Consider the following 57,671-nt stretch of genomic DNA (forward strand, 5'->3'; position numbering starts at 1 on the left):
TTGCTTGTTATGTTTATTATGAACAGGGGAAAATTACTTTCAAGAAACCAAATCTTAGAAGAAATATGGGACATTGCCGGAGATTTTGTAAATGACAATACCCTTACGGTTTACATTAAGCGTTTAAGGGAAAAAATAGAGGATGACCCCAAACATCCCACCATCATAAAAACCATAAGAGGTTTAGGATACAGATTAGACTAGAAAAACAAGGACTTGGAAAAGTAAAATATGAAAATATTAAAAAACCCGGAGATTTTGATGCAATTAGGAATATATATTATTTTTATTCCTGTTTTTGCCGGAATTTCCTTTTATCTTAATTATTATGCAGGCCTTCTTTCTGTATTTGCAGGTCTGTTTTTCATAAGTTCATTTATACTTTTTGAAAAAAAGAAATATAAAGAAGTGATGGAATTAACTTTTACCTTGGATAAAATACTTCATGGTGATGAAATATTGGAAATAAAGGATTGCAATGAGGGAGACCTGGCGATTTTAAAAAGCGAAATTCAAAAAATGACTATACAATTAAGAGAACAAAGCCTGTCATTAAAAGATGACAAGATTCAAATGAGTGAAGCTATCGCAGACATCTCCCATCAGTTAAGAACTCCCCTTACCTCCATGAGTGTGACAGTGGATCTTTTATCAAAAGAAAATATAAGTAAAGAAGAAAATATCAGGCTTTTAAGAGATATAAAAAGCTCCTTAAAAAGGATAGACTGGCTTATTGAGGCTTTGCTTAAAATGTCAAAATTAGATGCCGGCACCGTAAAATTTAATATGACTGATTTATCCGTTAGGGAGCTTATAAATCAGTCCTGCCAGGCTTTTTTAGTGGTAATGGATTTAAAAAACCAAAATCTAATTATAGATGCTTTAGATGAAAGACTTTTAGGAGACATGTTATGGTTACGGGAAGCTTTGGGAAATATAATAAAAAACTGCATGGAACATTGCGGTGAGGGAGGGACAATCTCAGTTTCAGCCAAAGAAAATGCCATTTATACACAAATTCTTGTAACTGATAATGGAAAGGGCTTTGATAAAGATGATTTACCTAATTTATTTGAAAGATTTTACAGGGGAAAAAACGCCTCAAAGGACAGTGTAGGTATTGGATTAGCCCTGGCAAGAAGTATTATTATGGCTCACAATGGCACTATAACCGCTAAAAATAGTAAAGATGGCGGTGCAGAATTTGATATTAAAATTTACAAAGTTATATGTTAAATAAGAAAATGACACTAAAGTGACAGAATTTATTTATTAATTGTCATGAAGGTGTCATTTTTCTTTGGTAAACTATCACTAAAGAAGTTATTAATTGATCAATTGTCAATAATTTTTAAAGATAGGATGAAAACAAGTTAGGAGAAGAAGATGGAAATTTTAAAAGTAGAGAACCTTTCAAAAATTTATGGTAAAGGAAACAATGAAGTAAAAGCCTTAGACAATATCTCTTTTTCAGTGGAAAAAGGTGAATTTGTAGCAATTATCGGACCTTCTGGTTCAGGAAAATCAACTCTTATACATATTTTAGGAGGGGTTGACAGACCAAGCTCAGGTAAGGTTTTTATGAATGGACAGGATGTTTATAGTCAAAATGAGGAACAACTTGCAATTTTCAGAAGAAGACAGGTGGGACTTATTTATCAGTTTTACAATCTTATTCCTGTATTAGATGTAGTGGAAAATATGACTCTTCCGATTTTACTTGATGGAAGAGAAGTAAATAAAGAACATTTAGAGGAGCTTATTAAAATATTAAAGCTTGATGAAAGAAGAAATAATCTTCCTAACCAGCTTTCCGGAGGACAACAGCAAAGAGTTTCCATAGGAAGAGCCTTAATGAATGCTCCGGCTGTAGTATTGGCAGATGAGCCAACAGGAAATCTTGATTCCAAAAACAGTCATGAGATTGTGGAGTTGTTGAAGTATTCAAATAAAAAATATAATCAGACTTTGATTATCATTACTCATGATGAATCTATTGCCTTACAGGCGGACAGGATAATATCAATAGAAGACGGACACATTGTAAAAGATGAGCGTATGACAAATACTAGAAAAGCTGTTTAAAAGGAGCGTAAAAAATGAGGGTTTTATTTAAATATACAAGAAATGCCTTGAAAAAGAGTAAAACAAGAACCCTGGTGACTATAATAGGAATTATATTATCCATGGCACTTTTTACTGCTGTAATAGAAGGCGCATTTTCAGGACTTATTTTCTATAGAAATTCTATTGTTGAAGAATATGGAAAATTTCAGGGTTTTTACTCAGACATAAACAAAAAAGACAAAAAAGAAATTATTAAAAGTGATGAGATTGAAAGTTATGCAAGCTGGGAAGAAGTAGGATGGGCAAAAATCGATTCTAGCATTGAAGAAGATAAGCCATATATCCATATTGAATCTATGGGTAAAAACTTTAATGACCTGGTAAAGGTTGATTTATTAGAGGGAAGGATGCCAAAAGATTCCTCAGAAATAATTATTTCGGATTCATTAGTTTCTAATTTGGACAGTAAAAGCATAGCTGATTTTAAAGTAGGTAAAACTATAGATTTATCTATAGGTCAAAGACTTTTAAATGGAAATGCACCCAAAATGAATGATAATTTTGATGCAGATGAAGAATTAGTTGATACAAAAGAAAAAAGTCTAAAGATTGTTGGAGTTTTTTCAAGACTTAGCTACGATATAGAATACTTTGAATGTCCTGGTTATACCGCCCTTACCCTAGGGGAGGGAAATGGAAATTATGGAGTGTTTTTCACCCTTAAATCACCGGATAAATTTGTTGAAATGACAGAAAAAATCGGATATATAGATAATTTAAGGAGTAATGGTGAGTTATTAAGAACCTATGGGAATCTTGGGGACGGGAACATCAAAAAGATGCTGTTTGGCTTTACATCGTTTCTTGTAGTGTTTATTGTTGTGGGATCCGTATCTTTGATTTATAACTCATTTTCCATATCCCTAAGTGAAAGAACAAAGCAATATGGAATATTAAAATCCATAGGAGCAACTAAAAAACAAATAGTTATAAGTGTATTTTATGAAGCCTTTGTTTTGGCACTAATAGCCATTCCTATAGGAATGATTGTAGGATGTGTAGGTATTGGAACAACCTTTTATCTTTTAAAGGATGCCTTTAAAAGTCTGCTGTCAAGAAATAACAATACGGAAATATATCTTGTTTTGAATTTTTCTGCACTTATTATTGCGGCTTTAGTATGTCTTTTTACAACTATGATTTCCGCTTTGATACCTGCCTTAAGAACAATTAAAAAATCGGCTATTGAATCTATCAGACAGGTAGATGATATTAAAGTCAGTGCTAAAAAAGTAAAAACTTCTAAAATTACTCAAAAAATATTCGGTTTTGAAGGAATGATGGGAGCAAAAAACTTTAAACGAAATAAAAAAAGATATCGTACTACGGTAATATCCCTTTGTATAAGTGTAGTAATTTTTATTACCGCTTCAACCTTTTCAGCCTATGTAAGCAGCTCCTTAAACGAATTTAATGTAATGGAAGGAACAGCAGACATAAGATATGGATTTGATAACGAGCTGTTTGAAAGTATAGAATCAGAAAGAAAGGTATTTGATTTATTAAAAAATGCTAAGGATGTAACTGGTTCTGCCTTTGTAATTGAACTTTCAAATCAGGGTATATCCTTTGAAACAGAGTATGCTACAGATGAATATTTAAAATATTTTTCTGAAGAAAGGGCTAAAAGTGTAAAAAGTTATTCACAAATCATTTTTTTAGATGATGACTATTTTAAAGAAATATGTAAAAACAATAATTTAAATTACAAGGATTATTTTGATAAAACAAATCCGAAAGCTATTATGCACAACCATGAAACAACTATTTATCAAACTGATAATGGAACAAAGTTTATCCAATATGAAATTCTGGATAAAAATAAGTTGCCTCTTGTGGTAAATCCATTTGTTGAAAATGAATATGATGAAAATGGAGATATAAAAGAAGAGTCTTTTGAATTAAAACATAATGTAAATATTAATGGTTTCGCAGATGATTGTGGTTTTATAATCGGAGATGTAGCTTGTGTTATATATCCAAGCACTATGTTTGATACAATGGTTGGAAAAGGAATGGAAGACAACTTTTATACCACATGCGTATTTACCAGCGAAAACCATGTAAGCAGCTATGATGACATGACGAATATACTTACTGAAAACAGTTATAACACCAATACTTTGAATGATTTAGCCCAAAACGGTGAATCAAATAAGTTGATTATCTTTATTTTAGATGTTTTTGCCTACGGCTTTATTGTCCTGATTTCACTTATTGTAACAGCCAATGTATTTAATACTATTTCCACTAATGTACTTCTTAGAAGAAGAGAATTTGCTATGATGAAATCAGTGGGAATGACTGAAAAAGGCGTAAGACACATGCTGTATTATGAAAGCTTTATATATGGATTTAGAAGTATAATAACCGGCGTTCCTATTGCAATATTGCTTTCTTACTATATATACAAAATCTCAAATTTTGCAGGGGATATTCCATTTTTCATACCTGTGGAAAGTATATTAATTGCAGTAATAAGTGTATTTGTAGTAGTATTTGCCACAATGCTTTTTTCATCAGGAAAACTTAAAAAAGACAATACAATAGAAGCCTTAAGAAGTGAATAAATTTACAACAGATAAATAAAAGAAAAAGGAACCTGAAAAATATTAGGGTTCTTTTTTCTTTTTCTCTTATCCAAAATCACATTCAAAAAATTAAGAAAAAATAAACTATACATACATATTGCCTAATGAATAAGGTGAAGCACCCCTTGTTTTTGTAAGTAATTAGTATTATAACTTGTTTATTTTTTTTCAGTGAAGTTTGTGGAGATTTTTTATCTTGTGTCGATATAGTATGTGTGTTAGAATGCTGAAAATACGGTCACGCACATAAAGCTCCACTTAACAAATAAAGAGTTTGTGTGACGTTTGCGAAGTTGCTTTATGACTATTTATATTATGAAGGATGGAAAAAACAAATGTATATTTGTCAATTTTTTATAATGAGGGAGATTTAATATGAGTTATGCAACAGCAAAAGAACTATATTCAAAAATAGGCGGAAACTACGAAAAAATGATAGGCATCTTTAAAACTGATGATATGGTCAAGGAATTTGCTAAAATGTTTTTAGATGATAACAGTGCCATAGAACTAGACCAGGCGATGAAAAACGAAGATTATGCAGCAGCTTTTGAAGCTGCCCATAAACTTAAAGGTGTGACATTAAATATTGCCCTTGATGATTTGGGGGCACAGGCTACGGAAGTGGTAGAAAGGCTTCGTAATCAAAAAGATATAGAGGGGGCCAAAATAGAATATCCAAAGCTACAGGAAATGTATAAGAAAGTTATAGATGCCATAAAAGAATTGAACTAGGAAATGTAAAATGTAACTTTTTTAAGATTGAGAAGAGGTATGACTGAATGAAAAACGCTCCAATTGAAATGAAAACAATTCTTATTGCTGATGATGCGCCTATTAATAGAAAAATGCTTGGTTTTATATTCCAGGAACAGTTTAATGTTATCGAAGCAGAAAATGGTCAGGTGGCTATTGAAATACTAGAAAAATTCAAGGATGAAATATCTATTATCTTTTTGGATTTAATGATGCCTATAAAAACAGGAATTGATGTTTTGGAATATATGAAAGAAATAGGTTTAAACAATAAGGTTCCTGTAATAATGATTACCGGTGAGTCTACCCCGGAATCTGACGAAAAAGCATATCAATTAGGAGTTTCAGAGATTATTTATAAACCATTCGATGAAAGAGTGGTAATGAGACGTACTAAAAATACCATAGAACTTTTTGAAAACAGAAATGCTCTTGAAAAGAAGCTTGAAGAAAGAACTAAGGAATTACAAAAGAGTAAAGAAGTTCTTTTTCATCAAAATCAGTTTCTTGTTAATGCCTTGGGTTCTGTATTGGAATTACGCGGTTACGAATCCTCAGAGCACTTAATGAGAGTTAGAACATTTACAAAAATAATGATGGGTTATATAAAGCAGCTTTATCCTGAATATGAATTAACAGATGAACAGGTAATGCTGATTTCCGAAGCAGCAATTCTTCACGACTTAGGTAAAGTTGCAGTTCCGGAACATATTATATTTAAGAATACCAAATATACAGATGAAGAAATGGAAGAGTTTGAAAAACATACCATATATGGTTGTAAAATACTTGAAAACTTTAAACAGCAGCAGGAAACAGAACTTTACAAATATTGTTATGATATTTGCAGATATCACCATGAAAGAGCAGACGGAAAAGGTTATCCATTCAACATTAAAGAAGATAAAATTCCTATCTGGTCACAGGTTGTGGGTCTGGTGGACTCCTACGACGGACTTATTAATCCAAGATTACATAAGACACCGTATGATGTAAAAATCGCTTCTAAAAAGGTTAAGGATGGAGATTGCGGAGCTTTCTCGGAAAAAGTTCTTAAAGCATTTGAATTAGCTGAAGAAGAGATGTTTACCGTGGCTGCCAAAATCAATTATGTTATATAAAATATTACAAAAAACAGTTATTAAAAAGATATTATGAAATAATTTTTTAATATATTACATAAATGTGCACTGTTCCAGCAGATAGATGATTTCCTTTACGGGATAATCATCTTCGCTGTAATGTTGCCGTCTTATATATAAGGCATCAGCAAGATCACTGTAAGCCTGGATAATATCCCCAAAACTCATATTTTTTCTGGCAGAAGCAATAAGTTGCTCTGCTTTTTTTAATTCTACAAGGCTATTGTCATTCATGGAAATTCTCCTTTTTTAGTGAATTTGCAGATTAAGAAATATAAATATATCAGAATTAAAGGATATCATATTATCCTTTGGGAAACAATGTTTTGTTGCTTTGAAGCTAGGAATATGAGTATAAAAATATGATTGCAGGATTCAAATTATTTTACTCGATTTATTTACACAAAATTCATACTTACTTCATATTTGCGTCATAAAGATAGGGTAGATTTATTGTATCGCTTTTCGAGGCGATAAACTTAAAAAACTTTTTCATAAACTCCCCTAAATGACTCCATGTGTGCAGGCATGGAGTCATTTTCTTTTCTCTGATTCTGTTCTTATATGAGGAAAAAGCCTTTAAAATACCCGATGTCAGGGGTTTTTTTAATAATGGGAACAAAAGAAGAAAACTCCGTAGCATGCGAACTACGGAGCTTAAAAATAGGGGAGTTTATGAAAAAGTTTTTAGTGTATCACTTCAAGTGATATGTCAATTTTATCTGAAAAATGTGAAATTATCCCCGAAAAAGTCTTAAAAATTAATAAAGTATATATTTAAAATGTAAAAACTGTTACACAACAATTACAAAAATATATCTAAACAACCAATTTAGAATTATTATCAAACAATACTAAATTATAATAAAAAATAGCAGAAAATATAAAAATGATTATACAAATAATTCAACAATAAATACGGCAGCACAGGCTCCACCTGCAACAATTATCAGACTTTGCTTTTTTATTGCCAGTATAAGTGCAATTATAAATCCTACTGCGGCAGATATTCTTGATGAAGTAGAATATAAGCAGGCAGGAATGGTCATGGCAGCCAAAGTGGCATAGGGTACATAATATAAAAAAGATCTGATGAAATGGTTATTAATTTCGGTTCTGATAAGAGTAAGGGGAAGTGCCCTTATAAGATATGTAACCAGCGCCATAACCAAAATATAGATATAAACATTATTTAACATGATTTTTGCTCCATTATTTTAAGAATTTTTTGTATTTGCCTTATCTTTTTCATCATCTGATACCGGGATAGGAAAAAGAAAGGCTGCCAATGCAGAGATAACTACAGTGATTATGATAATTCTAAAGCCTGAAGATACCAGTTTTAATACCGGCATATAGGTAAACAATACGCTTAAAAGCATCGCCGAAAGAACTACCAAAAGAACTGGCTTTGACTCCTTACTTTCAGGTATTATTATGGCTATGAACATTCCGTAAATCGCCATACCCAGGGCGCTTATGAGTTTTTGAGGCATTATCTCTCCGGATATTCCTCCTAAAAAGGTTCCAAGAACCCAGCCAAAAACGGAAATAATTATAAGCCCCATGGAATAGGAAGGTTTTAACTCTCCCTTTCTTAATACACTTACACCGAATATTTCATCTGTTACACCATAAGAAATTCCCAGTCTTTTAGTCAGGGAAATCTTTGGGGAAAGCTTTTGGGAAAGTGAACAGGACATTAAAAGGTATCTCATGTTTATAACCAGCTGGACCATTGCCACTTCAAAATATGTAGCATGGGATGCTATCATATCTAAAGAAGAAAACTGGCCGGCAGAGGTTACATTGGTTAAAGACATTAAAACTGCCTGAAAAATTGTTAATCCGGATCTGGTGGCCTGAATACCAAATGCAAAAGAAACAGCCAGATACCCTAAACATATGGGGATACCGTCTCTGCTTCCTTCTTTTATATTTTCAAATGTAGACATGACATTAAACTCCTTGATTTCCGGTGAAAACAGTTCCAATAAACTTATCATCTATAATATCATAGATATTTTCAGGTTTTCTTCCATTGGTGATATACATATCGATATTGTATTTTGTTGCGATTTCAGCGGCATCAAGCTTTGAAACCATTCCTCCGGTTCCTCTGGTGGTGCCTGCTCCCGAGGCAAGATTTCTTATGGAATCATCAATTTTATCAATTCGTCCGATTAAAATTGCATTAGGATCCTTTCTTGGGTCTCCGTTATATAATCCGTCAATATCTGATAAAAGCACCAGTTTTGAAGCATTACAAAAATGAGCAACTACTGCACTTAATGCATCATTATCACTAAAAATTTTCTTTTCAGATTCGATTTCCGTATAACTAATGGAATCGTTTTCATTTACAATAGGGATAATATTGTTTTCAAGGAGTGTATTAAAGGTATTTGTTAGATTTTTTCTTTTGTACTCCTGGTGTATATCATCTTCCGTAAATAAAATCTGGGCTACAAGTTTTCCGTACTCGCTAAAGAATTTATCATAAATATGCATTAATTCTAATTGTCCAACAGCAGCGGCGGCCTGTTTCATTTTCATTTCCTTTGGTCTTTCTTTAATTCGCATTTTATTAAGCCCTACGGCAATAGCTCCTGAAGAAACCAGAATTACTTCCCAGCCACAGTTATGAATGGCAGAAAGTACTCTTGCCAGCTTATCAATGGCTCTTATATCCACAAAGCCTTCTTCTGTAGTTATGGTGGAGGTTCCAACTTTAACAACTATACGGTTTTTTATATTATCCATAGTTACAGCCTTTCTATTTAAAAATATATTTAATACAGTATTAGTAATTTCTTAGTTTTATAAGGAAGTAGCAAAGAAAATTTTACATTCCTTAGACTTTCTTACTAAAATGCTACAAATTTAATCTTAGCATTTACAGCATCACTTTACAATACTAAAGTGGTGGAGATTTTTTATTATATATAAACAGGAATTTAGGGTTTTAAAGGGTAAAATGTCCAAATTCTACTTTTTTAACATTTTCATGGTGAGTTCCAAGGATTTTTTCCATCCAGATCATATTGTACCATCTGTTAAATTTATATCCGCATTTTTCAAAGTAGCCAACTCTTTTAAAAGCAAGTTTTTCGTGAAATTTAACTGAATCAAAAGTTAAGTATTCGTCTTCTTTATCTGGTATGGCAATACAGGCATACATATTTAAAATTCCCATTTCTTTAAGGAGTTTTTCGAGTTTTTCATATAAAAGCCTGCCAAAGCCTTGTCCTTTAGCTTCTTTTTTTATATAAATACTGCATTCCACTGCCCAGTCATAGGCAGTACGGCCTTTGAAAGAAGAAGCATAGGCATAGCCCAAAATCATCCCATTTTCATCTAGTAATTTAATATAGGGATATTTAGAAGAAATATTAATAATTCGTTCCTTAAATTCTTCCACAGAGGGTACTTCGTATTCAAAGGTAATTGCTGTTTCTTTCACATAAGGTGCATAAATTGCCAGCAAATCATTTGCATCTTTGTGGGTTACCAATTCAATTTTTACATTCTTTTGCATATTATTATAATCCTTTTACATTCTTTTGCATAAATATGCTAATTTGAGTCTTTAGCTTATTATAGGCTTGAATTATTTATAAGGCAAGAAAGAAAAATCAGGAGCACAAGACATAGTTTTGATAAAACATAACAAAAATGAAATTGAATTTAAGGACAAAATGAAACAAAACACTTAAATACAGTATTAAAAGACAGAAAATATTGGTGACCGACTTGAAATTTGAAAAAATAAGTGATAATATATGCCTTGTGAAATTAATGTTAAATTATTGAAAAAGGTAATAAAGATATGAAAAAGTATGAAAACTCATTGAAAAGCAAAGAAGTGATAATTATTCTTGCACTTATTCTTGTTTCGTTTAATTTGTTCGGTTGTGGATCGTCCCTGATTTTGGATGAAAAACAATCCCCACAACTGTCAAATGTTGAATTATCCGGAAGAAATGATGGAGATGAAGACTCACAATATGTGGATTTAATTCTGGATTTTGATAAATCTATTTCAATAAACGATAGTAGAAAAGATTCCTTGAATATAACAATTGCAAACAAAAAGGTAGATGATTTTTCCATGGAAAAAACAGCAGATAATCAGGTAAAGTTATCTGTAAAAACCACTTCTGTTACTGATGGAAAAATAAAAGTTGAAGATGCAGATGAAGCAGAAGGGGTAGAGGCTATTACTGATGAATCAGGCAAGTATTCTGCCGGGGATTTTAACGTTAGTGCCATAATACCTTCTGGTATAGAGCTTTCAACAGTGGATAGAGGTGCAGGATATGTAACCAAAAAAGTAGATTCCTTGTGGAATATCAGAAGTATTTTATGGATACGGATTTTAAAAGACGGGGAGCCTATATCTGCCGGTCAAGATGAAAATTTAAAAATAATGGATGGTGCAATAGCGATTCATGGGCATGATTTTTTAAATATGGATGAAGAAATGACAGCAAAAGAAATTGCCAAATCTATAAATGAGTATTTTTCTGATTCCTATGAATGTGAAAGCAAGGACGGAAATATTACCCTTAAATTAAAAAACAATAGTGAAGAAAAATTGGATATTCAAGTTTATACATATTGTGAATATTAAAAAGGAGTTTTACTGATATGAAAAAAATAAAAAGTATATTATTTGTTTTGCTTTCAATAGTAATTTTTTTGACTAATACAGATGTATCTTTTGCCTACTATGACAGGGGAGATGTAGGTATCACTTTAGGTCAAAGTAATATAAGTTTGGAAATCGGCGGCTCTGCCAGTGTCAGTGTAGCTTTATCCCCTGAAAAAGACAGACAATTACCAGGATGTGGTATGCCGGAATGCCCACAGGCTTGTGGAGAAGGTTGTCTTGATGAAAACGGCCAGTGTACTTGTGGAGGAACGGAATACCAGACCTATTATACAAGTGTAGATGTAAGTAGTACTAATACATCAGTTGCAACGGCAGCTTTTGTAAATGGTGCTTTGGTTATAAATGCCCTTAATGAAGGTGAGGCCACCATAACCGCAACAGCCTCTTTAAGACAGTTTACTTCCACTTCAAAGAATTTAAAGGTTACGGTAAAAGCTAAAGAAAACAACAATAACAGTAATAATTCAAATAGTGATGTAAAACCAGACACACCAAAAAACAACAGTGATAATACAAATAAAAAAGATGACAAAAATAATCAAAATAAAAAAATAACAGTAAATACTAATGAAAATAAAAATACGGAAAATAATGATTCAGATAATAACGCCTCATCCATAACAGAAAATTCTACAAAAGAAAATCAGGATAATTCTAATGATTCTGTTGTAGATAATATAGAAACCAGTGAAGAAAAGATAATTGCAAAAGAAGAAACAAATGAAGAAGCTGAAAATGTTGAAAGTACAGAGTCTGAGGATTCAAAATTAAAAGTTATTGACAGTAAAAAAGGCCGTATCACCTATGTGGAAATAGGAAAAGGAAAAATGGGAAAACAGCTTTTTGAAAAAATAAAGGGTAGCGATGAATATCTTAACTTTCAATGTACAAATAAGAAAAAAATAGTGGGATATGCCTGGAAATTTTTTGGCAAAGATGTGAAAGATGCCTTTGATGTTGACTTAAATATTGATATTTCTCAAAAGAAATTTAAAAATTGTAAAGATTTTGATGAGTCAAACAGTGTATTTATAAGAACAAAAGCAGATAAACTGCCGGGAAAGGCAAAAGTTTTCATAGATATGGCAGACTATTTTGAAGATGGAAAAAATTACAGTTTTTATAAATATGATGAAGATAATGAAAAAGTTATTTTAATTAATGATGATATAAAAATTGCATCCGGATATGCAAAGGTGAGCCTTGAAAAAGGTGGAAATTATATTTTGTCAAAAGAAAAAGATGATAAGGCTGTGCTAAGTGTTGATGAAATAGATAAAAAATCAGGTTCATTTAAATATGCTGCTATACTTCCAGCAGGTATTTTATTAATGACAGCAGCCGCAGTTTTCGTTTACAGAAAGAAAAAAGTCAAATGATAAGGGTTGAAAATCTTGAAAAAAATTTCGGAAAAAGGAAGATACTGGATAAAATTTCTCTACAGGTGGATTTAGGAGATATTTATGGAATTATTGGTTATAACGGGGTAGGAAAGACGACACTTCTTAAAACAATGGCTGGTATCTATAAAAGCGATAAGGGAAAGGTTACTTTAGATGACAAAGAAATATATGAAAATGCTTACTGTAAAAGCAAATGTTTTGTTATGACAGAGGAAGTCTCTTTCTTTCCCCAATCCTGTCTTGATGATATGTCAAAATTTTATAGGGGTTATTACAAAAATTTTGACTTAGAGATTTATGGAAATCTGAAAAAAGCTTTCATGATAGATGGCAAACAAAAAAATAGAAGCTTTTCAAAAGGAATGTTAAGAAAGGCAGGACTCATAATAGCTTTTAGCGTAGGAGCAGATTATATATTTTTAGACGAAGCTTTTGATGGTCTGGATTATTTAATGAGAAAATGGGTGGCTGATATGATAAGAAGCTATGTCAAAAAAAGAAAGGCAGCCATTATTATTGCTTCACATAATTTAAATGAATTGGAAAATCTTGCCGGGAAAATAGCACTTTTGGATGAAGGAAGGTTTTCCTACAATGGAGAAGTTAAAAATATAAAAGAAAAATACGGTTTGAGTCTGGAAAAATTTTTTGAAAAAGAAAGAAAAATTGGAGAAGTTGATTGGAATGAAATCTTTTAATAAAAAATGTGGAAGATATGATTTTTATATAGCACTAAAGAAAAATTTTTGGATTTTTTTATTATTTCTTTTTGCTTTTATCCTTCTGATACCCTTTTCTACAGTGGGTTTAAAGAAAGATTCCATGTTTGAGATTTCTTTTACCCACGATCAGGTAAAATGGAGATTTTTAAATGAAAAAGTACTAATAATAACCCTGGCACTTTTTATAATTTCAGGCATTTTACAAGCATTTTTTGCTTTTGATTTTTTGCTGAAAAAAAGAGAAACGACTATGTTTTTATCCTTAGGTATTACAAGAAAAAGGATGTTTTTAAACAGGAGTCTTGCTGGTGTGATTTATCTTTTAATATCTGCATTTTTACCAATGTGTATTTCTCTTTTTTTAAACAAAATGGCAGTTGGTCTTTATGAAAAAGAAGTAGTAACATGTCTTTATTTATCAGGGGGATTTTTCCTTGTGGAGCTTTTGGCATTTTTTATTACTTCTGTTGGAATTTTTATTTCGGGAACATATTTGGAAGCCTTTGTTTATGGCATGGGGCTAATGAGTTTACCAACTGCATTGACCTTTAGTTTAGGCAGTTTCTTAAATGGTTTATGTCTTGGTAATGCTTATGGCAGGAAAAATTATTTTGGAGAATATGTTACAGGAAAATCCTTTATAAAAATGTTTTTTAAAGCAAGTCCTTTGACCTTCTTTTATGATGAGCTTTGTAAGCATTATACCTTTGTAAGACCAAATAAGAGTCCCATTCCTCCTGGTATAAATATAAAAATCCTGACAGTATGGATTTTTGTTTTAGTTTTAATAGTTTTTCTTGCATTTATTATTTTTGAAAAAAGAAAGGCTGAGCATGCCGGAATTATGGGAAAAACCGGTATTTTGCCAGATATTTATCTGAATATGGCAGCAGTAATTATATTTGCAGTATCCCTAAAAATATTTGGAGATTTTGGACTGGTTTTTGTTTTTGTTTCTGCCACAATAACAGCCCTTTTGGCGCATTTGTTTTTAAAAAAAATAATGTTTGGTTGTGATCTGAAAATAAAAAATACCTGTATCTCTTTTGGAATAGGGATGTCTTTTGTAACTGCCATTTTTATTCTTTTCCTTAATTTACCGGGGATTATTTATGGAAATCTATCTTCTAAAGAAATAGAAAGTGCAAGGGTTTCCTATATAGGTTCACCTGATTATATATATGGTAAAGCTTTGGGCAGCAGTATTAATAAAACAAATTACATATTAAATGAAATAAGCTTCGAGAATAAAGAGGAGATAAAAAAGCTTCTTTTAATTCAAAAAAAGTTTATTGAATCAGGAAATTTATCTTTTAAAACTGATAAAAAACATTTTGAAAATACGGTAGTTCCCGTGGATCTTGTTTTTTCATATAAAGATAAAAAAGGAAAAATAAGCACATTTTATTATGATAGGGCTAACATGTCAGAATTAGAAGAAATGCTTAATTTGGATGATACAAAAACAGTCAGAGAAAAACAAAGCCAGGTGATTTTAGGAGATGATCTTGGAAGTGAAAGTGTCACCTGGGCACAAAATGCCTATCAAAAAGGAGAGGTATATCTTTGTGATAAGTTCTTTGAAAATTCATATAGCTTAAACTTAAACGATAAAACAAGAAAAATGCTTTTGAAGGCTATTAATGCTGATATTTCTAAAGAAAGCAGTAAAGAAAGATATTTTAGTAAGGCTGACGCAGTTGGAGTATTAATGTTTACCTTAAATCCTGATGTGGATACCAAAAGTTTTTCCTATAGTTTAAATAACACTTTTATATATTTGACTAAGGATTATGAAAATACAATTAAGCTTTTAAAAGACAATGATTTATATAATTTGATAGATAGAAATTTTGAAATAGAAAGCATTACCTTACAGGAATTTAATCCTTATGATTCAGCTGTAAATTCTTTGTCTAATCCTTTTTCATTGTATTTTATGTCCTATGTTACAGATTCTAACGATGATTTTATGATAAAAAAGGACTTTGGAAATGAAAATGTGATTACAGATAAAGAAAAAATAGAAAAAATGAGGCCAAAATTAAAAAATGCCTATTATTTAAGCCGGGGAGGCAGTTTAGCCTGTGTAAAGCTTAAAGGAAATGACAGGTATGTGTATATGTTTTTGCCGGAAAAGTAAAGTGGAGAAGCAGATGAATAATGTAAAAAACATAAAAGTATTATATACAATTTTAATCCTGCTTTTAATAGGAGTTTTTATTATTTCGCTAATTGCAGGAAGGTATGCTATTTCTGTTAGGGAAATAGTTAATATTCTAAAGGGAAGTGCAAAAAAGATGGATGAAACCGTATTTTTTAATATCAGACTTCCAAGAATTCTTTGTGCAGGGATAATCGGAGCAGGGCTTTCAGTTTCAGGAGCTTCATATCAGGGAATTTTTAGAAATCCATGTGTTTCTCCGGATATTTTAGGGGCTTCTGCAGGAGCAGGGTTTGGAGCAGTACTGGCTTTGTTTTTGGGTGTGGGAAGTGTTTATCTATCCCTTATTTCCTTTGTAACAGGGATAGCTGCTGTAGGTTTTACAATATTTGTGGCAGGTTTTTTGAATAATGGAATGAATAATTCCAAAATGATTCTTATTCTTTGCGGAATGATAACAACATCCCTCTTTCAGGCATTTATTTCCATGGTGAAGTTGGTTGCGGACCCTTATGATACACTGCCTTCCATAACTTTTTGGTTAATGGGAGGGTTTACTTATATAACTTCAGATGATGTTTTACTTATTTTGTCTGTAACTATGGCAGGAATGATTCCTTTAATGCTTTTAAGATGGAGAATTAATCTTATGACTTTTTCAGAAGAGGAAGCTTATTCCATGGGAGTAAATATAAAAGCTATTAAATATATCACAATTATATGCGCTACCTTAATGAGTGCTATAGCTGTGGCAAAGGGTGGGATGATTGGCTGGATTGGCCTGGTGGTTCCCCACTTTTCAAGGCAGATTATGGGGCCGGATTATAAAAAGATGCTTCCGGTATCAGCGCTTCTCGGGGCAATTTTTACTATAATCACAGACGATTTTGCCAGAACATTTTTTGCCCAGGAATTACCTATTGGCATTCTTACAGCACTAGTGGGGGCACCGGTGTTTATTTATCTTTTATATCAGGCAAAGGAGGGATTTAGTTGAAAAAAAATATAAGACTAATGATTATTTCAATATTTGCCATAACATTTTTAACTTCCTGTGGAGAGAAAAAACTTGTTTTACAGGTGAGTGTAGAGGGGAGCCTGAAAAATAGCGGAGTTATAAATTATTTGGGTTATGAAATGAATGTTTATAAAGACGAAGCAGATAATCCTTGCGGGGATTGCCCTCTTCAACCGGTTTGCCTTTACAAGGGAGCAGATGGAAAAGAAGTTGCCGGTAATATTGCCAAAGCTCTTAAAGAATCAAATGGAGACTGGGAGGTTGAGGTAAATAAAAACATTATTACATTAAAGGAAAAAGAAAAGGGATGTATTGATGAAATACAGGGATTTTCGGGCCCTGAGGGGATTAGTTTTAAAGAAAAAATAATATCCGGACATGCAAAAGTAATAAAGGCATCAGAAAATATTGAAAATGTAAGTGCTGATGAAACAATTGGTTTTTCTGACCCTGAATCAATAGCCGCCCTTTATGGGCCATCCTATGAAATGCTTACGGTATTAGGAGCAGAAGACAGGATAGTAGTAAGAGCTGATGTTCAAACAGACAGCTTTCCCTGGGCAAAAGTGGTTTTTAAAAGGATAAAAGATGTTCCGGAAATAGAAAATGTTCATTCTTTGGTAAATGTTGAGGAAGTTTTAGGATATTCACCGGATTTTGTATATACCTTTCCAAGACAAAATGAACTTGCACAGTTAAAAAAAGCAGGAGTAATGTCCCTTGCTGGAAAAAGCTTTAAAAAATTATCTGACACACCGGAATTTTTAATCAAATACGCAAAAACCCTTAATAAGGATGCTTTAAAAAAGGCAAGAGAATATCAGAAATACTACAGGGAAAAGTTAAAAGAAATAAAATCTGTATCAGATAATTTAAAGGAAGAAGAAAAGCCGGTAGTTTACTATGCCGGAGTGGATATATTAACCACCTATGGAAATCAATCAGATATGGTGGAAGTGATAGAAGCAGCAGGAGGAAAAGCGGCAAGTGCCAATTTAGATGCAGCTGCCAGAACTCAGATTAGTTATGAACAGCTGGCAAAATGGAATCCGGATGTGATTTTTATTGACCATGGTGGTATGAATGATGGAAAAACAGGAGAAGAAATAAAAGAGAATTTATTTTCTTCCAAGGCTTATAAAGACATAGAAGCTGTAAAAAAAGGGAAAGTATATTTATCACCTTCAGGAGTGTTTTATTGGGATATGGGACTTCAAAAGATACTTCTTGTGGAATATATGGCAAAAACTCTTCATCCAAAGGAATATGAAAGTCTTGATATGAACAGTGAACTGAGAAGTTTTTATAAGAAATTTTACAATTATTCACTTAGCAAAGAAGATGCAGAAAAAATTTTAAACAGGGAAGAACCGTAATGATAAAAATAGATAATCTGACTTTAGGATACAAGAAAAAAGACCATGTTAAAGAAATAATTAAAGAACTTAGTTTTTCGTTAAATAAAGGAGAACTTTTGTGTATTCTTGGAGAAAACGGAGTGGGAAAAACCACTCTTTATAAGGGGATTCTTGGACTGATTAAACCTTTAAAAGGACAGATTTTAATCGATGATGTGGATAATGAAAGTCTTTCTTCAAACAAGCGTGGAAAACTGATTTCTTATGTACCTCAATATCATGTCCCACCATTTCCATATAAGGTTTTGGATGTAGTTTTAATGGCAAGAGGTGCACATATTTCAAAAATTTCCTCTCCAAAAAAGAAAGATATTGAAATTGCTGTAAATGCTTTAGAAACATTAAATATAAAATCTCTTATGAATGAGGATTATACAAGGATAAGCGGTGGAGAAAGACAGCTGGTATTAATAGCCAGAGCTTTGGCTCAGGATACGGATTATATTTTTTTGGACGAACCCACCTCGAATCTGGATTTTGGAAATCAGTTAAGGGTAATTAAATGGTTAGACAGCCTTTCTAAAAAAGGAAAAGGTGTATGCTTTACCTCTCACAATCCCAGACAGGCTTTAATGTTTAATACAAAGGTATTGATATTGTTAAAGGATCATTTTATATGGGGAAATGCAAACAATATAATTGACTCTAAGCTTATAAGTGATATGTATGGGATTGATGTTAGGGTACGGGAAAGAAACATTGAAACTTTTTTAGAAGGCATAAGGTAAATTCATAATTATTAATGTATTTATGTGTGAAAATAGGAAGGAGGAAATTATGAATTTTTTAAAAAAAACAATTGCATGGATTTTAATCTTTGCAACAGTATTTACTACAGCATCTTTTAAAGAGCTGACCCTGGTGTACGCCGAAAAAGCAGATAAAACAACTGTAGTATCTTTTAGTGTTAAAGCTTTAGAACATGATGTTAAGGATGAGGAAACAAATTGTATCCTTAAAATTTTAGTTGATTTCAATAAGGAAATTACGATAAAAGATCATGATAAAGCCCTTTCGGAAATTTCAGTAAAAATATCCGGAAATGACGCAAAGATTACAAGAACAATGGATGTGGCTGTTAATGAAAGTGATGAAAAACAGTTAATTATTACCTTGACAACAAATAGCTGGTCAGCTTTATATGGTGGACTTATGGAGGTATCAGCTGATTCACTTACAAGTATTGTATCAAAATCAAATCCTGAAGAAACAGTTGAATTTCTGCCGTTTTCAACCTATGCACCAACCGGGATTAAACTTTCAAATGAAATTACTCTGTCAAGTGCAGATACAACAGCTTCAACAAAGGTTACCGTCACAAGTCCTGCCAGCATGAGAGGTATGTTTCATTATGTACTGCTTTTTGAAGGAAAACCGGTATTAACTCCTGATTCTACTAACTGGTATGCAGGTGCTCTTACAGGTCATGCTCATAATTTTAATACCATGACACAGGAAAATTTTGCTTCTACCATGGCTATGGCAATAAATTCCATTAATGGTTATTCTGCAGCGGTTGACAGTGAAGATGCAAAAAGCTTTATTGTAACAAGAGATGAAAAAGGTGCCACTACAAAAGGCATAGAAGTTGTAATGCTTGATGACGAAGGCTCACAAAATCTTTGCCTTAATGCAATATTAAAAGAAAAATATGACACATTAACAAAGATAAAGAGCGAATATTTAGCTGTTAAAAATGCAGAAAAAATAAAATTAGATGACTCTGCTTTACTTACTAAGGCTGATGAATTAATGGATAATTTAAAAGTAAGCTTTAATGAAGAAACATTAAATGCTCCTTTAATTTCCTTTGAAAATGTTTCTGAATTTAATTTTGAGGCAGCAAAATGCTTATCAGATTTGAAGGCGAAAGTCTTTACTCCGGCAGATAAACTGACGGCTAAAGATTATGTTCCTGAAGAAGAAAAAGTAACAATAGTATTTAATGATTTAAATTACGCATCCACTATAAATACAATAGCCCTTGATGATGTAGTATTGTCAAGTAAAGATTATAACTTAAAGAATGGTATTTTGAATTTAAGTGAAAAATTATTCACAAAGGGTGAAAGAGCTACATATAATCTTTCATTTACAAGTTCAAAATATTATAAGGATTACATTGTTAAAATAAAAATTGATAAAAACCCGTCTTGTAGTTTAAATGTGACAGATAAAACTTTAAAAAAAGGTGAAAATTTCCAGCTTAAACTTGTTTCTACCATAGAAGACAGTATAGTGGATGCAGTTTCCTCCAACGAAAAAATTGTTACAGTAGATAAAAACGGAGGCATTAAGGCTATTGCACCGGGAAGTGCCACTATAACAGTTACAACTTTAAGAGGAAATGAATTAAAATGTAATATTATTGTTCCTTATACAATTACCTACAGATTAAACGGAGGAAAGAACAACAAATCCAATCCGGATTCTTATACAAAAGCATTTACTCTTAAAAACCCTGTAAGAAGTAAATATAGATTTGCAGGATGGTATACAGATTCTAAATTTATCCATAAAATTTCTAAGATTAGTGCAAAGAATAAGAAAAGTTATACACTTTATGCAAAATGGGTAAAGGTAACGGTAAAAACACCTACACGGGTAAAAGCATCTAAGATTACCAAAAAAACTGCAGAAATAAAATTTGATGCCATAAAATCCGTAGAAGGATATGAAGTTTTTTATTCAACAGATAAAAACTTTAAAAATGCTTTGAAAGTTATATTTTGGGCTAATAATAATGATAAACAGATAAAACTAAAACTAAAAGCATTAAAATCTAAAAAGAAATATTATGTAAAGGTAAGGGCTTATAAATTAGACTCTGCCAATAAAAAAGTTTTTGGTAACTACAGCAAAAAGCTTCAATTTATAGCCAGATAATCAAAAAAACAAGGTAAAAAATAAAAAGATAATCTGTCATTATCAGGCGTGGCAGATTATCTTTTTTGTATCATTAGTTGTTAACAGTTGCTTTTATAATGGCGAAAGTGATAAATAATCTGTACATTTTGCTATAATTATACAGAAAATGCTGATAATGGTTTAAATTTTTTCTTTGATAAGTTATACTTTTTATAACAGTGTATATGCTGTTTGATTATTTTTTCAAAACATGGGTTTGAACCTTTGTTATTGATAAAAAATAGGAAAAATAATTTATTGCTTTATGGTAAAGAAGACAAAGAAATGAGGAAAAATATGAATCAAGATGAAAGAAGAAGGTATCTTATAACTGAATTATTAAAGGAAAATCCACGCTATAATGAGATTGAGATTCCTACAGATATTGAGGAACAAAAAACACTCCTTCGTGGACTTATGAATATAAGAATGGCAGCACCTATGACCGGAGAATTTGAAAATATTCAAAATGAATATTTAAAAGAATGCTTAAATGAAAAGGGAATAGTTCATATAGAAGATTTAGAACCTGTTAAAGAAGGGATTTACCTGTGGAAGGGTGATATAACAAGGCTTGCTACAGATGCTGTGGTAAATGCTGCCAACAGTGAAATGACCGGCTGTTATCAGCCAAATCATGATTGCATAGATAATTGTATTCATACATATGCAGGAATTCAGCTTAGGAATTTTTGCCAGGAATTAATGGATGAGTTAAAAAATATATATGGAAAGTTTTATGAAGAGCAAACAGGCATTGCAAAAATCACTCCTGCCTATAACCTCCCTTGCAAATATGTTATTCATACCGTAGGACCTGTGGTAAAAGATGGAAATCTTACTGCGGAACATGAAGAACTTTTGCGTTCCTGTTATGTATCATGTCTTGATATAGCTGAACTTAATGAACTTGAAAGTATAGCTTTATGCTGCGTATCCACCGGAACCTATATGTTCCCGGAAGAAAGAGCTGCACAGATAGCTGTTGAAACAGTTAATGAGTTTAAGGAAAGCAAACAAAGCAAAATGAAAATAATCTTTAATGTATATAGACAGGAAGATTATCAGGCATATAAAGCGATTTTAGGTTAATTTTTTATCATTAGTAGAAAGAAAAAAATATTGACATTGTAAATAAGTTAGCATATACTAACTATAGAAGCACAATGATTTTATTTTTAGAATATTATCAAATAATTTTTGATAGAAAGAGGTGATTGGATGTTACCTTTGACTTTCGCATCGGCGGGGAGCAGAGTTCTCATTAAAAGAATAGGCGGTCTTGAAGACAGCAAGAGATTTCTTGGAAATTTAGGCTTCGTAGAAGGCGGAGAGGTTACAGTTATTTCCGAGAACAATGGAAATCTTATTGTCAATGTAAAAGAATCTAGAGTTGCCATCAGTAGAGAAATGGCCAGCAAGATTTCTGTTGAATAATTGATTTAGGGGATTTTTATCCCTTTACAGGAAGTATTTTTCTGTATATTTTTGTATATATTAAAGGTTTTGGAGGAAGAAAATGAAAACATTGAATTTAGCAGCTACAGGAGAAACAGTTAAGGTAAAGGCTGTCAATGGAGAAGGTGCTGTTAGAAAAAGAATCATGGATATGGGAATTACAAAGGGATGCAGTCTTTATATCAGAAAAGTTGCTCCGCTTGGAGATCCTATTGAAGTTACTGTAAGAGGCTATGAGCTTTCAATCAGAAAGGCAGATGCCGAGATTATTGATGTAGAATAATTAGACAATTAATAGATTATAATATTACTTTTAAGAAACTGAAGGTAAGGCGGATTTTTATATCCGCTTTGCTTTCAGAAAGTGGTTAGTTTAGTCTAACCATAAAATGCTCTTATAACCGGTAATAGTAAAAATCTATTTTACGTATTTTAGTGGCAGATGTTAGAATGCCATAAACAAAGGGTGTATTAAAAAGTTGGTAAAGAGTATTTAGAAAACACTTTTATGGAAAAGTTAAGTTTAAGGAGGTGCTGACATGAATGTCGTAATTATGGGTGGAAATGACTGTATGGTCTGTAGATATAAAAATTTATGTAAAAAATACAATTGCCAGGCAAAGGTATTTACGCAAATGGAAGCAAGCATGAAAAACAGGATAGGCTCACCGGATTTATTAGTATTGTTTACAGGAGCCTTATCTCATAAAATGCTTAGATGTGTACTTGATGAAGTTGATGAGAATGAAACAGAAATAGTTAGAAACCGTTCGGGCTCTATGTCAGCTCTTAAAAATATTCTTGAAACTCATGTTAAAGCAAGTTAATATGCTATTTTTAAAAAAGGACAAATGGAAATAAAAAAAATCAATCCATCTGTCCTTTTGTATTTCAATAATAATTATTCAATAACCTTTACCCAGCCTTCAGGGCCTTCAATGCGTCCCATTTGAATACCTGTAAGAGTATCGTAAAGTTTTTGAATAGTTGGTCCCATTTTTTCCATTCCTGAAGGGAATAATATTTCCTTTCCGTGGTCATAAATCTTTCCAACAGGAGAAATAACAGCAGCAGTACCGCAAAGTCCACATTCTGCAAAATCTTTAACTTCCTCAAAGGAAACTTTTCTTTCCTCTGTTTTAAGTCCAAGTACATCCCTTGCAACTGTCATAATGGAACGACGAGTGATGGATGGAAGAATGCTGTCTGATTTAGGGGTAACTACCGTACCGTCCTTAGTAACAAAAATAAAATTAGCTCCACCGGTTTCTTCTACATAAGTTCTTGTAGCAGCATCTAAATACATGTTTTCATCAAAGCCTTCAGCATGGGCTGTAACTATTGCATGAAGACTCATTGCATAATTAAGACCGGCTTTTATATGACCTGTTCCATGAGGAGCAGCCCTGTCAAAATCCGATACCTTGATGGTGATAGGCTTAGCACCACCTTTAAAATAAGGGCCTACAGGCATGGTAAATATTCTGAATTGATATTCTGTGGCCGGTTTTACTCCGATTACGGCATTTGTACCAAACATTACCGGACGGATGTAAAGAGTAGCGCCTGAACCAAAAGGCGGAACATAATCTGCATTGGCTTTAACTGTGTCAACAACAGCTTTTACAAAACGATCCGGATCAAATGGAGGCATTTCAAGTCTTTTGGCTGAATCAACCATTCTTTGTGCATTAAGGTCAGGACGAAAGCAGACAATGTGTCCGTTTTCACTGGTGTATGCCTTTAATCCTTCAAAACAGGATTGAGAGTACTGTAAAACTCCTGCACATTCATTTAATACAACTGTATTATCATCTGTAAGTACGCCATCATCCCATTTTCCGTCTTTGAAATTGGATACAAATCTTTTAGCAGTTTTTGAGTATTCAAAACCGATATTGCTCCAATCAATATTTTGTTTTGCCATAATTTAATCCTTCCTTTCTTCTTAAACAGATAATAATTTTTAAGGAATCCCTAAGAAAACCTGATAAAAATCGCCTGGCAACTGAATAAAGTAAAACTAACAGCATAAAAATACGGATAAATTAAGAAAAAACGATTGCCTAATATTAAAAGTCAATAAAAGACACTGGAAAGCTGCTGTTTTGCAAAAAAACTACGCTACTTTATCGCGTTAACAGATTGTATTAATATTAAACCTGCCTTTTTTGTATGTCAAGGGTAAAACTTTGACTTTTAAATATAATTATATTAATATGAGATATTGAGGAAAAGCAATGATTTCACCCTTTTTTTCATTATATTAATGGTGATGACTGCACCCTCATATAAATAGAGATTGTATATAAATTGGATAAATAAACTTTAAATGGAGGATATAACTATGGAAAGAAAAACTGCATGGGAAAAATACAATGACGCAGACATGAAGTCAGTATATGACTTTGCCGATGATTATAAGATTTTTATTTCAAAGTGCAAAACGGAAAGAGAATGCACTGCATATATGCTTAAAGAGGCTGAAGAAAAGGGATTTAGAGACCTTTATGAAATTATTAGAGAAAATGGAAAGGTTTCAGCTGGTGATAAGATATATGTAAACAATATGGGAAAAGCCCTTGCTTTGTTTGTAATAGGAAAAGAATCTTTGGAAAAGGGAATGAACATACTTGGAGCACATATTGACTCCCCTAGACTTGACTTAAAACAAAATCCTTTATATGAAGATACAAAGTTAGCTATGTTTGATACCCATTATTATGGCGGTGTAAAGAAATACCAATGGGTAACACTTCCACTGGCACTTCATGGGGTTATAATTAAAAAAGACGGTACAAAAGTTGATATTAATATAGGAGATAAGGCTGAAGATCCGGTGTTTGGAGTTTCAGATTTATTGATACATTTGTCAGCAGATCAGCTGGATAAAAAAGGTGCAAAAGTAGTAGAGGGAGAAGACTTAAATATTCTTATTGGTAGCATCCCTCTTAAAGATGAAGAAAAGGATGGGGTTAAAGCAAATATCCTGGCACTTCTAAAAGAAAAATATGATATTGAAGAAGCTGATTTTATCTCAGCCGAGATAGAGGCGGTACCAGCAGGTGATGCCAGGGATTATGGCTTTGATAAGAGCATGGTTATGGGATATGGACAGGATGACAGAGTTTGTGCTTATCCTTCCTTCAAGGCGATTTTAGAGGCACAGGCACCGGAATTAACCAGTGTATGCCTTTTAGTAGATAAGGAAGAAATAGGAAGTGTAGGAGCTACAGGTATGCATTCCCATTTCTTTGAAGATATGGTAGCTGAAATTTTAAATTGCATGGGAGATTACAGTGAACTTTCAGTAAGAAGGGCATTAAGAAATTCAAAGGTGCTTTCTTCAGATGTAAGTGCTGCTTTCGATCCAAATTATCCACAGGTAAATGAAAAAAATAACTGTTGCTATTTTGGACAGGGCCTTGTATTTAACAAATACACAGGTTCAAGAGGTAAATCAGGTTCTAATGATGCAAATCCGGAATATATTGCAAAACTTAGAAAAGCTTTGGATGATGAAGGTATTTCCTATCAGACCTCAGAACTTGGTAAAGTAGACCAGGGTGGTGGAGGAACTATTGCCTACATCCTTGCAAATTACGGAATGAATGTAATTGATAGCGGTGTGGGAGTATTAAACATGCATGCACCTTGGGAAATAACTAATAAAGCAGATATTTATGAAGCGTTCAGAGGTTATAAAGCATTTCTTAAAATGAACTAGATAATGGAGGTTACCGTGGATAACGGAATTTTTTCAAAATTAAAAGAAATAAATGGTAATGACTATGTTTTTAAAGATGAGTTAATGTCAAAACACACTACATTCAAGACCGGAGGGGCAGCGAAATATTTTGTTACCCCTGACAGTGTTGAAAAAATTGTGGATACCATTGAATTTTGCAAAGAAAATAAAATTGACTTTTTTGTAATGGGAAACGGTTCAAATCTTTTGTTTTCCGATGAAGGATTTGACGGTATTGTCATTCAAATATTTGATAAATTAAAAAACATTGATATAAAAGACGGTAAGATAAGTGTAGATGCAGGCTGTCTTTTGGCAAGTATGTCAAAAAAAGCTGCCAAAGATGGTTATACCGGACTGGAATTTTGCAGTGGTATACCGGGAACAGTAGGAGGAGCCGTAGCCATGAATGCAGGAGCTTACGGTGGCGAAATGAAAAATGTGGTAGAAGAGGTTATATTGTATACCGATAAGGGTATAAAGACATATAAATGTGACGAAATGGACTTTGGATACAGAAAAAGCATTGTTACAAAAAACGATTACATTGTTCTTGGGGCGAAAATCAATATTGAAAAGGGAAATATAGAAGATATTAATTCCCGCATGGAAGAATTAAAAAGACTGAGAAAGGAAAAGCAGCCTTTAGAATATCCAAGCGCAGGAAGTACCTTTAAAAGACCAGAAGGGTATTTTGCCGGAAAACTCATTATGGATGCGGGACTTTCCGGTTATCAGATAGGGGGAGCAAAGGTTTCTCCAAAGCATTGCGGTTTTGTAATAAATGCCAACAAGGCAACATCAAAGGATGTTTATGAACTTATAAAATTTGTTCAAAAGACAGTTAAGGAAAAATTTGGTGTTACATTGGAAACAGAAATTAAGCTAATCGGAAATTTTTAATAAACAAGGTTATGGGTGAACAGGAGGGTAAAAATGGCTTTGGAACTGGTAATAATTACAGGAATGTCAGGGGCCGGTAAAAGTACGGCATTAAAGATGTTTGAAGACAATGCTTATTATTGCGTTGATAACCTTCCTGTTTTACTTATACCCCAATTTATTGAGTTGACTCTAGAAAAAAATAATCAGATAAACCGAGTGGCCCTGGGAATTGATGTTAGAAACGGAGAAAATCTTAGTAAGTTAGAAGATATATTAGAAACAATAAAAAAGAAAAACTTCTTTATGAGGATACTTTTTCTTGATTCCAATGACGAAGTGCTGGTAAAAAGATTCAAAGAAACAAGACGGGCACATCCGCTTTCACCAGATGGAAGAATTGATGATGGAATAAAGTTAGAAAGACAAAAGCTGACCTTTCTTAAAAAAAGTGCGGATATTATTATTGATACAAGTTATCTTTTAACGAGGGAGCTAAAAGCAGAACTAGATAAGATTTTTGTAAATAAAAAAGAATTTAAAAATCTTCAGATTACCATTTTGTCTTTTGGCTTTAAAAATGGTATTCCCACAGACTCAGATCTTGTTTTTGATGTTCGTTTTATTCCAAATCCCTTCTATATAGAAGAGTTAAAAACAAAAACAGGTTTGGATAAAGAAGTCAGGGATTATTGCATGAGTTTTGAAGTAGCGGGAAAATTTGTGGATAAATTGTCTGATATGTTGGATTTTCTGATTCCAAACTATATTATCGAGGGGAAAAATCAATTGGTTATAAGTATCGGTTGTACAGGGGGAAAACACCGTTCTGTTACTATTGCTACTGAAATCTACCAAAGACTTATAAAAAAAGAAGGATACGCAGTCAAACTAAAACACAGGGATGTAAACAAAGAGGGAAAATAAAAAAACATTGGAGGAAATAAAATGTCATTTTCCGGTGATGTTAAGGAAGAATTGTCCAGACAGGTAGCAAATGCCAGACATTGTAACATAGCAGAGATTGCTGCTATTATTTCTTTGTGTGGAAAAGTTACATTAAACTACGATAAAAACGACTATAAAATAATAATAAGTACTGAAAATACGACCATAGCTAGAAAGTACTTTACTTTAGTAAAAAAAACCTTTAATATTAATACCGAAGTTTTAATCAGGCGCAATGCTTATTTAAGAAGGAATAGAAGCTATATTCTTAAAATTCAAGGTAAAGAAAAGGTTACTAAAATACTTACCACGGAAAAGATGATCGATGATAATGGAGAATTTTTAAATGATAATCTTGCAAATGGTCTTATTATTCAAAAAAGCTGTTGTAGGAGAGCATTTTTAAGAGGGGCCTTTCTAGCCGCCGGTTCTATCAGTGACCCGGAAAAATTCTATCATTTTGAAATCGTATGTCCGACATTGGAAAAAGCAAAAGGGTTAGTAAATATAATAACCGGTTTTGGTGTTGAAGCAAAAATTGTTCCCAGAAAAAAGAATCATGTAGTATATGTTAAAGAAGGAGCTGTCATAGTTGAGTTGTTAAATATTATGGAGGCTCATATTTCTTTAATGAACCTTGAAAATATTAGAATTGTCAAGGAAATGCGTAACTCTGTTAATCGAAAGGTCAATTGTGAAACAGCAAACATTAACAAAACCGTAAGTGCAGCAGTCCGACAAATTGACGCCATAAAATTTATACAGGCAAAAAAAGGTTTGGACTCTCTTCCTGCAAATCTTGAAGAAATAGCCATCTTAAGACTTGAAAATCCGGAAGTGGCACTTAAAGAATTGGGCCAGATGCTAAATCCGCCGGTTGGTAAATCAGGGGTTAACCATAGGTTAAGAAAAATAATTGAAATAGCAGATGAACTTAGGTGATGAAGGAGGAAAATCAAATGATTAAGAAATCGATTGACGTTAATATTACTGCAGATAGCCAGGACAGACCGGCAGCTGTTTTAGTTCAGATAGCAAGCCAGTACGACAGTAAAATTTATATCGAATTAGACAACAAGAAAGTTAATGCGAAAAGCATCATGGGGATGATGACTATTTTCTTTAATAAGGGTGAAAGATTAGTAGTATCAGCAGATGGTGATGACGAAGAAAGAGCATTTAACGACATAGAAAAGTTTCTTACAAAGGCTTAAGAGATATATTTAAAATTACGGTTGTTTGCTGTAGTTTATTTAATGTCCGTTATAAAAAGAGGCGAAAGTTATGAAAAAATTACTGCTTATTTATAATCCCCATGCCGGTAAGGCTCTTATTAAAAATAAGCTTTCAGAAATAGTTGAATTTATTACAAAATCAGGATTTGAAATTACTATTTATTCAACTTTATACTCGGGACATGCGAAGGAAATTGTAAAAGCAAGAGCAGGAGAATTTGATATAGTCGTTTGTAGCGGCGGTGACGGAACATTAGATGAGGTTGTTACCGGCATTATGGAAAAAGAATTAGACACAGTAGTGGGTTATATTCCGGCAGGTAGCACAAATGATTTTGCAAACAGTCTTAGACTTCCAAAAACAATGGTAAATGCTGCCAAACTTATAGAAAATGGCTCAGTTGTATCCTGCGATGTGGGACAGTTCAATGAAGATTCTTTTGTATATATTGCAGCTTTTGGATTGTTTACAGATGTATCTTACCAAACCAGCCAGGAGTTAAAAAATGTATTAGGACATGCAGCATATCTTTTAGAAGGCGTTAAAAGACTTGCCAATATAATGGCCTATGACCTGAAAGTTTACCACGATGATGAGGTGATAGAAGGTCGTTTCATATATGGAATGATTACAAATTCATTATCAGTGGGTGGATTTCAGGGAATGACCGGAAGAAATGTTAAACTGGATGATGGTCTTTTTGAGGTAATGCTTATAAGAGAACCTAAAAATCCTATTGAACTTCAGAATATTATTACTTCCCTTCTTTTGGCAGAGGAAGCTGATAGTCGATATATTTTATCATTTAAAACTGATAATTTAAGGATAGAGGCTAAAGATAATATTTCCTGGACATTAGATGGCGAATTTGGTGGAGATTATAAGGATGTGGATATTAAAGTTAGAAAAAGAGCTTTAAAAATCCTTGTAAAAAAATAAATTTGTTAAATTGTGTGAAAATACTCCTTTATAAAACTTTTATAAAGGAGTATAATTATGTTTGGAGATATTACTAGTGATTGATTCTAATAAAAATGAATCAATGTGGACTCTAATTTTTTTTGTCTGCTTAACGGCAAAAATATGATACTATAATTTGATATAAGAAATATGATATATTTGCCGATTAACATTAAGGAATATTGAGTACACAAATAACTTTGAGCGGAGGTATATTTTATGTTAGTAAATGCAAAAGAGATGATTAATGCGGCTAGAGATGGAAAATATGCTATTGGCCATTTTAACATCAACAATCTTGAATGGACAAAATCCATTCTTTTAACAGCACAAGAAACTGCTACACCGGTTATCCTTGGAGTTTCAGAGGGAGCAGGTAAGTACATGACAGGTTTTAAGACTGTTGCAGACATGACAAAAGCCATGATAGATGGATTGGGGATTACTGTTCCGGTAGCACTTCATTTGGACCATGGCAGCTATGATGGATGCTTAAAATGTATCGAAGCCGGTTTTTCTTCGATTATGTTTGATGGTTCCCATTATCCTATTGAAGAAAACATTGAAAAGACAAAAGACCTTGTTAAGCGTGTAGCTGACAATGGAATGAGTCTTGAAGCAGAAGTTGGGGCTATTGGTGGAGAAGAAGACGGAATTGTAAGTGACGGTGAGTGTGCTGATCCTGAAGAATGCGCAAAGATTGCAGAGCTTGGTGTAGACTTTTTAGCAGCAGGAATTGGAAATATTCACGGTAAATATCCTGCAAACTGGAAAGGATTAAGCTTTGATACTCTTGCAGCTATTAAAGAAAAAATAGGTGATATGCCATTGGTTCTTCATGGTGGTACCGGAATACCGGAAGATCAGGTAAAGAAGGCTATTTCCTTAGGTGTTGCAAAGATTAATGTTAATACAGAGTGCCAGCTTGCCTTCGCAGAAGCTACTCGTAAGTACATTGAAGCCGGCAAAGATCAGGAAGGAAAGGGATATGACCCTCGTAAGCTTCTTAATCCAGGTGCAGAAGCTATTAAAGAAATTGTTAAAGAAAAAATGGAATTATTCGGAAGTTTAGGAAAAGCAAAATAATTCCTTTACGGGTATTAAATGCAGGCTAAAAAACATATTAATTTTATGATGTTTGGGAAAATTGTGCAAAAATAATAAAAATGAAGCTCAATTGCCGCCAAAATGCATAAAATTAAAAATAAGTGTTGCATTTAAAAAAAGAATATAGTAATTTATATATGTAAAAACGAGTCGTAAGTCGTTTGAAAAATTTATAGCAGATTGAACAAGGGTGTTTCATATATTTATATGGGATACCCTTTTGTTTATATGTAGGTTTTTTAAGAAGATGATTATGATGAGCTTTTTTAACAGACATTAAAAAATACGTAGCGGTTGCTTTTTATATTATTTAAAAGAGCTTAAAATTTAAAGTTGACTTAAGCATTTCTACTATATAAACTAAAGCTTATGAATAAAAACTAAAATGGGACGAAAGGAAGATAAAAAAATGGATAATAAAATCGAATTATCAGAAATCTATGGTGAAAATGTCTTTAGTGATCATGTAATGAAAGAGCGTTTACCAAAAAAGATTTACAAAGAGCTTAGAAAAACAATTGAGGAAGGCAAAGAATTAGACCCTATGGTAGCAGAAGTTGTTGCTCTTGAGATGAAACAATGGGCTATTGAAAAAGGTGCTACACATTTTTGTCACTGGTTTCAGCCACTTACCGGAACTACAGCTGAAAAACATGATTCCTTTATTAATCCACAAGGTGTTGGAGAAATGCTTATGGAGTTCTCAGGAAAAGAACTTGTTAAAGGTGAACCGGACGCTTCTTCATTCCCTTCAGGTGGTTTAAGGGCGACTTTTGAAGCAAGAGGATATACAGCTTGGGATGTTACATCACCGGCCTTTATTAAAGAAGCTTCAACAGGTGCAATACTTTGTATTCCTACTGCATTTTGTTCATATACCGGAGAGGCTCTTGATAAAAAGACTCCTTTACTTCGTTCCATGGAAGCTTTAAGTGAGCAATCTGTAAGATTATTAAGATTATTTGGAAATACAACATCTAAAAAAGTAGTTCCGTCAGTAGGTCCTGAGCAGGAATATTTCCTTGTAGACCAGGAGAAAGCTTTAAAGCGTAAAGACCTTATTTTTACAGGACGTACATTATTTGGTTCAATGCCTCCTAAAGGACAGGAATTAGACGATCATTATTTTGGAGTTATTCGTGAAAGAATCGGAGCATTTATGAAAGATGTTAATGTTGAACTCTGGAAATTAGGTGTTCCTTCAAAGACTCAGCATAATGAGGTAGCCCCTGCCCAGCATGAGGTTGCAGTTGTATATGAAGAGGCAAATATTGCTGTTGATCACAATCAACTTGTTATGGAAACTTTAAAAAGAGTAGCTACAAGACATGGCTTAAGATGTCTCCTTCATGAGAAACCTTTTGCCGGTGTAAATGGCTCAGGTAAGCATAACAACTGGTCAATTATGACTGATGACGGAATTAATCTTCTTGATCCAGGCATTACACCGCATGAAAATATTCAGTTCTTACTTGTATTATCCTGTATATTAAAGGCAGTGGACATTCATGCAGATATCTTAAGAGAATCAGCTTCAGATGTTGGAAACGACTTCAGACTTGGTGCAAATGAGGCACCACCGGCTATTATTTCTGTATATTTAGGAGAACAGCTTGAAGATGTATTATCACAGCTTATAAGCACAGGTGAGGCTACTCATTCAAAAGAATGTGGCGTTATGAATACAGGAGTTAAGGCTGTACCTGATTTCCAGAAAGATGCTACAGACAGAAACAGAACTTCACCATTTGCTTTCACAGGAAATAAATTTGAATTTAGAATGGTTGGTTCATCAGACTCAGTTGCAAGCCCTAACATCGTATTAAATACAATAGTTGCAGAGGCATTTAAAGAAGCTTGTGATATTCTTGAAAAAGCTGATAACTTTGATATTGCATTACATGATCTTATTAAGAAATATGTTACAGACCATCAAAGAATCGTATTCAACGGAAACGGTTATTCAGATGAATGGGTAGAGGAAGCTGAAAGAAGAGGACTTCCAAATATCAAATCCATGGTAGATGCCATTCCTACCCTTGTTACAGAAAAATCTGTTAAGCTTTTTGAAGAATTTGGAGTATATTCTAAAGCAGAACTTGAATCAAGAGTAGAAATACAATATGAAGCTTATTCAAAAGCAGTAAATATTGAAGCCCGTGCCATGATTGACATAGCAGGAAAACAGATTATACCGGCAGTTATTAAATATGTAACAAATCTTGCATGCTCCATTAGTGCCGTAAAGGCAGCAGGAGTTACTGAGGTTACAGCTCAGACAGAACTTCTTTCAAAATGCAGTGATTATCTTGCAAAAGCACAGAATGCTTTAAATGCTTTAAAAGAGGTTACAGCTAAGGCAGCAGATATGGAAGAGGGCAGAAATCAGGCTGTATATTACAGAGATGATGTAAAGAAAGCCATGGATGAATTAAGACTTCCGATTGATGAACTTGAAATGATTGTGGATAAAGAGGCATGGCCAATGCCATCTTATGGTGATCTTATTTTTGAAGTATAGATTTTAAAATAGACATATCCCACTTTACAATTAGTAAACCCTCTTTACCGAAAACGGTAAGGAGGGTTATTTTTGTAAGTCAGGTTTTTTTTTTAAATATCTAAAAAATTTAATATTGACTTTTGAGGACAATATGATAGAATAGTGGATAGTTCGTTGGCTTTTTGGGATTGCCCGTAAGAGCCTTTGACTGTTTATAACATGCGGATATGGCGGAACTGGCAGACGCGCTAGACTTAGGATCTAGTGGGCAACCGTGCAGGTTCGATTCCTGTTATCCGCACTATATTTAAGGCACTTCGTCAGATTTGATGAAGTGCCTTTTCCTAGTAGAAAAAAAGCGTAGCAGTTTTTAAGAAGCTGCTACGCATATTTTTAACAAAGAGTAAAGTTTTTAAGAAGTGGTTTAATATCCAGAACCGGACTGCCATCTAGCATGTCGCAGCCTGAAAAAGTAATGATATTTTCATTAATATCAAGAACTTTTACAAGGGAAACTCCAATGGGATTTGGACGCCTTGGACAGCGGGTATTAAACAGTCCTGTTTCTTCTCCATCATCATTTCTTCCCTGTAGCTTTAAGCTGTATCCTTGTGATTGATTAAAACAAAATATAATAGCGTAATAATTACCTTTTTTCATTTTGTACATACCCTCAAGGTATTCTTCGTTTAAAATAAGCTTTCCTATGGAATTTTCTACTTCAAAACCCTGATGAGGTGCTTTTACATTTTCATTATAGGGACTTTTAATATGTCCTATTTCATGCATGATTATGTCCATTTAATTAATCCTATTAAGCCGGTGGATTATTATTATCTTCACCACTTGGGTTATCGTTGTTTTCACCGGCTTCTCCTTCCTGATTATTTTGGTCTGTATTATCCGGGTTGGCATTATCAGGATTATCAGACGAAGCATTAGTCTGACCATCCGGGTTATCCTCCGGATTATCTTCTTCGTTTTCCGGTTCTGTTACAGTATGAGTTGTGCAATAGCTTGAAGGAACACTTCCCTGAGAAAAATATTCCGTAATGGACTCACATCCCTTTCCGGCTAAAAGACCTGAACTTTTACATACTGCAGCAGTAACAATTCCCTCCGGACGGTCAAAATCCTTGTTTTCAAGACCAGAGTGGAGTTGTTGCATAATTTTATTCCATATTACCATGTGATAAGTCTGATTCTTAAGTGTAGTATTATCATCATATCCACCCCATACAGAGCAGGTGTAATATGGAGTATAGGCGCACAGCCATAAATCCACGCTGTCGGTTGTGGTACCGGTTTTACCGGCAATTGGCATTCCTGCAAATTTTGCAGTAGTACCGGTTCCTTCGTTAATAACTGATTCCATTCCCTGGGTAAGAATATAGGCAGTAGTTTCTTTTAAAACCTGTTTTTCTTCAGGAGAATTATCTATTATAACATTTCCATCAGAATCAACTATTTTAGTAAAGAAAGAAGGTTTTATGTATTTTCCGTTGTTAGCGATGCAGGCATAGGCAGCTGTAATTTCCAGATTGGTTATACCATTGGTAATACCACCTAAAGCCAAAGGCTGACCAATATCGGATACAACTGAACCATCTGCTAAGGTCATGTTATCAACTAAAGTGGTAAATCCAAAATCCAAAAGATAGTCATAACCTAGCTGTGGAGTAATGTCAGTAAGAGTTTTAACGGCAATAATGTTCATGGAATCTCTAATTGCAGTTCTTACGGTAACCCTTCCTCTGTAGCCTGAATACCAGTTTTTAACCGGTCGTCCATTTGAGTAATTAAAAGGCTCATCTTTAATGGAAGTAGCAAGAGTAACAAAACCTTTGTCAATAGCCGGTGCATAAGTGGATAGTATTTTAAAGGTTGAACCAGGTTGCCTTGTTGTATTTGTGGCACGGTTTAAGGTAAGACTTCCGGATTTTGTACCACGGCCACCTACTATAGCCTTGACTTCTCCTGTATGCTGATCCATAACCACCACGGAGGTCTGAGGCTGAGGTGTTAAGATATAGTATTCCGTATCATCATCCAGATTTTCGCCAATGCCGGTTAAATATGCCTTATATTCGGCAATAGCAGCCATAGCCGCATCCTGATTATTAAATAATAAAGAATAATTTGGATTACTTTGCTGAAAATACGCTAAAAGGTCCGTCTCAGAATAGGTATTTACAACTTCTTTTTTGGCATTTACAGAGCTTATATTGTAGGTAAGTGAAACTTCACTTCCTGCCGGAAAATTAGCAGGATCTGCCGCTACATTATCACATATAGCCTGTATGGAAAGATCCTGGGTAGTATAAATAGAAAGTCCGCCCTTATAAATGGCATTGTAAGCCTGGGACTCTGAGTACCCCTTTTCAACTTCCAAAGCACTTGCCACCTGATCTATCAGTTCGTCAACAAAATAGGAATATACACGGGAATTACTGCTTTTTTCACTGGCAGTTTGAGTGATTCTTGTATATATATCATCAGCCATGGCTTCATTGTACTGCTCCTGATTTATATAACCTTGTTTAAGCATGTGATCTAAAATAATATCCTTACGCTTTTTATTGTTTTCAGGATAATTTACCGGATTATTGTAGGTTGGATTTTGTGTAATTGCAGCAATAACAGCAGATTCAGAAATAGTAAGGTCTTCAACATTTTTGTTAAAGTAATATTGAGCTGCTGTTTGAACACCAAGGCAGTTTGAACCAAGATTAATGGTATTAAGATAGTATTCTAGAATTTTATCTTTACTAATACTTTTTTCCAACTGTAAAGCAAGATATTGCTCCTGAACCTTCCTTGTGATTTTTTGCTTTAAGGTACTTTCACTGGTCCAATCGGAAAAAATATTATTTTTAATTAACTGTTGGGTAATGGTGCTGGCTCCCTGGGAAGGATGTCCCGTAGCAAGAATAACAAGGGCAGCGCGAAAAATACCTTTAACATCAATTCCGTTATGTTCATAGAAACGCTCGTCTTCTATGGCAACAAAGGCGTGTTGTAAATCCTCCGGTATTTCGCTTATTTTTTTATATTGTCTGTTAGAACCTGACGCAACAAGCTTTGTAATCTCTGTTCCATCATTAGAATAAACAGAAGTAGCAAGACCGCTAGGGGAAACATCTTCATCAGAAATTTTAGGAGCACTGGCAATAATTTCCGTAAAAGTCTGATATACCAGATATCCTCCACCGCCTATTCCGGCAAAGATTAATAAAATAAATAACCTCAATAAAATAAGTTTGACTGTTTTTAGTCTTCTGGTCCGTTTGGAAAAAAGGGTTCTGTTCTTTTTTAAGACCTCACTCTTTGTATATTTCATTGTACTCTCCTTAATAATTATTATCTAAATATTATAACAAAAACAGGGCTATAAATAAAGAAACTTAGATGATATAATGACTTAAGAAATTATTGAGATTTACGAAATGTAAAAAAATTCAACCATTAATTTATAAAAACAGAAGTAATAACGGAGTAAACCATATGAATAAGCAAAAAAGCATGCGTCAGGGCGGAGTAGGGGAAATAGTAGAAAAAAAATCCAGATTTATTGCCAGTACCTGTCCTGTTTATACTGAAGAAGAGGCCATTTCATTTATAAATAAGATAAAAAAGCAATATTATGATGCAAAACACAATTGCTATGCCTATGTCATCGGTGATGATGATAATATTCAAAAATCTTCAGATGACGGAGAACCTTCCAGAACGGCAGGTATGCCTATATTGGATATTATTAAAAATGAAGGCCTTCATAATGTTGTTATAGTTGTTACAAGATATTTTGGTGGAATTCTCTTAGGTACAGGAGGACTTGTAAGGGCTTATTCCCAGGCTGCAAAAGAAGGAATTGCCAACAGCCTTGTAATTTCCAGAGAAAAGGGTATGGCCTTTGATGTAAACTGTCCCTATGACCGTATGGGAAAACTGGAATATCTTTTAAGAAGTTTAGATGCAAATATAATAAACACTGATTATGGGGAATATATTGTTTATAAAGCGGTTATCTCCATAGAAAATTATAAAGAACTGACAGATAAGCTCTTAGAACTTTTTAATGGAGAAAATCATATCTTGAATATTAATGAAGTCTTTTTTGGCTTTTCGGGAGATGAAATTATTATAGAATAATGATAAACAAAGATACTTACAATCCGCTTTTTAACCTGTTTACATGAATGCAAATCTGTTATTTGAAAAATATTTTAAAAAAATAAAAAAAAGTGCTTGCATTTTAAAAAATAGCGAGGTATAATATCCTTTGTCGACAAGTGATGGCCCATCGCCAAACGGTAAGGCAACGGACTCTGACTCCGTCATTTCAAGGTTCGAATCCTTGTGGGCCAGCTAGTAACCCTGTGGTTTATTACTACAGGGTTTTTTGTTATTATAATTTCAAAAGAATTTTTAAAAATTTTACAATACAGCATTAATCCTGACACATATAAATGGTATAGTTATATTTAGGTTGCTTGTAATTACGGATAAAGAAAAATATTCAATTAATTTTTACTAAGTCTAATATCAGCCTGTGTAAACAAATAGCAGTAACAAATATCTTACAGGAGGTAATTTATGAATAATAATAAGTTAATTTGTAAAAAAATATTTGTGGTAATAATGACAGCGGTTATAATTATAGCAGGAATAGGCATTCAAGGGATTGAAGCAGCAGCTTTTACCAATTCCTATGGGGTTTTGCTTGGGGTTACAAGAGATAAAATTTCAAAATTATCCAATTATAAAACGATAATAATTGATGCTTCAGAGTATAAAGCAAGTGACATTAAGAAGCTTAAAAAAGCAGGACATACAGTTTATTCTTATTTAAATATCGGCTCAGTTGAAACCTATAGAAGTTATTATAAAAAGTTTAAAAAACATACATTGGGTTCTTATGATAATTGGCCGGATGAATACTGGATGGATGTATCCTATACAACTTGGCAAAAATATATTGTAAATACTCAGGCGAAAAGTATTTACAAAAAAGGTATAGATGGGTTCTTTATTGATAATTGTGATGTGTATTACAATTTTAAAAAGAATAAAATCTATAATGGATTATTGAATATACTGAAAAACTTAAGAAAGTCCTATGGACTTCCTGTAATAGTTAATGGCGGAGATACTTTTGTAACTAAAGTTTTAAAAAGTGGAAACAGTTATAAAGGAAAGAAAATAATAAATGCTGTTAATCAGGAATGTGTCTATTCAAGTATAAAAGATTATACAAAGAATGTATTTGGCACAGCATCAAAATCCAGTAGAAATTATTTTATATCATATCTTAAAAGTTGTAAGAAAAAGGGACTTTCTGTTTATCTTACCGAATACACAAAGGATGCTAAACTAAAAAAATCAATAGCTTCTTTTTGTAAAAAGATGGGTTATAAATATTATATTTCATCTACGGTGGGACTTACCGGTGATAAATAAAAGCTTTAACTGTTAAAGCCCTTTTGGGAGTATTATAAGGAAAGGAAAAAACATGTATTCATTTAAAAGTAGGGTAAGGTATAGTGAAATAGATAAAGATGGAATAGTTACATTTCCTGCCATTATTGATTATTTTCAGGATTGTGTTACATTTCAAAGTGAAGATTTGAATATAGGCTTGAAATATCTGAAAGAGAAAAAAAGAGCCTGGGTAGTAGCTTTTTGGCAGGTTGATGTTTTAGAAATGCCGGAATTTTCCAGGGAAATAATAATTAACACATGGCCCTATGAATTAAATGGATTTATGGGATACAGAAATTTTACAATAACAGATGCAAAATCAAACAGATTACTGGTAAGGGCAAACTCAGTCTGGGTTTGTATGGATACCGAAAAAAAACGTCCCGTAAAAATTGATATTATAGAAAAAGAAAAATATGAATTGGAAGAAAAATTTCCTATGGAATATGCTTCCAGAAAATTAAGTATTCCAGAAAATCTACAATTTCACCAAGGCTTTATTGTGGAAAGTTTCCAGCTTGATACTAATGGACATATGAATAATAGCCAATATATCAGGGCTGCCTGGGCTTATAAAAAAAGCAGAAAGAAAATTTTCTCTTTAAGAACAGAATATGTAAGATCAGCCCGGCTTGGAGAAACCATTTATCCCAAAACCATGGTAAGCGATGATAAAGAAGTAATTGTGCTTTGTGGTGAAGGAGATATTGTTTATGCAATAGTTGAACTGATATATCAAAAAGAAAAGGATTTTCGTTTAAAGATTGTAAAAGGTTAGATATTATCAGGAAAAATTATTTTACATAAGTATAGAAAGAGGAAAAAAATGTTTAAATTAGGTTGCATGCAAAAGCTTAAAATAGTAAAAACAGTGGACTTTGGTGTTTATCTTGCACAAGAGGAGGAAAATGAAAATAGAGTCTTACTTCCAAAAAAACAAGTGCCACAAGGAGCCAATCTAGGGGATGAAATCCAGGTTTTTATTTATAAAGATTCTAAAGATAGAATTATTTCCACAACCAATACTCCAAAGATTATGTTGGGGGAAACAGCTGTCTTAGAGGTTATAGAAACAGGAAAAATAGGAGCATTTCTTGACTGGGGTATGGAAAAAGATTTGCTTCTTCCATTTAAAGAGCAGACAGTTCCGGTAAAGGCAGGAGATCAGGTTCTGGTTGCTTTATATGTGGATAAAAGTGAGAGACTTTGCGCCACCACAAAAGTTTATGATTATTTAAGCCTTGCATCTCCCTATGACAAAGATGACATGGTAAGAGGACGGGTTTATGAGGTTTCAAAAGAATTTGGAATATATGTGGCTGTAGATGATAAATATCAGGGAAGAATTTCACCGGAGCAGTTTGAAAACAATGTAAAGTACGGTGACATTATTGAAGCCAGGGTAACTGAGAGAAAACAGGATGGAAAACTTGATCTTAGCATGAGACAAAAAGCCTATTTGCAAATGGATGAAGATGCCAGAAATATTATGGAACTTATTATGTCAAAAGGCGGAAGATTAGGTTTTAATGACAAGGCAGATAAAGAAATAATAAAGGATGTTACGGGACTTAGTAAAAATGCCTTTAAAAGGGCTGTTGGAAAGTTATACAAAGAAAGAAAGGTGGATATCACACCTGATGATATTTTAGCAACTTCTATAATGAGGTTTTAACATTAAATTCTTACATAGGTATTTGGAATTTTTAAGGAGGAGTGATATATGTATGATTTAATAATTGCAGGGGGAGGACCAGCCGGAGTAAGCGCTGCAATTTATGCCAAAAGAGCAATGCTTGATGTTATTTTGGTTGAGTCAAACTATACTACCGGTGGACAGATACTAGAAACATACGAAGTAGACAATTATCCCGGGATTCCCGGTATCAATGGTTTTGACCTTGGTATGAAATTTAAGGAGCACATGGATAAATTTGGTGTGGAAACTTTAAATGCGGTAATTAAATCCATTAAAACCCAGGGAAAAGTTAAAAAAGTAATAACTTCCAAAAAAGAACTGGAAGCAAAAGCCGTTATAATAGCCTTGGGAGCCAGTCACAAAGGTCTTATGGTAAAAGGTGAAAAAGAATTTTCAGGTAAGGGAGTTTCTTATTGTGCAACCTGTGACGGAAACTTTTACAAGGACGGAGTTTGCGCAGTAGTAGGGGGAGGAGATGTTGCATTAGAAGATGCCATATATCTTTCAAGAATCTGCAAAAAAGTTTATCTGATTCACAGAAGGGATGAATTCAGAGGCGCCAAAAGCCTTCAGGAAGTAGTAAAAAATACTGAAAACATACAAATCATCTGGGATAGCGTTATTACGGAAATCTGCGGTGATGATACAGTATCAGCTTTAAAAATTTTAAATAAGAAGACAAATGAAAATTCAAGCCTTGAAGTTGAAGGACTGTTTATAGCTACAGGCATAGTTCCAAATACTATTGACATTGATATAGATGTTGAAAAAGACAGTGTAGGTTATATAGTGGCACAGGAAGACTGCAAAACCAGTAAAGAAGGAATATTTGCTGCCGGGGATATCAGAACCAAGAGACTTCGACAGGTTATTACTGCGGCTTCTGACGGTGCCAATGCTGTAACATCAGTAGAAGAGTATCTTCAGGACTATGATAAGTAACACAGATAAAAATTATCACTTCGAAAATGCAGGATTTATGACAAAATAAAGTTTAAATCCTGCAAAAAATGCAGTAATTGTTTTAACATTTATGAATATTATTAATATTTACAATAATAAATTTTTTCTTAAGAGAGTTTATAAAAATTTTATCCACTTTTTCTGCAAAGAATTATTCACATTTATAATCATAAAAAACCCCGAAAAAACGGAAAAAATCTAAAAGTTATCCACCTTATCCACATTTTTCAATAAGAAATCTGTGGATAAAGTGGAAAAGAAAGGTAATTTTTCTATTTATAAAGTTTATATTTATTTTTAATTTTATAAAAAATGCTCAATTCATTTTTTTGATAAAAGGAATTTTGTGATATAATATTCAGAAAATTCATGTAAAAACCCTAACTTGAAAATATAGCTTATATTTGTTATACTATAATAACTGTAAAATACAATTGAAAATAAGGGATATGGAATGAGCAGTTATGCTTATTTATGCACAATAGGTGCTATGGGTATGAAAAAGAAAATAGATGTAATGGGCATTGGAATGGATTTTATGGATTTAAAACAGGTCATGCTCGAAATAGATTCATTTATGAATGATACGGTTTTAAATATTGTAGAAATTGTCAGCCTGGAGACAATGGCTTTGATGGGAGAACATCCTGAAATCAGAAGTTGTCTTAATCAGGCCAATATTGTTATGCCCGGAGAAAGGGATATATTGTCTTTTTTTGGACTTGAAGAGGAATTTAAACATCAGGATTTTCATATAGAAGGCTTTTTTGCTGAATTTGTAAAACAACTTGAGAAAAATAACAGGACAGTCTATGTTATTGCTTCAAGGCAACAGCAGTTAGATGATTGTTTTGAGATAATAAACGATAATAAATATAATATAAATATTGTGGGTAGCAGCATTTATGATGAAAAAATCCACAATTCCGATGTAACTGTAAATGACGTTAATTCTTTAAATCCCGATGTGGTATTGCTTCTATTAAGCTCACCTGTTTGCGAAATGTTTATTAACGAAAACAGGACGAGACTTCTTACCAGATTAGTTATAGCAACAGACAATGATCCACTTCTTAAGAAAAAGGACAATAAAATTTCACATTTTTTTCGTAGTATCTTTAACAAAAGTATATTAAAATTAAGCCTCAGCAGATATAGAGGCAAAGATAAGTAACTTTATTACACATTACATAAGAAGATACATAAGGTTTGATTTTCTTTTGTGAAATATTTCGTATGAATTTTTCTTGAAATTATTGCTTGAACTGAACTTTTCTATAAAAAGTATTAGATTTACCCTTTATTTTTTTGTGAAAATGCATTAATATACTTATTGAATACATTTTTTTTGTTAAAAAGTGCAAATTAGTTATTGTGTAAGATTACTAGAAAAGGAGTGAAAGTATGATTTCAAATCAAATACTTCAAAATACATTAGACGGATTAAGAGCAATTACAAGAATTGAACTTTGTGTTATGGATACAGAAGGAAAAGTTCTTGCAAGCACACACGAAAATGGTGAGAAATATCAGGATGCCATTGCATCATTTATAGATTCACCTGCTGAAAGCCAGACTGTGCAGGATTGTCAGTTTTTTAAGGTTTTTGACGATCATCAATTAGAGTATGTTCTTTTGGCTGAAGGCGGAAGTGAAGATGTGTATATGGTTGGAAAGATTGCTTCTTTTCAGGTTCAGAATCTTTTGATAGCTTATAAAGAGCGTTTTGATAAAGATAATTTTATTAAAAATTTATTATTGGACAATTTACTTCTTGTGGATATTTACAATCGTGCAAAGAAATTGCACATTGAAACAGAAAGTGACAGAGTAGTTTACATTATTGAATGTGAAAGAGACAAAGAAGGAAATGATATTGAAAAAGTAAGAGAAATCTTTGGCGAGAAGTCAAAAAATTTCATTACTGCAGTTGATGAGAAAAATATTATTGTTGTTAAACAGCTTTTAGAAGATGAAAATACAGATGATATTTATAAAGATGCACAAAACATTTTGGAGGTTATAGATCCGGATGGCACTCAGGGAGCTAATGTAGCTTATGGTACCGTTGTAAGCGAGATTAAGGAAGTATCTCGCTCCTATAAGGAAGCTAAACTTGCTCTTGATGTAGGAAAAATCTTTTTTGAAGAAAAGAAGGTTATTGCCTATAGTGCATTGGGAATAGGAAGACTAATTTATCAGTTACCTATACCTCTTTGCAAAATGTTCATTAAAGAAATCTTTGACGGAAAATCTCCTGATGAGTTTGATGAAGAAACTCTTACAACTATTAATAAATTCTTTGAGAATTCACTTAATGTATCAGAAACTTCACGTCAGCTTTACATTCACAGGAATACCCTTGTATACAGACTTGACAAACTTCAAAAGAGTACAGGTCTTGATCTTAGGGTTTTTGAAGATGCAATTACATTTAAAATTGCCCTTATGGTTGTTAAGTATATGAAGTATATGGAAACTTTAGACTATTAATTTAAAGGAGAGACATTAATGATTATTCTTGAAAATGTGAGTAAGTCATATGGTAATACGGGAGTTCCTGCTATAAAGAATATGAATCTTCACATTAAACGAGGTGAATTTGTATTTATAGTTGGTCCCAGTGGTTCAGGAAAATCCACACTTATAAAACTTTTATTAAAGGAGTTAGATCCTACAGAGGGAAATATTACAATAAATAACCTAAACATTCGAAGAATTAAAAAAAGACATGTTCCGAAGTTTAGGCGACAAATCGGTGTAGTATTCCAGGATTTCAGACTTTTAGAAGACAGAAATGTATATGAGAATATTGCATTTGCCCAAAAAGTTATTGAAACTCCTAACAGGATAATAAAAAGACAGGTTCCTACTATGCTTTCCATGGTGGGGCTTGCTGAAAAATACAAATCATTTCCTAATCAGCTGTCAGGAGGAGAACAGCAAAGGGTTGCTCTTGCCAGAGCTTTGGTTAATAACCCTAAGATTCTTTTGGCGGATGAGCCTACAGGAAACCTTGATCCAAAAAATTCCTGGGAGATTATGAAACTTCTTGAAGAAGCAAATCAAAGAGGCACTACAGTAGTTGTTGTTACCCACAACAAAGAAATTGTTGATGCGATGAAAAAAAGGGTAATTACAATGAAAAAAGGTGAGATTATCAGTGACGAGTATCAAGGAGGCTACTAATGCATTTTAGTTCTTTTTTCTATAATTTAAAACAGGGTATAAAAAATATACAAAGAAACAAGATGTTTTCTTTTGTTTCCATGGCTACCATGGCAGCATGTATATTTTTATTCAGTATATTTTTTTCTATAATAGTTAATTTTAGAAGTATTGTTAAACAGGCTGAGTCCGGTGTTGCGGTTACGGTATTTTTTGATGCTGATTTAAGCGATGAAGAGATAACTTTGTTAGGAGAAAAAATAAAAACCAGACCGGAAGTATCAAAAATCAAATATGTCACAGCTGAGGAAGCATGGGCAGAATACGAAAAAGAATATTACGGTGATGCTGCCAGTACCTTAGGCGAAGGCTTTAAGAATGATAATCCTTTAGCTGATTCTGCAAATTATGAAGTATATCTTAGTGATGTTTCAAAGCAGACTTCACTTGTGGAATATGTGGAATCTCTTGACGGAGTAAGACAGGTTAACAAATCAGACGTGGTTGCAAATACTTTGTCAAGCTTTAATCTTTTACTGGGATATGTATCAGGTGCTGTCATAATAATACTTCTTGGTGTAGCGGTATTTTTGATAAGCAATACCGTAACGACAGGTATTTCTGTAAGAAAAGAGGAAATTGCCATTATGAAACTTATTGGTGCTTCCGATTCCTTTGTAAGAGCACCTTTTATAGTAGAAGGTGTAATAATAGGACTTATCGGTGCTGCCATACCTCTTGTTATTTTTTATTTCCTTTATAATAAGGTGATAGAATATATTGTATCAAGGTTTAGTATATTAAATGATATATTAAGTTTTATGTCAGTAGGAAGTGTTTATTCAATTCTTGTTCCAGTTGCTTTGGTATTAGGAGTAGGTATTGGATTTTTCGGAAGTATATTTGCAGTAAGAAGACATCTTGATGTTTAATGTGCTTCTTATTAATACTAAAAAGGGGAGTATCTGCGGGGAAAGGATAGTCCGGTTGTGAAAAGATTTAGTATAAAAAAAGTAATTTCTATGATATTAATATTTTCAATTTTTTCTACACAGTCTTCTTTTGCTACTGAGCTCGATGATGCAATGGAGCAAAAGGAGAACTTAGAGAAAGAATTGAATAATTCTGAAGAAAAGCTGGAGAATCTAAAGGAATCAGAAAGCCAGATAAATGGTGAGCTGGAGAATTTAGATACCCAGCTTACTGAGGTTTCAGGGAAACTTGAAAATCTTGAGGGTGAACTTAAGCTTAAGCAAGAAGATATTCAGCGTACAAGCGATGAATTGGAATATACCAAAAAACAGCTTAAATCCGAATATGAAATGATGAAAAAAAGAATTAAGTTCACCTATGAAAATAACAGTATGTCAATACTTACGGTATTACTTGAGTCTGATTCTATTGCTGGTTTTCTAAACAAAATCACCTATTTTTTGAAAATTTCCGATTACGAACAAAGAAAAATGGATGAATATAATAAGCTGGCAAATGAGGTATCCCAAAAAAAAGAAAAGCTTCAAAAAGAATATGATGAAGCCAGTGCTTTAAAAAATGAAATTACAGCAAGACAGGAAGAACTTACAAGTCTTGTGGCTGAAAAACAAAAAGCAAAGGAAGCGGCGGCTGAATCTATAGCAAAGGCAGAGGAAGAAGAAAGCCATGTTCAGGAAGAATTAGATGCTACAAATGAAACAATAACTGCAATCAAGCAGGCTCTTGCGGCTATGGAGGCAGAAAGAAAGGCAGCTGAAGAAGCTGCCAGACAAAAAGCACAAGAAGAGGCTAAAAAGCAGGCAGAAAATGCAGCCAATAACGATGTTTCAAATGATAACAATTCTTCTCCGGAGGAAAATACAAACAATGGATCCGGGGGTGTATTTTTGTGGCCTTGTCCTTCTTCTACGAGAATATCTTCTGACTATGGATACAGAGAGATAATTGACGGTGTAACAAGTTCCACCAGTCACAATGGAATTGACATCCCTGCAGCAGCAGGAAGTAATATAATTGCGGCTGAAAGCGGAAAAGTAATAATTGCAAGATATAGTAATACCGCCGGAAACTGGATTACCATAAGTCACGGCAATGGATTGTGTAGCGTATATATGCATGCATCGAAGCTTTATGTATCAGAAGGACAAAATGTAAACAAAGGAGATGTAATCGCGGCTGTAGGAACTACGGGGTCTTCTACCGGGAATCATCTTCACTTTGGGGTGAGCTTAAACGGAGCATATGTTAATCCCTGGAATTATTTAAGATAATAAAATTAGAAAATGGTATAGATTATGTTTAAAAAAAATAAAGATACAAAAGACGAGTTTTTGTCAGAAATATTAGATTCAGATGAAAAAAATAAAAGTCGTATTGAATTGGAAAAACAGTTAATTAAAGAATATAAAAAGGGTTTTAGACAAGGTATTTTTTTCGTAATAATATCACTTCTTGCTGCATTTTTAGGAATAAAACTAAGCTTTATTATTATATTTGGAAATAATGTTGATCTTTCTCTCAATTTCATAAAATTATGCAGTAAAATTCAAACCATAGAAAATTTTATAAATAAATATTATCTTGATGATGTTGATTCTGAACAGGTTGAGGCGTATATTTATAAGGGACTTATGGCAGGTCTGGGAGATAAATATGCAGCTTATTATACCGCAGATGAATATGAAAAAGAAAAAAGTCTTAGCGAGGGAACATATGAAGGCATAGGAATAGTTATTACAAAGGCTAACTCTGATACCACAGCTAAAATAACAAAAGTGTATTCAGGTTCTCCAGCTGAAACAGCCGGTATAGTTGCAGGTGACCAGATTGTAAAAATAGATGGATCTACCGTAGAAAAAATGACCAGTAAAGAGATTGTGGAGTTGATTTCAAAATCTGATAAGGAAATAAATCTCAGTGTTTACAGGTCTTCAAATGACAGAAATTATTCCTTTAAGGTTTCATCTGACAGTGTTGAGATAATTACTGTTAATTCTAAAATGCTTGAAGATAATGTAGGTTATATTCAGATTACGGAATTTGATACTATAACTGAGACACAGTTTGATGATGCAATCAACGATCTTAAAGACCAGGGGATGAAATCACTGGTATTTGACTTAAGAGATAATCCTGGTGGAAATGTCAGCACTGTTGTTGATATTATGGATAAAATCCTTCCAGAGGGAAAGATTGTATATTTCATAGATAAAAACGGTAATGAGAAAGATTACAATTCAGATGCCGAAAATTATATGGATATCCCTATGTCTGTTATAGTAAACGGTAATTCAGCTTCGGCTTCAGAAATATTTGCCGGAGCCATAAAAGATTACAAGCTGGGAAAAATAGTAGGAACCACAACCTATGGAAAGGGAATAGTACAAAATGTCATAGGACTTAAAGATGGCTCAGCAATTAAACTTACTGTTGCCAAGTATTATACCCCTAATGGAATATGTATTCATCAGACTGGAATCACACCGGATGTAGAAGTGGAAGTCGGTGAAGAAGATGAAAAAGATACACAACTTGAAGCAGCCATAAAAGCCCTGGGAAATTAATATAGGTTCTAAGGTGAAAGGATTCGTGTAAAAGATGCCGGAAGAGATAGAGAAAATACTTAAGGAAATACATATATTAATAGCTAATGGGGATGCAAATCCTCAGGATGCTGACAATATAACGGTTAACAAAAAGGATTTGTTTGAGCTTTTAAATAAGTTGAATTTTGCGGTTATAGGCTTGATGGATAAATACGAGCTTACCCAGGTAGGAAAAGAAAAAGCCTTGCGTCAGCTTGAAAGAGAAGGGGAAAAGCTTATGGATGATGCCTCTAAAAAGGCAGAAGAAATATATGCAGCATCCCTTATGTATACAGATGAAGCTCTGGTTGATTTAAAAAGTGTAATAATAGATGCTAAAGCTTCGATTTTACAGGAATATGAAAATGCCACAGTTAAAATAGAGAGATATTTGGGGCTTATTGAGGACAATAAAGCTGAACTGAATATGCAGCTTCAGGATATGATTTACGGGAAAAAATATCTTAATCTCCTGGAAAATGTCAGAAAAAAAGAAGAAAAGGCAGAGTTAAAAAATAAAAGCCTGGAAAATGCCCTTACAGAAAAAGGAAAAGAAAACGCAAACGGTCCGGTTATCAGGGTAAATGAAAATCACCCTGCCGTAAAAAAAATGAGGCAAGAGGCTGAAGAAAAGGAAAAAGTAGAAGAAATAAGTGATTTTATTTATGCGGATACGGATGAGGGTCGCCTTGAAATACCTATGTATGTCCTTCCAAAAACTACTTCAAAAGAAAAAATTCCTCAATTTTTACTAGATGATGATGAAAAAGAGGAAAACAAAGAAAGCTTTGAAGAAGATTTTTCTGAAGGATTTTTAGACAGCATAGTTCAGGAAATAGTAGATAGTGAAACTTCAGAAGCTTTGGAAGAAATGGACTATTCCACTATAAATAATTACAACAATGATGATTTTAATTCAAACTATAATGATGAGGAAAATTACTTGGAAAACATGCCCCAAAAAAAGGGAGCATATTATAGTGCAGACGATTTTGACTTAGATGGAGAGTATTTTAAGTGGCAGGAAGAACAGGCCAAAAAAAATCGTTGACAACTTCTATAACAAATAGTAGTATTCTTTTTAGGATAAAGATGTCCGTCTGTGGAGAACGGATGTCTTTATTTTACATATAGGGGTCGTTTTTCTATATGTAAAATATTTATAAAAATCAGGAGGAAAGTTGTAATGAAAAAAAAGATTGTAAGTGTATTATTAGCTGCTACACTTGCTGTTATGTCATTAGCCGGATGCGGAAATCAGGCTTCAGATAAGACATCAACAGCAGAGGGCAAGAATGAAGTAGAAGCTGAAGAGGGTACATTCCTTATTGGAGGAATCGGACCTGTAACAGGAGAGCTTGCTATTTATGGTATGGCTGAAAGAAACGGTGCGCAGATTGCTGTAGATGAAATTAATGAGGCCGGCGGAGTAAACGGAACCAAGCTAACCTTTAATTTCCAGGATGATGAAGGTGATGCGGAAAAATCAGTAAATGCCTATAACAATCTTAAGGATTGGGGTATGCAGATTCTTTGCGGAACCGTAACAAGTACACCATGTATAGCTGTTGCTGCAAAATCATCCCAGGATAATCTTTTTCAGATTACACCATCAGGTTCAGCAGCTGATTGCATTGGTCCTGATAATGCATTTCGTGTATGTTTCTCAGACCCGGATCAGGGTACAAAATCAGCAGAGTATATTGGAGAAAACAAATTAGCTAAAAAAGTAGCAATTATTTATGATAGTTCAGATGTTTATTCTTCAGGTATTACAGATAAATTCGTAAAAGAGGCTGAAGAACAGGATTTTGAAATCGTTGCAAAAGAAGCTTTCACAGCTGATAATAAAACAGATTTCTCAGTTCAGATTAAAAAAGCTCAAAGTGAAGGAGCTGATTTGGTATTCCTTCCTATATATTATTCACAGGCAGCACTTATTTTACAGCAGGCAAATTCTTTAGGATTTGAGACAACATTCTTTGGTTGTGACGGACTTGACGGAATCCTTGGAGTTGAGAATTTTGACCAGAAGCTTGCAGAAGGAGTTATGCTTCTTACACCATTTGCTGCTGATGCAACTGACGAACTTACTAAAAACTTTGTAGCAAAATATAAAGAAGAATACGGTGAAGTTCCTAACCAGTTTGCAGCAGATGGATATGATGCTATATATGCCATCGCAGCTGCATTGGAAAAAGGTGAATGCAAACCGGATATGAGCGTTTCAGATATTTGCGAGGCTATGAAGAAAGCAATGACTGAGATTTCAATAGAAGGTCTTACAGGTGAAAAAATCACATGGGATGAAAGTGGAGCACCTGATAAGGAAGCAAAAGCAGTAGTAATTAAAGACGGTGCTTATTCATTAATGGAGTAAAACTGGTTTTATACAAATACTCAAGGGAGAGTTACTTGTAACCCTCCCTTTAAATTACAACTTAAGTTATATTTAGATTTGATATTAATGAGGTGAAATAAATGGGGTTTATCTCTTATTTAATTGATGGCATAAGCTTAGGAAGCGTATATGCTTTAATAGCATTAGGCTATACTATGGTTTATGGTATTGCAAAAATGCTGAATTTTGCCCATGGTGATGTAATCATGATTGGGGGATATACAGTTTATACAATAGTCAGCACAATGGGACTTAGTCCCTGGCTTGGAATGGCAGCATCCGTAGTTGTCTGTACAGTTTTAGGAGTTGCAGTTGAAAAAATAGCCTATAAACCATTAAGAATGGCATCACCACTTGCGGTTCTTATAACAGCAATAGGTGTCAGCTATTTCTTACAAAACATGGGATTACTTATTTTTACAGCAAGTCCAAAGGCCTTTACATCAGTAGTAAGCATTTCCAATATTAAACTTGCTGACGGTGCCCTGAATATTTCAGGTGTAACATTGGTTACAATAATTACATGTATAATAATAATGATTGCCCTTATGTTTTTTATAAAAAAGACAAAGGCAGGTCGTGCAATGGTTGCGGTATCTGAAGATAAAGGTGCGGCTTTACTTATGGGAATTGATGTAAACAGTACTATTTCCTTAACCTTTGCCATAGGTTCAGGATTAGCAGCTGTAGCAGGATTTTTACTTTGTTCTGCATATCCTACACTTACACCTTATACCGGTGCAATGCCTGGTATTAAAGCATTTGTAGCAGCAGTATTCGGGGGAATAGGTTCTATTCCAGGTGCTTTTATTGGTGGAATTTTACTTGGAATTATAGAAATTTTAAGCAAGGCATATATATCATCTCAGCTTTCAGATGCCATTGTATTCCTTGTACTTATTCTAGTTCTTCTGATTAAGCCTACAGGTATATTAGGAAAAGAAATTCATGAGAAAGTGTAGGTGGAACAATGAGGGATAAAAAGTTAAATAAAACATTTAAGAATAATCTTATTACTTATCTTATAGTAATAATTTCATATGCATTGGTTCAGGCCATGATATTATCAGGAAATCTTTCAAGTCTTATGCAGGGACTTCTTGTGCCGATTTGTACATATGTAATAATGGCACTGGCTTTAAATCTGGTGGTTGGAGTTTTGGGAGAATTAAGTCTTGGACATGCAGGTTTTATGTGTGTTGGAGCTTTTTCAAGTGCTTTTTTCTCAAAGCTTACCTTAGAAGCAATACCTAATGCGGGACTTAGATTTTTCCTTGCTTTACTTATTGGGGCAGTTTGTGCTGCGATTTTTGGAATAATAATAGGTATCCCGGTTTTAAGACTTAAGGGAGACTATTTAGCTATAGTTACATTAGCTTTTGGTGAAATAATAAAGAATTTTATAAATGTAATGTATGTTGGAAAAGACAGCAACGGTTTTCATTTTTCCATAAAAGATGTAGCTTCTTTAAATATGGAGGATGACGGACTGGTTATTATAAATGGAGCTCAGGGAATAACAGGCACACCGACTGATTCGAATTTCACAATTGGTGTACTTTTAATACTGTTTACGCTATTTGTTGTATTAAACCTTACAAATTCAAGAACCGGGCGTGCAATAATGTCAATAAGGGATAACAGGATTGCAGCAGAATCTGTAGGAATTAATATAACAAAATATAAATTAATGGCCTTTGCCATTTCAGCCGGACTTGCAGGAATAGGCGGAGTATTATATGCTCACAATCTTTCTACTTTAACAGCCCTTCCAAAGAATTTTGGATATAATATGTCGATTATGTTCCTTGTATTCGTGGTTTTAGGTGGAATTGGAAACATGCGCGGTTCTATAATTGCGGCAGTGGTTCTTACCTTACTTCCGGAACTTTTGCGTGGTTTAAGTGACTACAGAATGTTAATTTATGCAGTAGTTCTTATTGCAATGATGATATTTACATCTGCTCCTTCAATGATAGAATATCGAGAAAAGATAATGGCAAAATTTGGAAAAAACAAAGTTTCAAAGGAGGCTGAATGATATGGCAATATTAGAAGTAAATAATTTAAGCATTTCCTTTGGTGGACTTATGGCTGTAAATGACTTTGGATTAAATATTGAAGAAGGACAGCTTTATGGACTTATTGGACCAAATGGAGCAGGAAAGACTACAGTTTTTAATCTTTTGACAGGAGTATATAAACCAGATCAGGGAAGGGTTATTTTAGACGGTAAAGAACTTACGGGAAAAAATACCATAGAAATAAACCAGGAAGGAATAGCCAGAACTTTTCAAAATATCAGATTATTCTCACAACTTAGTGTATTGGATAATGTAAAAGTAGGGCTTCATAATGATTATACATATTCCACAATTGAAGGAATACTAAGACTTCCAAGGTACAAAAAAACTGAAAAACTCATGACAGAAAGAGCAATGGAACTATTAGAGGTATTTGGTCTGGCAGATGAGGCTGAATATCTTGCTTCAAATCTTCCATACGGTAAACAAAGAAAACTAGAAATGGCAAGGGCTCTAGCCACAAATCCTAAACTTTTATTATTAGATGAACCGGCAGCAGGTATGAATCCTAATGAGACTGCGGAACTTATGGAAAATATAAAATTTGTCAGGGATAAATTTAAAATGACAATTCTTCTTATAGAACATGATATGAAACTGGTAGCGGGAATATGTGAAAAACTAACAGTGCTTAATTTTGGAAAAGTTCTTGCAGAGGGTGAAACTTCAGCAGTGCTTCATGATCCAAAAGTAATCACGGCATATCTTGGAGAATAGGAGGAAAGAATAATGGCATTACTTGAAGTAAAAGATCTTAAGGTCAATTATGGAGTTATTCAGGCTGTAAAGGGTGTTTCCTTTGAAGTAAATGAGGGAGAGGTAATAGCACTAATAGGTGCCAATGGAGCCGGAAAAACCACTATTCTTCACACCCTTACAGGCTTACTAAAGGCAGAAAACGGTACGATAAAATTAGAAGGAAAGGATATTACCAAAATCCCCGGACATAAAATCGTTTCAATGGGTATGGCTCATGTTCCCGAGGGAAGAAGAGTTTTTGCTCAGCTTTCAGTATACGAGAATCTTCAGATGGGTGCATTTACCCGTTCTGACAAAAAAGAAATAGAAGATAATCTTCAAATGGTATATGAAAGATTTCCAAGACTGGAGGAAAGAAAGAATCAGATGGCAGGAACCTTAAGTGGTGGTGAGCAGCAAATGCTTGCCATGGGCAGGGCATTAATGTCTAATCCAAAGATTATTCTTATGGATGAACCGTCAATGGGACTTTCTCCGATTTTTGTTGAGGAAATATTTAATATTATTGAAAAAATATCCAGCGCTGGAACCACCGTTTTACTGGTAGAACAAAATGCAAAAAAAGCACTGGGTATATCTGACAGAGGATATGTATTAGAGACGGGAAACATTGTTTTGGAAGGGGATTCAAAGATGCTTCTTAATGATGAAACCGTAAAAGCTGCATATTTGGGAGAGTAGGTGTTTTAATGGATAATTATGTAATTACTATTCAAAGAACCTATGGAAGCGGTGGACGAACCATGGGAAAGCTTTTGGCAGAGGAATTGGGAATTGACTGTTATGATATGGAAATATTAAGGTTGGCTTCAGATGAAAGTGGTATAAGAGAAGAACTTTTTGGAAAAGCAGACGAAAAGCTTACAGGTTTTCCTTCCTTCAGGATAGTAAAATCTCCGGCTTATTTAGATGATAAAATAATTCCACCAAGTGAGAGCGATTTTACCTCAAAGGAAAATCTTTTCAACTATCAGGCAAAGGTAATAAAAGAACTGGCAAAAACAAGTTCATGTATCATAATAGGAAGATGTGCAGACTACATTTTAAGAGATTATGACAATGTGATTAAGCTGTATTTTTATGCACCTTTTGATGACTGTATGGAGCGTGTAAGAAAATTATATTTTCTGGATGACAAGGCTATTGAAAAACGAATCAAAAAAGTAGACAAAGCAAGAGCCGAGTATTATGAATATTATACAGGACGAAACTTTTTTGATGCCTCAAACTATGACATGTGTTTAAATACAGGTTCTTTAAGTTATGACAAGTGTAAAGAAATGGTAAAACAATATATGAGAATATGTAAAAATATAGATGTTTAGAAAATAAGGAATGCTCTGTTTTTGCAGGGCATTCTTAAATTTTATAAAAGTTCAAAGCTGCTTTTATTACTGGCATGAAGCAAAGAAAATTGTGAATATATTTGACGAAAAAATGAATAAAAAAAGTACATTGAGTCATAAAAATGTCTCTTTGGGAAAATTCAGGCTGTATTAATACAATTCGTGCTATAATTACAATTTAATAAAAGGATAAAAAATAGAAAGGAGTTTTCATTAGGAAAAGAGATTATGGAAAGATTAAACAGAGGAGATATATGCAGACATTTTAAGGGAAATCTGTATCAGATAATTACTTTTGCAAAACATTCAGAAACGGAAGAAAAAATGGTAGTGTACCAGAAACTCTACGGAGATTTTGAAACCTATGTAAGGCCTTATAGTATGTTTATGAGTGAAGTTGATCATGATAAATATCCTGATATTAAACAAAAATACAGATTTGAAAAAATTGAACCAGACAGAGAGGAAACAAAAGAGGAATTTTTGAATTTATCTGAAAAGGAAACCATAAATAATGAAGCCTTCGTGATTTCAGATAAAAAAGAAATGAACAATATTAATACAAAAAAAGACATTAATAAAAAATCAATTAATGACGAAAATATCCAAGAGAACAAAGGAAAAAATTCTGATAATTTAGAAAGGGAAATAAATCCGGTGTTACTGGAGTTTTTGGATGCAGAAAGCTTCAAGAAAAAAATAGAGATATTATCCAAAAATGAAGGGGTAATGGACGATAAACTGATTGATGATATTGCAGTAGTTTTGGATGCTGTTGTGCCGGAAGGTCAGTTGTGGGACAGATACAAAGCTTTAAAAAATATCATGCTCACACAGTTAAAGTATGAGCATGTGGAAAGATTCAGATAGAAAAATCATCTTTGTATTTGCTTAAGTCGAAATCCAAAGCCATATTGCTGTTATGGTATTTATTATCCATGGTTACATCTTTTTTAAACCAGGATGGCGGTACAAAAGCATTTGCTTCTTCTACCGAACCAAATTCGACCTCGGCAAGGATGATTGGAAAATGAGGACCTTTAAAAACGTCCAGTTCTATTTTTAAATTATTTTCAATGGGAATTACATAGCGGTTTTTGGTAATAACATGTCCATCGGCCTTAGCGAGAAGATGCTCATAGGCTTCTTTGTTTAAAGGAAGATTATATTCCTCGCGAACCATTTTTCCGCCCCCTTTATATGTAAGATAATAATTGTGGTTTTCACGGCGTATTCTTACCACGGGGCCTGTACAAAGATAAGCCTGTTCTATTTCAAGGCAAGTTATATTCTTATCGTCATTAAGATTATAAGGTATTTTTTTAACCAAAAATTTTCGTTCAATTTCCATTTTGTACCTCCAAATAAAAAAAATGCTAGTTTTTTTGGTAAAATGTTTACATTCTTGAATTAATTATTTAATATATTATAGGATTAATCGCTTATAAATATTATAATGAATAATTATATCATGAAATAGTTAGGGGGAGTTTAATAAATGAAAGATCAATCATATAATGTATTATTAGTTGAATCTGATGTGAATACACATGATGCAATTCTTTACTACTTCAAAAACCAGAACTACAGAATAACATCTGCCTATGATGGCGGGATGGCTTTAAACATATTCAGTAAGTTAAGTGATAATTTTGACTTGGTGATTTGCGCACTTAATTTGGATGTGGTAGATGGTATAGGAGTTTTGTCTGCTATCAGGGAAATTTCTGAAATACCGGTTATTATGATCGGAAATTCAGGAACAGACGAGGAACAGATAAAATGTTTCACCAAAGGAGCCGATGACTATCTTCCAAGACCACTTTCTTTATTAATACTTGAATTAAGGGTAAAAGTTGTTTTAAAGCGTACCTACAGACTCAGAAAAGACTGGAAATTCAAGGGGCTTTTTGTGGATTTTGAAGGAAGACGCATTTTTGTTGATGAAAAAGAAGTAGTCGTAACTTCAAAAGAATTTGATCTTTTGAAATTCTTTATCAAAAATGAAAATGTAGCTGTAAGCCGTGCAAAGATATTAGATGATGTATGGGGATTTGACTATATTGGAGACGAAAGAACAGTAGATACCATAGTCAAACAGCTGCGCTCAAAACTTACCAGAAAGTACGATTTTATAAAGACAGTATATGGCATAGGATACAGGTTTGAGACCGATAAGTAAAATACCGGATTTAAGTTTTGCCATAAATGCGCTTATTTGATGTAGGTTTTTTCTTGATATTTTAATTGCACTATGATATACTACTAAAATGACTGTGAGTATGGATTCATGATATATCTCATACTTTTCATATATATCGCAATTTGTGAAGGAGGATCTTAACAACAATGAGTGTTAATGTAGAGAATTTGGAAAATAGTATGGCTAAGCTTACAATTGAGGTTGCTGCTGCTGACTTTGATAAG

Annotated in this window: 56 protein-coding genes and 2 tRNA genes (2 of these 58 cut by a window edge); 49 read left to right on the forward strand and 9 right to left on the reverse strand. The window is 33.4% G+C overall.

Annotated elements, in window-relative coordinates; genetic code table 11:
• The 6 genes from BM153_RS05020 to BM153_RS05045 form a co-directional block, all read left to right on the forward strand.
• Positions 1-204, forward strand: the end of a protein-coding gene (locus tag BM153_RS05020) for a response regulator transcription factor (RefSeq protein ID WP_092871390.1). The gene continues 465 nt to the left of window position 1, outside the view; only the last 204 of its 669 coding nucleotides appear in the window; its start codon lies off the left edge, out of view; the stop codon is at positions 202-204.
• A 27-nt stretch (positions 205-231) separates the two neighbouring features.
• Complete coding sequence (locus BM153_RS05025; protein WP_092871392.1) at positions 232-1,236, forward strand: sensor histidine kinase; 1,005 nt, start codon at positions 232-234, stop codon at positions 1,234-1,236.
• A 150-nt stretch (positions 1,237-1,386) separates the two neighbouring features.
• Positions 1,387-2,085: an ABC transporter ATP-binding protein gene (locus BM153_RS05030; protein ID WP_092871394.1), complete on the forward strand. Its 699-nt coding sequence runs from the start codon at positions 1,387-1,389 to the stop codon at positions 2,083-2,085.
• Between the two features lie 14 nt (positions 2,086-2,099).
• Positions 2,100-4,697 (forward strand): ABC transporter permease, encoded by a 2,598-nt coding sequence (locus BM153_RS05035; protein WP_092871396.1) that lies wholly within the window; start codon positions 2,100-2,102, stop codon positions 4,695-4,697.
• Between the two features lie 396 nt (positions 4,698-5,093).
• A complete protein-coding gene (locus BM153_RS05040; RefSeq protein ID WP_092871398.1) occupies positions 5,094-5,453 on the forward strand; it encodes an Hpt domain-containing protein in 360 nt (119 codons plus the stop codon).
• Positions 5,454-5,500: 47 nt separating this feature from the next.
• Positions 5,501-6,595 (forward strand): HD-GYP domain-containing protein, encoded by a 1,095-nt coding sequence (locus BM153_RS05045; RefSeq protein WP_092871400.1) that lies wholly within the window; start codon positions 5,501-5,503, stop codon positions 6,593-6,595.
• A gap of 54 nt (positions 6,596-6,649) precedes the next feature.
• On the opposite strand, the gene BM153_RS05050 is transcribed toward BM153_RS05045, so the two are convergent.
• The 5 genes from BM153_RS05050 to BM153_RS05070 form a co-directional block, all read right to left on the reverse strand.
• On the reverse strand, positions 6,650-6,850 hold the full coding sequence (locus BM153_RS05050; protein ID WP_092871402.1) for a hypothetical protein: 201 nt from the start codon (positions 6,848-6,850) through the stop codon (positions 6,650-6,652).
• A 659-nt stretch (positions 6,851-7,509) separates the two neighbouring features.
• Positions 7,510-7,815: an AzlD domain-containing protein gene (locus BM153_RS05055; RefSeq protein WP_092871404.1), complete on the reverse strand. Its 306-nt coding sequence runs from the start codon at positions 7,813-7,815 to the stop codon at positions 7,510-7,512.
• 18 nt (positions 7,816-7,833) lie between these two features.
• Positions 7,834-8,571 carry an AzlC family ABC transporter permease gene (locus BM153_RS05060; RefSeq protein ID WP_092871406.1) on the reverse strand — a complete coding sequence of 246 codons (738 nt, stop codon included), beginning with the start codon at positions 8,569-8,571 and terminating at the stop codon, positions 7,834-7,836.
• A 4-nt stretch (positions 8,572-8,575) separates the two neighbouring features.
• A complete protein-coding gene (gene proB, locus BM153_RS05065) occupies positions 8,576-9,379 on the reverse strand; it encodes a glutamate 5-kinase (protein WP_092871408.1) in 804 nt (267 codons plus the stop codon).
• 202 nt (positions 9,380-9,581) lie between these two features.
• Positions 9,582-10,154 (reverse strand): GNAT family N-acetyltransferase, encoded by a 573-nt coding sequence (locus BM153_RS05070; protein ID WP_092871410.1) that lies wholly within the window; start codon positions 10,152-10,154, stop codon positions 9,582-9,584.
• Between the two features lie 291 nt (positions 10,155-10,445).
• Between BM153_RS05070 and BM153_RS05075 the strand changes: the two genes are divergently transcribed.
• The 12 genes from BM153_RS05075 to BM153_RS05130 all read left to right on the forward strand — a co-directional run bounded on the left by BM153_RS05075 (position 10,446) and on the right by BM153_RS05130 (position 23,208).
• A complete protein-coding gene (locus BM153_RS05075; RefSeq protein WP_092871412.1) occupies positions 10,446-11,249 on the forward strand; it encodes a hypothetical protein in 804 nt (267 codons plus the stop codon).
• 17 nt (positions 11,250-11,266) lie between these two features.
• Positions 11,267-12,670 carry a hypothetical protein gene (locus BM153_RS05080; protein ID WP_092871414.1) on the forward strand — a complete coding sequence of 468 codons (1,404 nt, stop codon included), beginning with the start codon at positions 11,267-11,269 and terminating at the stop codon, positions 12,668-12,670.
• Positions 12,667-13,392 carry an ATP-binding cassette domain-containing protein gene (locus BM153_RS05085; protein WP_092871416.1) on the forward strand — a complete coding sequence of 242 codons (726 nt, stop codon included), beginning with the start codon at positions 12,667-12,669 and terminating at the stop codon, positions 13,390-13,392. The genes BM153_RS05080 and BM153_RS05085 overlap by 4 nt, the downstream gene beginning before the upstream one ends.
• A gap of 124 nt (positions 13,393-13,516) precedes the next feature.
• Positions 13,517-15,559 carry a hypothetical protein gene (locus tag BM153_RS05090; RefSeq protein ID WP_143088269.1) on the forward strand — a complete coding sequence of 681 codons (2,043 nt, stop codon included), beginning with the start codon at positions 13,517-13,519 and terminating at the stop codon, positions 15,557-15,559.
• A gap of 13 nt (positions 15,560-15,572) precedes the next feature.
• Entirely contained in the window at positions 15,573-16,577 is a 1,005-nt protein-coding gene (locus BM153_RS05095; protein ID WP_177205580.1) for a FecCD family ABC transporter permease, read from the forward strand.
• Positions 16,574-17,974 carry an ABC transporter substrate-binding protein gene (locus tag BM153_RS05100; RefSeq protein WP_092871422.1) on the forward strand — a complete coding sequence of 467 codons (1,401 nt, stop codon included), beginning with the start codon at positions 16,574-16,576 and terminating at the stop codon, positions 17,972-17,974. The genes BM153_RS05095 and BM153_RS05100 overlap by 4 nt, the downstream gene beginning before the upstream one ends.
• Positions 17,974-18,744: an ABC transporter ATP-binding protein gene (locus BM153_RS05105; protein ID WP_092871424.1), complete on the forward strand. Its 771-nt coding sequence runs from the start codon at positions 17,974-17,976 to the stop codon at positions 18,742-18,744. The genes BM153_RS05100 and BM153_RS05105 overlap by 1 nt, the downstream gene beginning before the upstream one ends.
• Positions 18,745-18,793: 49 nt before the next feature.
• Positions 18,794-20,902, forward strand: coding sequence for an InlB B-repeat-containing protein (locus tag BM153_RS05110; RefSeq protein WP_177205581.1), 2,109 nt, complete (start codon positions 18,794-18,796; stop codon positions 20,900-20,902).
• Positions 20,903-21,220: 318 nt separating this feature from the next.
• On the forward strand, positions 21,221-22,015 hold the full coding sequence (locus BM153_RS05115) for a protein-ADP-ribose hydrolase (protein ID WP_092871628.1): 795 nt from the start codon (positions 21,221-21,223) through the stop codon (positions 22,013-22,015).
• Positions 22,016-22,144: 129 nt separating this feature from the next.
• A complete protein-coding gene (locus tag BM153_RS05120; protein ID WP_092871428.1) occupies positions 22,145-22,360 on the forward strand; it encodes a FeoA family protein in 216 nt (71 codons plus the stop codon).
• An 82-nt stretch (positions 22,361-22,442) separates the two neighbouring features.
• On the forward strand, positions 22,443-22,664 hold the full coding sequence (locus tag BM153_RS05125) for a FeoA family protein (RefSeq protein ID WP_092871430.1): 222 nt from the start codon (positions 22,443-22,445) through the stop codon (positions 22,662-22,664).
• A 256-nt stretch (positions 22,665-22,920) separates the two neighbouring features.
• Complete coding sequence (locus BM153_RS05130; protein ID WP_092871432.1) at positions 22,921-23,208, forward strand: DUF2325 domain-containing protein; 288 nt, start codon at positions 22,921-22,923, stop codon at positions 23,206-23,208.
• A 74-nt stretch (positions 23,209-23,282) separates the two neighbouring features.
• On the opposite strand, the gene BM153_RS05135 is transcribed toward BM153_RS05130, so the two are convergent.
• Complete coding sequence (locus BM153_RS05135; RefSeq protein ID WP_092871434.1) at positions 23,283-24,308, reverse strand: branched-chain amino acid aminotransferase; 1,026 nt, start codon at positions 24,306-24,308, stop codon at positions 23,283-23,285.
• 420 nt (positions 24,309-24,728) lie between these two features.
• On the opposite strand from BM153_RS05135, the gene BM153_RS05140 reads away from it, so the two are divergent.
• The 9 genes from BM153_RS05140 to BM153_RS05180 all read left to right on the forward strand — a co-directional run bounded on the left by BM153_RS05140 (position 24,729) and on the right by BM153_RS05180 (position 34,066).
• On the forward strand, positions 24,729-26,108 hold the full coding sequence (locus BM153_RS05140) for an aminopeptidase (protein ID WP_177205582.1): 1,380 nt from the start codon (positions 24,729-24,731) through the stop codon (positions 26,106-26,108).
• A gap of 15 nt (positions 26,109-26,123) precedes the next feature.
• The gene (murB, locus tag BM153_RS05145; protein ID WP_242949076.1) at positions 26,124-27,032 is read left to right on the forward strand and encodes a UDP-N-acetylmuramate dehydrogenase; all 909 of its coding nucleotides are present in this window, start codon (positions 26,124-26,126) and stop codon (positions 27,030-27,032) included.
• Between the two features lie 39 nt (positions 27,033-27,071).
• A complete protein-coding gene (gene rapZ / locus BM153_RS05150; RefSeq protein ID WP_092871630.1) occupies positions 27,072-27,938 on the forward strand; it encodes an RNase adapter RapZ in 867 nt (288 codons plus the stop codon).
• Between the two features lie 21 nt (positions 27,939-27,959).
• On the forward strand, positions 27,960-28,901 hold the full coding sequence (gene whiA, locus BM153_RS05155) for a DNA-binding protein WhiA (protein ID WP_092871440.1): 942 nt from the start codon (positions 27,960-27,962) through the stop codon (positions 28,899-28,901).
• A 17-nt stretch (positions 28,902-28,918) separates the two neighbouring features.
• Positions 28,919-29,173 (forward strand): HPr family phosphocarrier protein, encoded by a 255-nt coding sequence (locus BM153_RS05160; protein ID WP_092871442.1) that lies wholly within the window; start codon positions 28,919-28,921, stop codon positions 29,171-29,173.
• Between the two features lie 70 nt (positions 29,174-29,243).
• Positions 29,244-30,134 (forward strand): diacylglycerol/lipid kinase family protein, encoded by an 891-nt coding sequence (locus tag BM153_RS05165; RefSeq protein WP_092871444.1) that lies wholly within the window; start codon positions 29,244-29,246, stop codon positions 30,132-30,134.
• Between the two features lie 240 nt (positions 30,135-30,374).
• A complete protein-coding gene (fba, locus tag BM153_RS05170) occupies positions 30,375-31,241 on the forward strand; it encodes a class II fructose-1,6-bisphosphate aldolase (RefSeq protein WP_092871446.1) in 867 nt (288 codons plus the stop codon).
• Between the two features lie 430 nt (positions 31,242-31,671).
• Entirely contained in the window at positions 31,672-33,783 is a 2,112-nt protein-coding gene (locus tag BM153_RS05175; protein ID WP_092871448.1) for a glutamine synthetase III family protein, read from the forward strand.
• Positions 33,784-33,986: 203 nt separating this feature from the next.
• A tRNA-Leu gene (locus BM153_RS05180) sits at positions 33,987-34,066 on the forward strand.
• Positions 34,067-34,158: 92 nt separating this feature from the next.
• Here BM153_RS05180 and tsaA read toward each other — a convergent pair.
• Both tsaA and BM153_RS05190 read right to left on the reverse strand, forming a co-directional pair.
• The gene (tsaA, locus tag BM153_RS05185; protein ID WP_092871450.1) at positions 34,159-34,566 is read right to left on the reverse strand and encodes a tRNA (N6-threonylcarbamoyladenosine(37)-N6)-methyltransferase TrmO; all 408 of its coding nucleotides are present in this window, start codon (positions 34,564-34,566) and stop codon (positions 34,159-34,161) included.
• Between the two features lie 13 nt (positions 34,567-34,579).
• Positions 34,580-37,105: a transglycosylase domain-containing protein gene (locus tag BM153_RS05190; protein ID WP_092871452.1), complete on the reverse strand. Its 2,526-nt coding sequence runs from the start codon at positions 37,103-37,105 to the stop codon at positions 34,580-34,582.
• Positions 37,106-37,269: 164 nt separating this feature from the next.
• Between BM153_RS05190 and BM153_RS05195 the strand changes: the two genes are divergently transcribed.
• The 20 genes from BM153_RS05195 (at position 37,270) to BM153_RS05290 (ending at position 56,114) form a co-directional block, all read left to right on the forward strand.
• Entirely contained in the window at positions 37,270-37,917 is a 648-nt protein-coding gene (locus tag BM153_RS05195; RefSeq protein ID WP_092871454.1) for a YigZ family protein, read from the forward strand.
• A 144-nt stretch (positions 37,918-38,061) separates the two neighbouring features.
• Positions 38,062-38,133, forward strand: a tRNA-Gln gene (locus tag BM153_RS05200).
• Positions 38,134-38,361: 228 nt separating this feature from the next.
• Positions 38,362-39,225, forward strand: coding sequence for a glycoside hydrolase family 191 protein (locus tag BM153_RS05205; RefSeq protein ID WP_092871456.1), 864 nt, complete (start codon positions 38,362-38,364; stop codon positions 39,223-39,225).
• 52 nt (positions 39,226-39,277) lie between these two features.
• A complete protein-coding gene (locus BM153_RS05210) occupies positions 39,278-40,024 on the forward strand; it encodes an acyl-[acyl-carrier-protein] thioesterase (RefSeq protein ID WP_092871458.1) in 747 nt (248 codons plus the stop codon).
• A 48-nt stretch (positions 40,025-40,072) separates the two neighbouring features.
• Positions 40,073-40,921 carry a CvfB family protein gene (locus BM153_RS05215; RefSeq protein ID WP_092871460.1) on the forward strand — a complete coding sequence of 283 codons (849 nt, stop codon included), beginning with the start codon at positions 40,073-40,075 and terminating at the stop codon, positions 40,919-40,921.
• 48 nt (positions 40,922-40,969) lie between these two features.
• Positions 40,970-41,887, forward strand: coding sequence for a thioredoxin-disulfide reductase (gene trxB, locus BM153_RS05220; protein ID WP_092871462.1), 918 nt, complete (start codon positions 40,970-40,972; stop codon positions 41,885-41,887).
• Positions 41,888-42,362: 475 nt separating this feature from the next.
• Positions 42,363-43,082, forward strand: a complete 720-nt coding sequence (locus tag BM153_RS05225; RefSeq protein WP_092871464.1) for a WecB/TagA/CpsF family glycosyltransferase — start codon at positions 42,363-42,365, stop codon at positions 43,080-43,082.
• A gap of 230 nt (positions 43,083-43,312) precedes the next feature.
• Complete coding sequence (locus tag BM153_RS05230) at positions 43,313-44,401, forward strand: PucR family transcriptional regulator (protein WP_092871466.1); 1,089 nt, start codon at positions 43,313-43,315, stop codon at positions 44,399-44,401.
• Positions 44,402-44,419: 18 nt separating this feature from the next.
• On the forward strand, positions 44,420-45,097 hold the full coding sequence (ftsE, locus tag BM153_RS05235; RefSeq protein WP_092871468.1) for a cell division ATP-binding protein FtsE: 678 nt from the start codon (positions 44,420-44,422) through the stop codon (positions 45,095-45,097).
• Positions 45,097-46,008, forward strand: a complete 912-nt coding sequence (gene ftsX, locus BM153_RS05240) for a permease-like cell division protein FtsX (RefSeq protein ID WP_092871470.1) — start codon at positions 45,097-45,099, stop codon at positions 46,006-46,008. The genes ftsE and ftsX overlap by 1 nt, the downstream gene beginning before the upstream one ends.
• Positions 46,009-46,065: 57 nt before the next feature.
• Positions 46,066-47,340, forward strand: a complete 1,275-nt coding sequence (locus BM153_RS05245; protein WP_092871472.1) for a murein hydrolase activator EnvC family protein — start codon at positions 46,066-46,068, stop codon at positions 47,338-47,340.
• Positions 47,341-47,364: 24 nt separating this feature from the next.
• Positions 47,365-48,633: a S41 family peptidase gene (locus tag BM153_RS05250; protein WP_092871474.1), complete on the forward strand. Its 1,269-nt coding sequence runs from the start codon at positions 47,365-47,367 to the stop codon at positions 48,631-48,633.
• 34 nt (positions 48,634-48,667) lie between these two features.
• On the forward strand, positions 48,668-49,705 hold the full coding sequence (locus BM153_RS05255) for a hypothetical protein (protein ID WP_092871476.1): 1,038 nt from the start codon (positions 48,668-48,670) through the stop codon (positions 49,703-49,705).
• 135 nt (positions 49,706-49,840) lie between these two features.
• Positions 49,841-51,034: an ABC transporter substrate-binding protein gene (locus BM153_RS05260; RefSeq protein ID WP_092871478.1), complete on the forward strand. Its 1,194-nt coding sequence runs from the start codon at positions 49,841-49,843 to the stop codon at positions 51,032-51,034.
• A gap of 101 nt (positions 51,035-51,135) precedes the next feature.
• On the forward strand, positions 51,136-52,017 hold the full coding sequence (locus BM153_RS05265) for a branched-chain amino acid ABC transporter permease (RefSeq protein WP_092871480.1): 882 nt from the start codon (positions 51,136-51,138) through the stop codon (positions 52,015-52,017).
• Between the two features lie 8 nt (positions 52,018-52,025).
• Complete coding sequence (locus BM153_RS05270; RefSeq protein WP_092871482.1) at positions 52,026-53,096, forward strand: branched-chain amino acid ABC transporter permease; 1,071 nt, start codon at positions 52,026-52,028, stop codon at positions 53,094-53,096.
• A gap of 1 nt (position 53,097) precedes the next feature.
• Entirely contained in the window at positions 53,098-53,856 is a 759-nt protein-coding gene (locus BM153_RS05275) for an ABC transporter ATP-binding protein (RefSeq protein WP_092871484.1), read from the forward strand.
• A 12-nt stretch (positions 53,857-53,868) separates the two neighbouring features.
• Positions 53,869-54,579: an ABC transporter ATP-binding protein gene (locus BM153_RS05280; RefSeq protein ID WP_092871486.1), complete on the forward strand. Its 711-nt coding sequence runs from the start codon at positions 53,869-53,871 to the stop codon at positions 54,577-54,579.
• Positions 54,580-54,587: 8 nt separating this feature from the next.
• Entirely contained in the window at positions 54,588-55,223 is a 636-nt protein-coding gene (locus BM153_RS05285; protein ID WP_092871488.1) for a cytidylate kinase-like family protein, read from the forward strand.
• A gap of 249 nt (positions 55,224-55,472) precedes the next feature.
• Positions 55,473-56,114: a DUF1653 domain-containing protein gene (locus BM153_RS05290; RefSeq protein ID WP_092871490.1), complete on the forward strand. Its 642-nt coding sequence runs from the start codon at positions 55,473-55,475 to the stop codon at positions 56,112-56,114.
• Here BM153_RS05290 and BM153_RS05295 read toward each other — a convergent pair.
• On the reverse strand, positions 56,107-56,595 hold the full coding sequence (locus tag BM153_RS05295) for a CYTH domain-containing protein (RefSeq protein ID WP_092871492.1): 489 nt from the start codon (positions 56,593-56,595) through the stop codon (positions 56,107-56,109). The two genes, BM153_RS05290 and BM153_RS05295, sit on opposite strands and share 8 nt — an antisense overlap.
• Positions 56,596-56,742: 147 nt before the next feature.
• Between BM153_RS05295 and BM153_RS05300 the strand changes: the two genes are divergently transcribed.
• Positions 56,743-57,426 (forward strand): response regulator transcription factor, encoded by a 684-nt coding sequence (locus tag BM153_RS05300; protein ID WP_092871494.1) that lies wholly within the window; start codon positions 56,743-56,745, stop codon positions 57,424-57,426.
• A 167-nt stretch (positions 57,427-57,593) separates the two neighbouring features.
• Positions 57,594-57,671, forward strand: the start of a protein-coding gene (gene tig, locus BM153_RS05305; protein WP_092871496.1) for a trigger factor. 1,233 nt of this gene lie beyond the right edge of the window; 78 of the gene's 1,311 nt are visible here — the first part of the coding sequence; it begins with the start codon at positions 57,594-57,596; its stop codon lies beyond the right edge, outside the window.

Origin of the sequence: Acetitomaculum ruminis DSM 5522 (genome assembly GCF_900112085.1) — a bacterium.
Classification (GTDB): Bacteria; Bacillota; Clostridia; order Lachnospirales; family Lachnospiraceae; genus Acetitomaculum; species Acetitomaculum ruminis.

Coding starts and splice junctions, on each gene's coding strand:
- fba (WP_092871446.1), top strand. CDS start 30,375: ATGTTAGTAAATGCAAAAGAGATGATTAATGCGGCTAGAGATGGAAAA.
- proB (WP_092871408.1), bottom strand. CDS start 9,379: ATGGATAATATAAAAAACCGTATAGTTGTTAAAGTTGGAACCTCCACC.
- BM153_RS05255 (WP_092871476.1), top strand. CDS start 48,668: ATGCCGGAAGAGATAGAGAAAATACTTAAGGAAATACATATATTAATA.
- tsaA (WP_092871450.1), bottom strand. CDS start 34,566: ATGGACATAATCATGCATGAAATAGGACATATTAAAAGTCCCTATAAT.
- BM153_RS05095 (WP_177205580.1), top strand. CDS start 15,573: ATGAATAATGTAAAAAACATAAAAGTATTATATACAATTTTAATCCTG.
- BM153_RS05160 (WP_092871442.1), top strand. CDS start 28,919: ATGATTAAGAAATCGATTGACGTTAATATTACTGCAGATAGCCAGGAC.
- BM153_RS05280 (WP_092871486.1), top strand. CDS start 53,869: ATGGCATTACTTGAAGTAAAAGATCTTAAGGTCAATTATGGAGTTATT.
- BM153_RS05075 (WP_092871412.1), top strand. CDS start 10,446: ATGAAAAAGTATGAAAACTCATTGAAAAGCAAAGAAGTGATAATTATT.
- ftsX (WP_092871470.1), top strand. CDS start 45,097: ATGCATTTTAGTTCTTTTTTCTATAATTTAAAACAGGGTATAAAAAAT.
- BM153_RS05080 (WP_092871414.1), top strand. CDS start 11,267: ATGAAAAAAATAAAAAGTATATTATTTGTTTTGCTTTCAATAGTAATT.
- BM153_RS05295 (WP_092871492.1), bottom strand. CDS start 56,595: ATGGAAATTGAACGAAAATTTTTGGTTAAAAAAATACCTTATAATCTT.
- BM153_RS05165 (WP_092871444.1), top strand. CDS start 29,244: ATGAAAAAATTACTGCTTATTTATAATCCCCATGCCGGTAAGGCTCTT.
- BM153_RS05045 (WP_092871400.1), top strand. CDS start 5,501: ATGAAAAACGCTCCAATTGAAATGAAAACAATTCTTATTGCTGATGAT.
- BM153_RS05035 (WP_092871396.1), top strand. CDS start 2,100: ATGAGGGTTTTATTTAAATATACAAGAAATGCCTTGAAAAAGAGTAAA.
- BM153_RS05195 (WP_092871454.1), top strand. CDS start 37,270: ATGAATAAGCAAAAAAGCATGCGTCAGGGCGGAGTAGGGGAAATAGTA.
- BM153_RS05105 (WP_092871424.1), top strand. CDS start 17,974: ATGATAAAAATAGATAATCTGACTTTAGGATACAAGAAAAAAGACCAT.
- BM153_RS05225 (WP_092871464.1), top strand. CDS start 42,363: ATGAGCAGTTATGCTTATTTATGCACAATAGGTGCTATGGGTATGAAA.
- BM153_RS05205 (WP_092871456.1), top strand. CDS start 38,362: ATGAATAATAATAAGTTAATTTGTAAAAAAATATTTGTGGTAATAATG.
- trxB (WP_092871462.1), top strand. CDS start 40,970: ATGTATGATTTAATAATTGCAGGGGGAGGACCAGCCGGAGTAAGCGCT.
- BM153_RS05040 (WP_092871398.1), top strand. CDS start 5,094: ATGAGTTATGCAACAGCAAAAGAACTATATTCAAAAATAGGCGGAAAC.
- BM153_RS05115 (WP_092871628.1), top strand. CDS start 21,221: ATGAATCAAGATGAAAGAAGAAGGTATCTTATAACTGAATTATTAAAG.
- BM153_RS05210 (WP_092871458.1), top strand. CDS start 39,278: ATGTATTCATTTAAAAGTAGGGTAAGGTATAGTGAAATAGATAAAGAT.
- BM153_RS05120 (WP_092871428.1), top strand. CDS start 22,145: ATGTTACCTTTGACTTTCGCATCGGCGGGGAGCAGAGTTCTCATTAAA.
- BM153_RS05275 (WP_092871484.1), top strand. CDS start 53,098: ATGGCAATATTAGAAGTAAATAATTTAAGCATTTCCTTTGGTGGACTT.
- BM153_RS05270 (WP_092871482.1), top strand. CDS start 52,026: ATGAGGGATAAAAAGTTAAATAAAACATTTAAGAATAATCTTATTACT.
- BM153_RS05055 (WP_092871404.1), bottom strand. CDS start 7,815: ATGTTAAATAATGTTTATATCTATATTTTGGTTATGGCGCTGGTTACA.
- BM153_RS05265 (WP_092871480.1), top strand. CDS start 51,136: ATGGGGTTTATCTCTTATTTAATTGATGGCATAAGCTTAGGAAGCGTA.
- BM153_RS05135 (WP_092871434.1), bottom strand. CDS start 24,308: ATGGCAAAACAAAATATTGATTGGAGCAATATCGGTTTTGAATACTCA.
- BM153_RS05070 (WP_092871410.1), bottom strand. CDS start 10,154: ATGCAAAAGAATGTAAAAATTGAATTGGTAACCCACAAAGATGCAAAT.
- whiA (WP_092871440.1), top strand. CDS start 27,960: ATGTCATTTTCCGGTGATGTTAAGGAAGAATTGTCCAGACAGGTAGCA.
- BM153_RS05110 (WP_177205581.1), top strand. CDS start 18,794: ATGAATTTTTTAAAAAAAACAATTGCATGGATTTTAATCTTTGCAACA.
- ftsE (WP_092871468.1), top strand. CDS start 44,420: ATGATTATTCTTGAAAATGTGAGTAAGTCATATGGTAATACGGGAGTT.
- BM153_RS05025 (WP_092871392.1), top strand. CDS start 232: ATGAAAATATTAAAAAACCCGGAGATTTTGATGCAATTAGGAATATAT.
- BM153_RS05230 (WP_092871466.1), top strand. CDS start 43,313: ATGATTTCAAATCAAATACTTCAAAATACATTAGACGGATTAAGAGCA.
- BM153_RS05260 (WP_092871478.1), top strand. CDS start 49,841: ATGAAAAAAAAGATTGTAAGTGTATTATTAGCTGCTACACTTGCTGTT.
- BM153_RS05285 (WP_092871488.1), top strand. CDS start 54,588: ATGGATAATTATGTAATTACTATTCAAAGAACCTATGGAAGCGGTGGA.
- BM153_RS05090 (WP_143088269.1), top strand. CDS start 13,517: ATGTTTGAGATTTCTTTTACCCACGATCAGGTAAAATGGAGATTTTTA.
- BM153_RS05085 (WP_092871416.1), top strand. CDS start 12,667: ATGATAAGGGTTGAAAATCTTGAAAAAAATTTCGGAAAAAGGAAGATA.
- BM153_RS05300 (WP_092871494.1), top strand. CDS start 56,743: ATGAAAGATCAATCATATAATGTATTATTAGTTGAATCTGATGTGAAT.
- BM153_RS05175 (WP_092871448.1), top strand. CDS start 31,672: ATGGATAATAAAATCGAATTATCAGAAATCTATGGTGAAAATGTCTTT.
- BM153_RS05250 (WP_092871474.1), top strand. CDS start 47,365: ATGTTTAAAAAAAATAAAGATACAAAAGACGAGTTTTTGTCAGAAATA.
- BM153_RS05190 (WP_092871452.1), bottom strand. CDS start 37,105: ATGAAATATACAAAGAGTGAGGTCTTAAAAAAGAACAGAACCCTTTTT.
- BM153_RS05030 (WP_092871394.1), top strand. CDS start 1,387: ATGGAAATTTTAAAAGTAGAGAACCTTTCAAAAATTTATGGTAAAGGA.
- BM153_RS05050 (WP_092871402.1), bottom strand. CDS start 6,850: ATGAATGACAATAGCCTTGTAGAATTAAAAAAAGCAGAGCAACTTATT.
- BM153_RS05060 (WP_092871406.1), bottom strand. CDS start 8,571: ATGTCTACATTTGAAAATATAAAAGAAGGAAGCAGAGACGGTATCCCC.
- BM153_RS05290 (WP_092871490.1), top strand. CDS start 55,473: ATGGAAAGATTAAACAGAGGAGATATATGCAGACATTTTAAGGGAAAT.
- BM153_RS05125 (WP_092871430.1), top strand. CDS start 22,443: ATGAAAACATTGAATTTAGCAGCTACAGGAGAAACAGTTAAGGTAAAG.
- BM153_RS05130 (WP_092871432.1), top strand. CDS start 22,921: ATGAATGTCGTAATTATGGGTGGAAATGACTGTATGGTCTGTAGATAT.
- BM153_RS05140 (WP_177205582.1), top strand. CDS start 24,729: ATGGAAAGAAAAACTGCATGGGAAAAATACAATGACGCAGACATGAAG.
- BM153_RS05215 (WP_092871460.1), top strand. CDS start 40,073: ATGTTTAAATTAGGTTGCATGCAAAAGCTTAAAATAGTAAAAACAGTG.